The organism is Rufibacter sp. JT20002 (genome assembly GCF_056491185.1).
Genome location: NZ_JBSZJY010000005.1, coordinates 346,028 through 402,365, shown reverse-complemented (window position 1 = coordinate 402,365; position 56,338 = coordinate 346,028). Strand labels below are relative to the sequence as shown.

Genomic DNA, 56,338 nt, shown 5'->3' with positions numbered 1-56,338 from the left:
ACCTCTACACCGATGCCGACATGAACAAAGCCGACTGGATGACGGGGGCCGCCGCTATTCCCGGGATCATTGGTATTGGCATGGGCTGGTGGTGGGCCGATTCAGTAGCGGCCCTCATTATCTCTCTGGACATCATCAAAGATGGGTACACTAACCTTAAACAGGCTGTTTTTGATTTGATGAACCAGATCCCCAAAACCGTGGATGACCAGGAAACCGATCCCTTGCTTCTCCAGATTGAACAGAAACTGAAACACCAGCCCTGGGTGAAGAAGCACGCCTTCAGGATGCGCGAAGAAGGCCATATTTATCTGGGGGAAGCCTTTGTGGTCCCGGCGGAGGAAGAAAACCTGACCCAGCGGGTAGAACAATTGGCCCAGGAGGTGGAGGACCTTGACTGGCGTATCCAGGAATTCATGATTATGCCCGTGCGGGAACTGCCCGAGAATGGCAGCGAGGACGGACGGCCTTCCTAAATCAAGTCTTCGGCAGCAGTAGCCGTAAAAAAAAAAAAGCCTTTCCGGTGAGGAAAGGCTTTTTTATGGCAGAAGAGGTCCTGCTTAGTCTACTTTCTGGTCTACCTTCTGAACGCCCTTTTTAGTGGTGTTCTTTACGGCTTTGCCAGCTTTCTTGGCGCCCTTAGCGGTTGCTTTAGCCCCGCTTACAGCCAGGTTTTTGGTGCCTTTCCCTACCGACTTGGCTCCGTGTCCTACCTGGTTTACCCCGGTTTTGGCACGTTCCTTATTGGTTGTCTTTGTCTGAGTGGTATCCTGCACTGCTTTTACCGGAAGATCAGAGGCCTCTACGGTATTTATTTGAAATCCGGCAGCCAGAAACAGGGCCGCTAAAAATGTTATCTTTTTCATATCTGTAAAAGTTAGATTCTAAATTTGTTGCAGCCTTTAAAACGAATTGAAAACCGGATGGTTGCTTTGCAAAAGTCCTTTTCCTTAGATTTATACCGATTCCTGACGTGAGTGCCTGTGCTTCCCATGGCTACTTTCATGTAAAGAAGACTAATTGAGCAGGAGTAGGCTGCTTTGGCTTTTTCTTAGACTTGGGGCAAGGGATAAGGGCCAATTTTTGCTTCCTGCCTCATGAGGTTAGGATAGAAACCTGGAAGAAGCCATCTTTAAGGTGTTAGAAAGCGTATAGCGGACATCTCAGGCCTAACATCCGGAATTAAAACATGCAAAACTATTCAGCTAGTACCCTGGAGAACATCGGAAATGAAGAGAGCTTGCCGTTCAGGCAGATTTTTGAAGCGCAGCCAGGGTTACTTTTGATTCTTTCTCCTGAACTCCGGATTCAGGCGGTGACGGATGTCTACCTGCAGGAAACCCTCAAGGTCAGGGAAGAGATCATAGGTAAATACGTGTTTGACGTTTTTCCAGACAACCCTGATGTGGAGGGGACTTCGTCCACTCAAAACCTCAAAGCTTCCATTGAAAAGGTATTCGCCACGGGCAAGCCCGACAGGATGGATGTTTTCCGGTATGACCTACAGGACCCTACTCACCCAGGAAAGTTCATAGAGCGGTACTGGCACACCCGGAACACACCCGTGTTGGATGAGCGGGGCAATGTCAGCTGTATCATCCATGAAACGACCAACGTCACCGAGAGCGAAAAAGCCAGACAGCTTCTGAAAGAAAGCCAGGAACGGGAACAAGCCGCCCTGGCCCAGGCAGAGCACCAACGAAACCGGTTAGAGCGGTTGTTTGAGCAGGCTCCGGCCGCTATTGCCATGCTAGAAGGGCCTGAGTTGGTGTACAAAGTGTTCAATGATTCGTACCAGCAACTTTTCCCGGGACGGCTTTTGATGGGGTTGCCCTTGTTTAAAGCCTTACCAGAGCTGAAAGGCCAGCCCGTGGAGGCTATCATCCGGAAGGTTTATGATACCGGGGAGACCTTTGAAGGGAAAGAAGTGCTCATTCCGGTAGCCCGGTTTGAAGGACAAGCCCCTGAAGACATCTATTGGAACTTCATCTACCAGGCCCTTTATGATGCCCAGGGGCAAGTAAACGGCATTCTCATCTTCGCCCTGGATGTGACTGAGTTTGTGCAGGCAAGATTGCAGGTGGAGAAAAATGCCCAGGTGCTGCAAGCCCTTAACGTGGAGTTGGAAGCCAGAGTAGAGCGTAGAACAAAGGCCCTACAGGCAGCCCAAGCCCTGGCCGAAAAGCAGAAACAGCGCCTGGAACGGCTTTTCACCGATGCCCCTGCGGCCATCTGTATCCTGGACGGTCCCAACCTGGTGTTTGAATTAGTGAACCCCATCTACCAGAAGCTGTTCCCTGACCGGGAACTTCTGGGTAAACCTATTTTAGAGGCCCTTCCTGAGATTGAGGGCAGAACCGTGCATAGAACCTTACTAGATGCATACCAGAAAGGCATAACCCACCAGGAGCAGGAAATGCACATCCCCATTATCCGGCAACCAGATGGGGTAACAGAGGACCGGTATTTCAAATACATCCAGCAGCCCCGCTTTGATGAATACGGCCAGATAGACGGGGTGCTGGTGTTGGCCTTTGAAGTAACTGAGCAGGTGGAGGCCCGCCGGGCGGAAGAAGCCGGTGCCCGTCAATTGAAACTGATCACAGACTCTTTGCCCGTGCTCATTGGGTACCTTGACCGGGAAGAGAGATACCAGTTCACCAACAAAGCCTATGAAGACTGGTTTCCTCTCAAAGCGTCAAGTTTCCTGGGCCGGCGGGTTTCAGAGATCATTGGGGAAAAAGCCTACGAAAACGTAAAAGGGTATATTCGCCAGGCCCTCAACGGAGAGCACGTTGATTTTGAGGCCACCATGCCCTATAGAGATGGGTTTATCAAGCACATCAGAACCAGCTACGTACCCGATAAGCAGAACGGCCAGGTGGCAGGTTTCTACACCCTGGTTACGGACGTCACGGAGCAGGTAGAGGCCCGGAAAGCACTGGAGAAAAGCGAGCAGGAAGCCAAAGCCTTTGCCGAAGAGCTAGCCACGGCCAATGAAGATTTACAGGCCACAAACCAGCAGTTATTGTACACCAACTCAGATCTGGATAACTTTATCTATACCGCCTCCCATGACTTGCGGGCTCCTATCTCCAACATAGAAATGCTGATGGAGGAGTTACTGCTGGAGTTGCCTCAACCTGTTTTAAGCCAGCAGGAGGTGGAAACCATTCTGGGCATGATGAAAGGGGCCATTGACCGCTTCAAGAAAACCATCTACAACCTCACCGAGATTTCCAAATTGCAAAAAGACAACCAGAATGTAGCCCGCATGGTCAGCCTGAATGATCTGGTGAAGGAGGTGCTCCTGGACCTGGATCAGGTCATCCAAAAATCTGGGGCGCAAATTGAAAGCCAGGTCCATTTCTGCACAGAGGTCCCTTTCTCAGAGAAAAACCTGCGCAGTATTGTGTACAACCTGCTATCCAACGCGATCAAATATGCCCATCCAGACCGAAAGCCTCACATAAAAGTAGGCTGCCAACAAGAGGCGGGATACCTGTTGCTCACGGTGCAGGATAATGGCCTAGGGTTAAATGATGCCCAGCAAAAACAGTTGTTTTCCATGTTCAAGCGTTTCCATGACCACGTGGAAGGCTCGGGCATTGGCCTATACATGGTCAAACGGATGGTAGACAATGCCGGCGGCAAGATTGAGGTGGAAAGCAAGCCCGGCGAAGGCAGTACCTTTAAAATCTTCCTGAAAAATCACCTTTAGGCCATCGGGAGCCGCACTAAGCTAAGATTGAAGCTGTTTTAGGCCCTTTTTCAGGAATATAGCCTAAAAAGGAGCTTACCTGGGGTATATCCACAACCTTCTGGTAACCTAAGCGGTATTGCCTACCTTGCGGCCTTATGACTTTATCAGGCCCGCCTGAGCACGTACACCTATGGATTTTTCAAAAATAAAGCTGGTTGCCTCTGACATGGATGGCACTTTGCTAGACCCAGAACATAACCTTAACCCTGAGTTTTACCCTGTTTACCAGTCCTTGAAAGAGAAGGGCATCCTGTTTGCCGCCGCCAGTGGGCGACAGTACTACAACCTGGTGAACCTGTTTACGCCCATCAAAGACGAAATCATTTTCCTGGCCGAGAACGGCAGCTACGTGGTGTGCCAGGGAGAGGAACTGTTGGTGCAAGCCATGGACCTGGATACCACCCAAAAGCTCCTGCGGAAAGCCCGGGAACTAGAGGGTGCCTACATGGTGCTCTGCGGAAAGAAGACCGCCTACGTAGAGAATACCGCGCCCGAGTTTATGGCCCAGGTAGAACTGTACTATGATGCCGTGCAGGTAGTAGATGATTTGCTGCAGGTAGAAGATGACCAGTTCCTGAAGATTGCAATCTGTGAACTGGGCGGGGTAGAAGGAAGCAGCAACCTACATTTCCAGGAAGAGCGTCAGCACTTGCAGGTAACCGTATCGGGTAAAATCTGGTTAGATATCTGTGATAAACTGGCCAACAAAGGCCGCGCCATGGAAGTGGTGCAGCAACGGTTCAACATCACCCCAGAGGAGACCATGGTCTTTGGCGACTACCTCAACGACCTCAAAATGATTCAGAAAGCCCACTACAGCTACGCCATGGAAAATGCCCACCCCGAGATCAAGGAGGCTGCTCGGTTCCGGGCCAAAAGCAACAGCCAGAATGGTGTATTGGAAGTGCTGCAGCAAGTAGTGGCAGAGGAAAGGTAACCAGATCCTCCGGCAGAAAAGAAGGACCTCAGATAATACCGGAAAAGTCCCTGCTTTTAGGCTGTTTTTTAGAAAAACACCCCTAAACAACCCAGAACCTTCATCTCATGAAAAATGCATCTCTTGCGTACCTGTTGGCCCGGCTGCCCATTGCGCTCAGCTTTTTTGGGCATGGCCTAGTCCGGATGCCCAAATTAGACAAGTTCAGCCAGTGGATGGTAGGGCAGTTCCAGGAGTCTATGTTGCCGGTGGCGCTGGTGCAGCCTTTCAGCTATGCCTTGCCTTTTATGGAATTGCTGATTGGGTTGCTGCTGCTGGTGGGGCTGTTTACGCGTCAAGCGCTTATTGTTGGTTCCCTGGTGATGCTGGCCTTGATCTTCGGGTCCAGCATGCTGGAAGAATGGCAGAACGTGTTCCTGCAAATGCTGTACGGACTGTATTTTGCGGGGCTACTTTTGTTTGTGGAGGACTACAACCACTATTCCCTGGATGCCAAGCTCCGCAAATACAGTAGCCTTTTGGGGCTGTTTTCCAGAAAGCAACCCCAAACTCCTGAGCCGTATACCCTAGTTAAGAAAGCCTAATGTCAAGATGATGGATGAGCAATTATTACAGGCGGTAAACGAAGCCGTCTCCAAAAAGAAGTTCTTAAAGATTCAGTACCGCACAGACCTGAATGAGTTCCTGACCGTCACCGCTCTCATCAAGAAAGTGGAGGAAAAAGAAGAAGGCCTGCAAGTAGAGCTGGCCACCGGCGAGGAGATTCCTTTCCACCACCTGGTGAAAGTGGGCGATGTGGCCTCCAACCAATTCACCAGCCGCGATTTTACCTGCGACTGTTAAACAAGGAGGTTCAACCTAAAGGTCAACTACCGACTTTTACTCCTCCTATAGCAACATAAAAGGGCCCAGCTTGCGTCTTCCAAAAAAGGAGTGCAAGCTGGGCTCGTGTATTAAAACTAAAACGGCTTTTGCTACCGCGTGTAAGCCGTGCGCGTACCCATTCGTCGGCTACCATCCACGCTCCAGATGCCAGAGCCCTGTGCCGCGATGTACAGGAACACAAAACAATATAGAATTGCCAGTTCGCCCTGGTTTACGATAGGAAATGCCCCTTGCCCGGCGTGGGCCATGAAATAGGCAACTAACATCAGAAGGGCGGCCACAAGCGCTGCCCAACCCGTCAGAAAACCAATCGCGACCAGGATTCCGGTCACTAGTTCAATGATTCCGGCCACGCCCATCATAGAAGCTATCTCCACCGGAGGATTTTCTCCTGGCCAACCGAATAATTTCTGGGAACCATGCGTCGCAAACATGATTCCTGCCACAATACGCAATGTCGCATATAGGTGAGGTGCGTATCTTCCTAGTACTCTATCCATGGCCGTTCTGTTCTAAGTTTCTTTTTCTGTAAATACCCTGAAAACCAGGGTGTATACAATGATGTACGAGCCCCTCAGGGTATAGTTTTAGGGGAAAAGTTTAACAGAAATCGGAACAGAAGACCTTTCTCAGGACTGTGCCCGGAGGAAAGAGGCAGAGGGTTCTTCGCAATTTTTGCTTCCTTCTTGGTTAGAAAGGAAATGGAGGGAAGATTTATCTCGTGAGATGCCGGTTCTTCCTTCCTGAGGAGGTGAGCAGAATTTTACCTACTTCTCCTGAACGGGAAATATAAACTTTGATGAAGGCGAAAGGTGGTTAAAAACAGTTCTTTTCCTTGCGCTTGGTCTTGGTAAAAATGCCGCTTACCTGGTTTTGCCCTATTTCCTAAAATCCTCCTCGGAAGCCCTTCGCTTGTGAACGGTTGCCCATCTTTGCACTCTTTTAGCAAAAACTACTCAGAACTATGCAAATATGTGTGGGATAGCATTCTTTCAATTATATTAATGGGTTAAAAGCAGTTTGGTAAGAAAGGGTCTGTAAAAGGCCAGTTAAATTTGAATTTTATGAACAGGCGAACCGCCGTCAAAGGCTTGCTGATTTTTACGGGAGGATTGATGCTGGTGCCTTCCTGTATGGTGGAGAGCAGCAAGGCCTCCGTCAAGCTGAAGCACCTGGACGTATCGGGTGAGGAGGAGAAAATGCTGGCCGAACTGGTGGAGACCTTGATCCCGACCACGGATACCGCTGGCGGCAAAGCTTTGGGGCTGCACAAGTTTACCTTAAAGATGGTAGACGACCTGTTTAGCCCCGAGGACCAGAAAGTATTCATGAAGGGAATGGAGGCTTTCCAGAAGCAAGCTAAACAGCAGCTGGGCAAACCGTTTGTAGAGGCAACCCCGCCCCAGCGGCAGGAAATGGTAGCCGCCGTGAACGCTGGCAATGCTTCGGAGGAAGTGCTCGGCTTTTACAAGATCGTGAAAGACCAGACCATTAGGGGGTACCTCAACTCAGATCTGGTTATGACCAAATTGCGCAAGTATGAATTAGTGCCCAGCCGGTATTTGGCTTATTATCCGGTGAGGGCAGCAAAAGCAACCAAGAATGGCTAATCTAAACGTAGACAGTGTGAAGCAGCGGACCTTTGATGCCATCGTGATCGGGTCTGGGATGAGTGGCGGTTGGGCAGCCAAGGAATTTACCGGAAAAGGGCTTAAAACGCTGGTGTTGGAGCGCGGGCGCGATGTGAAGCACATCAAAGATTACCCCACCACCAACCTCATGCCTTATGAGTTTGAGCACCGCAATGAACTCACTTACGAGATAAAGGAAAAGAACCCGGTGGTGAGCAAGTGCTACGCCTTTAGAGAAGATGCCTTGCACTTCTTTGTAAAGGATGCAGAGCAGCCGTACGTGCAGGAAAAACCCTTTGACTGGATCAGGGGCCAGCAAGTAGGCGGCAAGTCCTTGCTGTGGGCCCGCCAGACCCAACGCTGGAGCGACCTGGACTTTGAAGGACCCGCCCGCGACGGCTTCGCGGTGGACTGGCCCATCCGGTACAAAGACTTGGCCCCCTGGTACAGCTACGTAGAGAAATTTGCCGGGATCTCAGGCAACAACGATGGCCTGGAGGAACTGCCCGACGGGGAGTTTTTGCCCGCTTTTCCGCTAAACAGCGTGGAAGACCATTTCAAGAAACAACTCAAAGCCCAGTACGGAAACCGCCACGTGATCAGTGCCCGGTGCGCGCACCTTTCCAAGCCCAACCAGATCCATTTTGACCAAGGCCGGGCCCAGTGCCAGAACCGGGTATTGTGTCAGCGCGGCTGCCCGTTTGGCGGGTACTTCAGCAGCAATTCCTCCACCATTCCGTGGGCAGAGCGCACCGGCCTCATGACCTTGTTGCCGCACTCGGTGGTGCGGGAAGTGATCTATGACGAGAAAGCCGGCAAAGCCACCGGGGTACGGGTGATCAACGCCCAGACCAAGGAAGAAACCGAGTATTACGCCCCGGTTATTTTCGTGAACGCCTCGGCCTTCAGCACAAACCAGATCCTGTTGAACTCCACCTCGTCTAGGTTCCCGAATGGACTGGGGAATGACAACGGGTTGTTGGGCAAGTACGTGGCGTTTCATAACTACCGGGCCCGGATCACCGCCGAGTATGAGGGATTCCAGGAGTACGCCACCGATGGGCGCAACCCGGCAGGCGGTGGGTATATCCCGCGTTTCCGGAACCTGCACAAACAGGAGACCGACTTCCTGAGAGGGTACGCCGCCGGTTTCCGGGCCGACCGTCGTCAGGTAGAGGATACCTCTGGTTTTGGGACCGATTTGAAAAGAAACCTCCTAAACCCCACTTGGGGCACCTGGAGAGTGGGCTCGCACATGATGGGCGAAACCATCCCTAAAGAAGAAAGCCGCCTAAGTTTAAGCAAAGACCAGAAAGACGCCTGGGGCATTCCGCTCCTGAATATCTCGCTGGACTATGATGCCAACGACGACAAAATGGTTGCCGATTACCATGCCCAGTTGGAGGAAATGTTTACCAAAGCCGGTTTCACCAATATTCAGAAAACCGATTCGCACCAGGCGCCGGGTCTTGATATCCATGAGATGGGTGGCGTGCGCATGGGGCATGATCCTAAGACCTCGTTGCTGAACAAGAACAACCAATTGCATGCCTGCCCTAACGTCTACGTCACCGATGGTGCCTGCATGACTTCTACATCTACCCAGAACCCTTCGCTCACCTACATGGCATTGACAGCGCGAGCTGTAGACCATGCGGTACGTGAATTGAAAATGCAGAATATCTAGATCTGCTGACAATACAAAAGCCTGTTGCCTTCTTCCAAACCCGGTTAGAAGGCAACAGGCTTTTGTATGGAAGACTAGGTAGTTTTTAGACCTTCAGGTTGAAGCTAAGCCACATTTTAGCCGCTAATTCTGAAAAATAAGCTTAAAGCGTTTAACATCAGCCTACAAACAGAGATAAGGTCAACCCCCCCAAACTATTTACTTTTTAAACAAGTTTGCTTTTTTTCCGGCAGGGGTGTACAACACTTTTAGAGACAGATTAAGGTACTTGTCGTTGGGCCCAAAGCGATTACTTACTCCCGGCCTGTTGTCCAGATAATCAGAAGAGGGCATGTTGAGGGTGGCTTCTGTGGCAAAGCTTATTCTTTCTGAAACGCGGGCCCTAAGCCCTCCAGAAACCGGAACAATCATGGTGGTGGCAGGGTATTGCGGCGCCTGCGCATCCGTTTGATTGAAACCTGGTGAGGTGACATCATAACTCAGCACGCCAATTCCTACTTTAAGGTACGGAATCAGCAAAACGCCTCCTCTAAAGGTTTTCTCGTACAAGCGCGCCAAGGTATATCTACTGGCAACCTGAATCACCACAGAGCCTGAGCCCGAAATTAGGGTGGAGCAATACGAGCAATCGTCTTCTAAGGTACTGGCTTGCTCGCCCTCCACCCTTGAATAATCAAAGTTGCCTTGTAGCCCTACATACGGTAAAAGCTGGTACATCACGCCCACGTTGGCATGAGGACCATATCCCTTGGTTTTCATCCTTTGAAGCAACCCTTCATTGCCTGCCCTGAAATCGCTGTTTATGGTGGTGATCCCTGCCCCAGCCATGAAGGTCAATTTGTACGAGTTCTTGAAGACCCTGCCCATATTGTTGGCAAGTACCTGCTTACTTGATTTCTGGGCTTGCGAGGCGAAGGGGATCGTCAGGAGGAAAAAGATCCAAACCAGCACCAGGTTAATCCTGAGGAAGGAAGACTCGGCTCTTAAGGAAGCTTTCTCAGATCTGATGTTTGATAGCGGAAGATTTGCCCGGCCCGGCACTTGGATATTGATCGCAGTCTTGACCATCATAAAGCGAATAAAGCTTTTTGTCTCACATGCGGTTCTGGGCGAATTGCCTTGCTCTCACAAGAAAGTCGACTGGACCAAAACCTCCTCCACACGTCTTGTTTGTAAACGCAGATTCTACGCCTACACTGCGAATCCATTTTGCCCCACTTCCTTGAAGAGGGGACAGGTAACTTACCGAAAGAAAGGCAAACAACGCCTTCAGCAATTGTTCTGGCCCCTTTCTCCTTTTCAGGAAGTTAAAAATAGGAAAAGGAAATTCCTATTAAACAGGAAGCTAAGTTAGCTTCTCCTTCTTGCCCTAGTGTGTGACTTTAGGTAGCGGAGAAGACTAACGCTCTACCCAGCAAATACTAGGCACCTTTAGCAGCCAATGAGGTCAGTTGATGGTACTGAACAACCTATTCCAACGAATTTTATCTGTAAAACTGGCGGTGGAGTCTGAAGACATCCAGACCAACACGGCTTTGCCCACCACGTACTCCTCGGGCACGAAGCCCCAGTACCGGGAGTCATGGGAGTTGTGGCGGTTGTCGCCCATCATAAAGTAGTAGTTCTGTTTAAACGTGTAGCGGGTCAGTTCCTCCCCGTTCTGGAAAAGCTTGCCGTCTTTCACCTCCACGTTAGGGTTTCGCTCATACGTCCGGATGATTTTCTCATACAAAGGCAACGTGCTGGAAGTGATGGAAACGGTGGTGCCGGCTTTGGGGATGTACAGCGGACCCATGTTGTCCTGGTTCCAGGCGTACTGCGAGGGAGCCTGCGGGAAGACCCTGGGATCGGCCACGCCTGGAGAGGCTTTTATGGAGATCACGTCTTTGATGAAATCAAAAGCACGGAGCTTTTGGGCCGTTTCTGGCAACGTATGCACATAATAACCGCCCTGCACGGGAATGACTTCGGTGATGCCGTGCTTTTTGAAGAACTTCTCCTGCACGTACTCATCAGTTTGCAGAAAGTACCCGAACTGCAGTTTGGCTCTGCTCTGGGCGGGCGCTCCGTTAAGGTATACTTGTCCTTCCTGAATCAGAAGCGTGTCACCAGCGACGGCAACGCAGCGTTTGATCAGGTTTGTCTTCAGGTCAATGGGCCGCTCCGCTTCCTCTGGATGGTTGAATACCACCGGGTCATTGTGCTTGATTTCTGAAAAACCCGGTAACCGATGGTACGGCAACTGCACAATGTCTGAAAAGGAGGGAAGGTTGGTACCCCAGATGGTTTGGTGCGTCAAGGGCACCTGCACCGGGGTAATGGGCGTGCGCGACCCATAATGCAGCTTGCTTACAAAAAGATAGTCGCCGGTGAGCAACGACTTCTCCATGGACGAACTGGGAATAGCAAAGGCCTCAAAGGTAAGCCACCGGATAAACGTGGCGCACACCACGGCAAACATGAGGGCGTCTCCCCACTCCCGCAGGGCAGATTTTTTTGCTTTGGGCAAGGAAGTCTTTCCTTTTCTTTCCCAGAATTTGAAGGCCATAAAAGCAGTTGTTTAAAGAACCAGTCTGTATATAGAATTAAACTATATACAGACTGGTTTATTGTATTTACCCTTTTCTATTCTGTATTCTACATAGATGGATATAGGCTAAGCCTGCTTTGACAAGGATTATTTAGGTTCTTTTAAGCTCAGAAGAAATTCATTTACCTTTTGGCCCGTTTTCATGAAAGAAGGCTATAAAGGGCACACCCACTTTTTCTTACTTAAGACAAAACCTCAAAGAAATTTCTTTTCCCTATTTTAATCTTCACCGGGAGGGAGTGTGGCAGTACCAGGCAGTTGACATCAGTGGTCTTTTCCCCGTTCACCGTGACGCTACCCCCCTCAATGAGACGCTTGAGGTTAGACTTGCTCTCTTCTGGTTTCAGTTCCTTGCACAGTTCCAGCAGCCGGAAGCCGTCCTGGTTTTTAATTTGCAGCGAAGCAAGGTGCACCTGGGTGAACTCCTTTTCCTCGAATCGCTTGTTCTGGAATTGGTTTTGAAAAAACTCTTGGGCCTGTTGAGCGGCTTCTGCAGAATGGTACTGTTGTACCACGTTCCACCCGATCTTCTTTTTAACGGTCATCGGGTTTTCGCCTTGTGCTAGTTGCAGAAGCAATTGCTGCTTTTCCTCCGGGGTGAAATCGGTGACCAGGTGCAGGTACTCGGGGAGCAGGGCATCGGGGATCGACATGATCTTCCCGAACATCTCGTTGGGGGCATCGGTAAGGCCCACGATGTTTCCTTCCGACTTGCTCATCTTCGCTGAGCCGTCAATGCCCTTGAGCAACGGCATGCAAAGCACCGCTTGTCCGATCTGGTCCTGACTTTCCTGTAACTGGCGACCCATGGAGCAGTTGAAAAGCTGATCGGTACCGCCCATCTCAATATCGGCGTAGATCATCACCGAGTCATGGCCTTGCAGCAGTGGGTACGCCAACTCGTGCAAGGAAATAGGCAGGGCATTGGTGAAACGGTTGTTGAAATCGGTGCGCTGCATGATCTGGGCCAAGGTCACTTGGGAGAGGAGCTTAATAGTTTCGGTCATGTCCATGCTGCCCAGCCACTCAGAGTTGTAGCGGATCTCGCATTTACTCACATCCAGGATTTTAGACAGCTGGTTTACGTAGGTTTGGGCGTTGGCTTTCACCTGCTCAGCGTTCAAAGGTGGGCGCGACTTGTTTTTGCCAGTTGGGTCGCCAATGCGGGCCGTAAAATCTCCGATGATGATGACGATTGTGTGCCCGAACTCCTGAAATTGCCGCAGTTTCTTCAGCACCACGGCGTGGCCCAGGTGCAGGTCGGGTGCGGTAGGGTCAAATCCCAGTTTGATGATAAGTGGGCGGTTTTCCCGCTCGGCCAGCTGGAGCTTTTCCTCCAGGGCGTGGTCGGGGAGAAAGATCTCTACGTTCTGCTTTAATACACTAAGTTGTTCTGCTGCTTTCATGCTTTTAAGGTTGATAGATTGAGGTGAAGTTTTGCATTGAAAAGCGCAGGGCAGGACCGGGCAGAAAACAAAAAAGCCCAGGTCCGTGAACCTGGGCTTCTGTCTGATGGATATATTTTGATACCGATCAACTATAGCAATCCCAGGCTACGACCATTGGGTAATAGGTAGAGTAGGCTGAGTACGGATAAAAGGATTGCTGATGAAGGGTCATCTGTTTTCTATTGACTTGAAGCAAAGGAAATAACTCTTTCCTAAAAATGCAAACCGGGTTATTCGCTTAGTTTTTTATAACTACTTGGAAACAAGTTAGTACCATAGTGAAATCCCCAGCGAAAGGCCAGGTTTTAGGTTTTCTTGTGCTTAGGGCGATCTAAAAGAAGATCTCGGTGTAGGAACTCTGGCAAGGGAAGTCCATCACCTTTCCCCATAATGGCGATTCTACCAACTTTGACAGTTTCTTGGTGTTTTTACCATTCCCGGATTTGCCCCAGCGATTTTGCATTCAGGCAATCTTTGTTTTGCGATTGGTAGAAAGCGGCTTCGGGATATCCTTTTAGCCCACCCACATTCAAGTGAGGTCAGGTATTGGCCGGTCTTTCCGCTTTTTTGTTTTTAAGCTATTCTTCTAGATTTGGCTTCTAAACACCCCATCCTGCTCGGGGCAATTTGAAACCATTTAAATCTAGCTTCTAAGGAATTGAAAGCAGTAACCCTAAAAGCGTTTGGTGGAGTAGACAACTTCTCATGGGAAACCGTGGAAACGCCCCCAAACCCACCCGGAAATGTACTGGTACGCATCAAAGCAACTGCCTTTAACCCCATTGATTACCAGATGCGCCAAGGCTCTCCTGAAAGTAAACTCCTGGCATCGTCCATCCTAGGCAGAGAGATGGCTGGGGTGGTGGCCGAAGTAGGCGCGGAGGTGACTGGGTTCTCTGTAGGAGACGAAGTGGCGGCCTACGTGGGCAGTTTAGGCTCTAATGGCACCTACACAGAATACGTCAGTATTCCGGTGGAACTGCTGGCCCGTAAGCCCCAACACCTTTCCTTTGAAGAGGCGGCCGCAACTCCCATGGTGGGTCTGACGGCTCTGCAATGCTTTGAACGCCTGCCCCTCACTCCCGCAGATCCCATTTTTGTTGCCGGCGGGGCCGGAGGTGTGGGTACCATGCTGATCAAACTTCTTTTAACCCACGGCTTTCATCAGGTGATAACAACAGCGGGAAATGAAGCCAGCAAAACCCATCTTTTGGTGTTAGGGGTACAAGAAAGAAGCATCCTGGACTACAAACAGCCAGACCTGGTGCCAGCTTTACTGGCGCTAAACCATGACCGGCCTTTTGACATTTGCATAGATTTGGTGGGCGGGGGAATGTCTACTCTTTGCAGTGAAGTCATTAAGGTGAAAGGAACCTACGCAGACATCACCTTTCTGGCAACCCCACAAGCCAGAGAGCAGCTTTTTGACAAAGGAACAACGGTGCTCCATGTCTCCAACTACGCCTATGCCCTGAGCAGAACCAAGGCTGATTTTAGCATCTATGGCCAAAAGCTTCAATTCCTCTTTGATCTGATGCAGGAGGGAAAACTCACTTGTCCTCCCGTTCATGTGGTGGGTGATCTTAGCCTTGAGAGTGTCCAAAAAGCGCACCTGATGCTGGAGAAAAACCAAACCAATGGGCATAAACTGGTGATGCGGGTTCCTTCGTAGGGAAGACAAACAACCTGGATTTTTGCCTTCTTTTTGCTAAACAGCCTGAATCCAGCCCTAAGTGCATTTGATTTGCAAATTGAGCTTAGAAAAGACTTGCCTCACAAGTGGGTTTGCCTCCTAGACAAAGAAGGTCTTGGCCAACGCCACAGCGGTAATTAAAAGCCAGATAGAGTTCAAAACCCAGCTGGCGTGCGCTTTCTTAGATACGCCGTACAGAATCAGGAAAAAGCAGCCAATCACGTTCATTAGCAAATATTCAAGAGATTGGCTGCTAATCAGGTTAAGGCTGTTCAAACTGAACGCTAAAAGGGAAAACAGGGCGCCGGCCCACCCAATGGCTTCGCGAAGGTATTTCTGTAAGGAGAACATGTGCTTGCAATTTTGTACAAAGTAAAGGAGCGTACCCGACCAAAAAAATGCTACTATTGGGTTAACTAATGCACAAATCAAATCACACGCGGTGGACTTACAGCAGATAAAGTACTTTTTGGCTTTGGCAGAGGAGCTGCATTTCTGGAATACCGCCGAGAAGATGTTCATCACGCAGTCTGCCTTAAGCCGACAAATCAAGGCGTTGGAAGAGGAGTTGGGTGTGCAGTTGTTTGAGCGGAGCAAGCGCAGCGTAAAACTCACCGGGGCTGGCATTTTTCTGCGCGACCGCTGGCGACCCTTGTTAGAGGAAATCAACCGCACGCACCGCCAGGCCCGCAAAATACACGAAGGTGCGTTCGGCTCCATCAGCATCGGGTACCCAGGCTCCGTGGCCTACAGCTTTCTGCCCGAGGTGGTTTCCCGCATTGCCCAAAGCTTGCCTGAGCTCAAGGTAGAACTGGTGGAACCCATTGACATCAGCTTTGAGGAACTGCTGCTGAACTTCCAGATGGATCTGGCCATCCGGCGAGACCCCGCCGAGAACCCCGCCTTGCAATCTATGTGCCTGTATTCAGAGCCGTTCGCGCTGATTGTGCCCCAGGACCACCCCTTAACAGAGGAAAATTTCACGGGCCTGCAGGACGTACGCGAAGAGAAGTTTATCTTGTCCGGACTGCATCACCGAACCCTGTACGTGAACAGCCTGCGGCAGATGTTCAAGGAAAACGACTTCACGCCCAACGTGTACATTGAATCTGATTTCGGGGCTATGATCTTGGGGTTAGTTGCCCGCGGGTTAGGGATCTCGGTCATGCCCAGTTCATACGCTTTCGGGGCTCCGCCCAATGTGCGGTTCATCCACCTGCCGCAAAACGTGAACCTCTACGTGACCTGGCGCAAAGACGATACCAGCCCGGTGCTCAAGAACGTGCTGGAACTGGTGCAACAAGTAGCGCAGGAGTACAAGGCCAGTGGAGCCTCTCATCTGCCATATTAGGTTTGTTGAAAACCCCTACTTTCATAACCACGACTTTGTAAGACCTACTGGGCCTATAGCCTTTTTGTACCGTGACCGCTATCACCCAGAAAGGCTTAGAGCATTATTCTGGTTTAAGCTCCCTTTAACAAAAACAGCCCTGAAATGACCGCTCTTTCAAAAGACAATCATTTCAGGGCTGTGGGTTTATAGAGGCTTAGAAAAGCCGCTTGGGTTAGGACTGTTGCTGGTTGCTGTTCCAGATGTCTTTCTGCATTTTCCAGTGGTCGTTTTCCCGTTTCCAGACGGCCATGTACTTGCCATGGTCTAAAGATTGGCCATTTTCGGCTTTGAGCGTAAAAGTGCCCAGTTCTATGGCCGTCAGGTCTAGTTGTTCCACCTCTACGGTGTGTAGATCCATTTCTTTCACGCCCATTGCCATGGCGTTTTGCCAGTACTGCCCAATGGCCTCCCTGCCTTTTACGGTTTCGCTGCCCGAAGGCAATAGCAAGGCAGTTTTGGCATACAGATCGGCGACGCTCCCAACATCACCTTGGTTAAAGGAAGAAACAAACTTTGAATTTAGGCTTTTGATTTCATCGGTGATGTCGGTGCTGAGTGCTTCCATGGGGTAGAGGTGGATAATGGTGCTAAAAGAACGAAAACGTCAAGTGTTCAGGAGCCTCACAGACGGTGCCTCAACGTTTGTCTGTCCTTACTCCCTGCCGAAGATCTCAGGCTAATCAACCAATTGCCTGTTTGTAAAAGTTAGTACGGCAAATAGGTGAACCGGTATACAACCTGCTCAGATTAGATAAGTTGGAAATGCAAGGAATGTTGAGGTGTTGGATTCCTTTATAGGGCTTGGTTTAGAAGTGTTTTCTATAAAAGAAGCCCTAAACAGCCGAGCACGGGAGGGGAGCATGAAAAACTAAAGCCGACTGAACAGGAGTCAGTCGGCTTCATTGGGTGAGAAGCAAATATAAATTTGACACAAGAATTATGCAGCACACTTTCCGCCTTTTCCATAGGCTTAGTGGGATTCTTACACTAGGATTACTTAATGGAGGATTTGAGGCCTCCAACCAAGCTCATAGAGAGGGGTTCTGACAAAAGGGTGTCTGGTATCTGATTGTCCCCCTTCAAAGGGGGACGGAATGCGTGCTAAACCTTTTGAGAACCACATTAAGGGAAACTTGATCTCCACAGGATATAGGATGTTTAGCTTTCATTATTGGTCAGAAAGCTTCCAGGTCCTTGCTGTTAAGAAACCCCTTTCAAAGCTTCGGCCACGGTGGCGGTCAACGGAGTAGTAGGGCGGCCTATTAACGTGGAGAGTTGGTGGCTTTCATCAAACAGGTCACCCTGCGAAGCGGAAATGTCCCAGCCAGCGATGGCTCCGGCCAGACTTTCTGGCAACCCGAAACTGGTGAGGGCGGCAGCGTACTCTTCACCGGGCAGGTTCCTGTACGGGATGTCTTTGCCGGTTTGGCGGGAAACTTCGGCGGCTAAATCGCTTAAAGTAAAGGCTTCGTCTCCAGCCAGTTCATAAACTTTGCCTTCGTGGCCTTCGCTGGTGAGAACCACAGCGGCAGCCTCGGCAAAATCAGCGCGGGCAGCAGAGGAAATTTTACCATCGCCGGCACTGCCGATGAACGCTCCTCCGGCCAAGGCACCCGGGATGGAGCCGGTGTAGTTTTCGGTGTACCAACCGTTGCGCAGAAGGGTGTAGGGGAGGCCTGAGTTCTCCAGGGCGGCCTCGGTGGCAAGGTGTTCTTCGGCCAGGGTAAGGGTAGAGGTATCGGCGTGCAGCAAGCTGGTGTAGACAATCCATTTTACGCCAGCGTTCTTGGCGGAATTTATCACGTTTTGGTGCTGCTTGGCTCGTTTGCCTACCTCGCTGCCTGAAATCAGGAGTAAGGTGTCTATGCCTTGCAACGCCGGGCTCAGGGTTTCGGGCTGGTCATAGTTGGCTTCGCGGGCTTCCACCCCCAGGTCGGCTGCTTTCTGCGTGGAACGTACCAGGGCCACCACATTATCTGCGGCTCCCTTTTCTTTTAGTTTCTCCACAACCAAGCGCCCTAGTTGACCGGTTGCTCCAGTAATTGCTATTTTCTTCATGTTGTTTTTTAGTTAAACCTACCAATTCATGCTATACGAGAAGTTGCCGAGATCATTGGCTTCTGATGAAAAGGTAAGGGTGAACATAGGCATCTTTCGATCAAAGCTAACGCTCTCTCCATCTGTTTTATAGTGTCTTTTGGGAAACCACCTGCTAAACTATTAAAACCTATTCCCCCTGCTTTTATAGGTAAGATAACAGAAAAGGCACAGAAGTACATCCGTATCTAAGTGCTAAGCCAATTTTCTGGAAGAATACACCTCAAGACAATCTGCCAGCTTAATAGTAGTTAAAGTTGGTTGATGAAGTTTTTGGCTGCTTCAAAAGTAGCTTCGGGGGCCTCTTTGTGGGGCGTATGGCCTATTCCCGTAATGATCTGTTTTTCTGTTTGACCGCTTACCTGGTCAAGCGTTTTCTCTACCTGAAGAAGGGTGCCGTACTCATCAGCCTCGCCTTGGATGAATAAGAGGGGACAGGTGATACCGGGCAAGAAATGCTCAATGTTCCAATTGCGGTAATCGCTACGGGTCCAGGTATCGGCCCAAGCTTTGAAAATGCTGTCTACTTTGTTTCCGTGGTATTTGGCAAGCCGGTCTGGCAGGTTGGTGTTGTGGTAGGCTTTAATGGCGGCCTGGATGCCTTGCAGGGTGACCTCCTCCACAAAGATGTGGGCGGCCTCGCAGATGACGGCCTTTATCCGGGAGGGGAACTTACTGGCGGCAATTAAGGCAATGGAGCCGCCGTCGCTGTGGCCAAACAAAATAGCGTCCTCTATTTCCAGGAGTTCCAGCAAGTTATTGAGAACGCCTGCTTCTTCTTCCAGGTAATTGACAGGTCTTACATACGTGGGCATGGTTTCTGATTTTCCGTACCCGAGCCGGTCATAGATCAAAACATTGCAGTTGGTTGCCTGAGCCAGATCAAAAGGAAAGTTTCTCCAGAGCGTGATACAGCCTAAAGAGTCATGCAGAAAGACGAGGGTGGGCCTGTTTTCAACGGTTTTTTCAAAAAGTACTTGTAAGTGGTTGCCTTTAACGTTGAGTTGCTTTTCGGTTTTATCTGTAATCATTTTGAGACTCCTTTTTGAGGTATCGGGAGGTTAACTTCCCGCTGCTGCTTCTTGCTTTTGAAAGCAGGGGTGTTACGCTTATTTCCCTTTCTCTGCATCTAATTCATACGCTAATCGCATGTAGTGTATTACTTCTTCATTAAGGTCTTCCTTGTCATTGAAGCGCACGTAGTGGTTGATGTCTTTCTCGCCCACGTGGCCAATTTTGTGAAACAGAGCGTTTGGTCATACACTTTGTTTAGCGGGAGGCACACGTCAAGGAAGTTTCGCCCGAATTGAAAGACCGAGCAGAAGCGCGTGTTTTTGGCCAGTGAGATCATAGTCTTGGCCGGATGGATCTTAAAATCCCCGATGGTGCGGTACTGGGCCAGAAAGTGGTAGTACAGCCCAATGGTCACCTCAGACTTGCCACGCAGGAAATCAGCCTCGGTTTTCTCCAGGCAGGAGTGCGTCTGGTTAGCACGCAGGAAAGATTGGGTGCAGGTAGGGCAAGTCCACATAAGTTCAGGATCAGTTTTTAGCTTGATTTCAGGATAACTGGCCGGAAATCTCATGGCTAGCCAATTGGCGTCCTTTTGGGTAGGAGCGCGTTTCAGCTCTGTTTTCTTAAAAGTATCGCGAGAACCGACCAGCCGCAAAACGGGCTTCTATTTTTGGTTGGCCTGGATTTCTCCAAAGTAGCGCATCACCTTTTCTTCGGTGTCTTTTTGGAGGGTGATGTCTACAAAGAGAAGGGCCCTTAGCTTTCTGTAGAGGGCAACCGACTGCTGGAGGCTATCCAGCAATGCTTGCCGTTCATACACCGGGATGGTTTGCTGAAGCAGGGTAAAATCTTCCGGCTCTAAGTCACGCTCTACCTTGCGCACGCCTCTGGGCAGATTGCCGTTTTTGATGTGTAGTAACGGACCCAGCACGACCATCCTCAGGAACCCGAAGAAGTCCAGTGCTTCTAGGTATTCGCCCCGGCCAATCTTTAGCAAGGCATAGTGTACCCAGATCCAGAAACGGTCTTCTATCCACTGGTAATCCGGGTAGGGGAACTGAGCGGTAGAGTTGTGCAAAGCATCCTGCAGTTGGCCATCGGTGTCAAGCAGGATCGTAGGGGTTTCTACGCGGGCATGCACCTCGGCAAGCGTCAGGAATTTGATGTCCACGTGCAACAGGGGATTGTCATACAGGCAAATCAGCACCCTCGGCTCGCCCACGTGTTCACCCGTGAACCCCGATAACAGATTGCCTAACCTGTTCGCGTACGCCAGCATCTTGTCTTTGCTGCCGGCTATCTTCTCCCGGGTGACAAGGATGAGGTCCAGGTCAGAGAATTCGTCTAGCTCGTTTGTCAGCCAGGAGCCACCCACCGCCAACCCTATCACGTCTTTATCTGCCTGCAGAACCGATTTGGCTCTTTCCGCAAACGCAACTTGCATCATCATTCTGTTGACTTTTATTTAAGGTTTGGTAAAAGCCTTTGTGTGTAAACCTGCCAGAGGAGGGTAATGCTTCATGGCCGTTTTTGTGAATGTACATCAAAACTTCTTCATCCTTGCCAATGCTGTAAGAGTAAAAAGATCCCGTAAATCCAACTGTTGTAAAGCAGGGTGTACAGCAATCCATACCCTAAGCTTGGAAAAAGACGGCCTCTGGTTTGGGCTGAATGCCGGAACACCAACCGTAAAGCCCTGTAGAAAATCCAGTACAGCATGGCCATAAAGACCGCCACCGCTACCAGCAGCACTTCGCCAAATAACCATAGAACAATTGACAATACCACAGCAGTGAAAATCCAAAGAATAATGCTTACCATTACGGTCAAACACCCTTCACCATCACCCATGTCAAAGTCAAAGCTGCTGCGCGAGGAACCAGAAGAGCCGCCGGTGGGAAAAGAAAACAAGCCATCGGCTAAGTCTAACCTGCCTCCGTTGCGTTTACCCTTGCTTATTCTTGAGGTGAAGCTATCCATGACGTTGCCTAAAGTATCTTTAAGTTTCACCCCTTGGTGCAGACCAATACTCACAAACCCAAAAAACGCAACCGATAGCAGGGTAGTGGAGAGCAAAGAGTTTTGGAAAAACGTATGATGCTGGCCTAAACCGAAGGCATAAACGCTCACTATTGTTAATGCCAGTACCAAGAGCGTGACGAAGAAAACGGTTTTGGAATTTAACAGTGGGCGGGCGGATCTACTAGAAGTAGCCATCAAATTTGTTTCTGATTAAGATATTCTGAACTGGCTTTAAAGTAAAGAAAAAGAAGATTCTTGATAAAAGAACAGCAAAGTCAACAAACCAAATGTACCGTATTGAAACAAGTAGGGCTGCAGGAATGAGTTACAGGCTACCGTTCCTAAAAGGCGTTGTAGACAGGACCATTTGAGGCAGTTTTCATGAAAAAGCCCAAAAAGGAAAGCACCAGCATACGTTGGTGCTTTCCTTTTTGCATTTGATGGTTCCTACAGCCTATGAGGTTGCCTTTTGTTGAAGGGGTGCTAAACAGGTTTACTTACTCCACGGGGCCATAGCCTACTACTACTACTACTACCGGATCAACCACTCTAATGGAGTTTGCGTTTGCCTGGGAGGAAACCTGAGTAAGCGTCTGCTCAAATTTTTGGTTGATCACTTTTTTGTCATTCTTAAAACCATCTATGACCACCGAGATAGGAAAGATATAAGTGGCAGAGGCTCCGCTTGCTTCCCACTTCGGCATTTTCTGGATAACCCGTAAGGCTTCCTGGTCTAAGGAAGTGTGGCTACCCTGCACTACCTTGAAGTCACGGGGCGTTCCGTCTTTTTCAATAGTAGCCTGCACAAAGACTCCGCCGTAATAATTGCTCTTTGAAGCTTCCGTCGGGATCCGGAAGGTTTGGCCAATGAACTTCATCAACTCTTTTTTTCCACCCGGAAAATGTGGTTCCGCCGTGGCCTGTGTCTTTAGGTGACTTTGCCCAGGAGTTACCGAAGGCTTTTGTGTGTCCAGGGCTGCTAAGGGAAGTTGGTTGGAAGACAAGGAGAGGGCCAGCAAACCCAATAGTGGGAAGGCCAAAACTTGTTTCATTTTTGAGGGGCGGCGGGTAGGTGCGTGAATCATTTTCAGACGTTTTAGAGTGAGAGATGAATTGAAAGAATGACCTAAGGCAAAGTTGTTCTTCTGCAATACCTGTTTGGCCAGAAGTAAACCGTAAGCGGTTTTATCTTGGGTCTGGATGACCTGTGCGTCGGCCAAGAACTCATGAGTGGCCATAAGGGCCTTTCTGTAGAGGTAGAGGAGAGGATTAAACCAGAATATGATGGATACTATTTCTAGGTACATCAGGTCATAGCTATGGCCTTGTTCCACGTGCACTCGTTCATGTTCAAGAATCCGGTCTTGTTCTTGCTGAGTCAGGGATTGGGTGGTATCCCAGAAAATGTACCGGAAGAAAGAAAAAGTGGGCCATTCTCCCCGGGTAGGAATAATGGTAATGGTGTGCATCCTTTCGGCGCTTTTTTTATGCTGCTGAATAAATTGCCGTAGGTGGTACAATTGCCGGACAAAGCGGAAAGCAAAGAACAAAGCTCCAATACCATAGACAAGCAGAAAAACGGAGTTCCACTTTAAAGCGAGTAAATTGGATATGGGTTCAGGTTCCGTGCCTGCATTGACCACAAATGGTGTAAAGGAGGGAACAAATACGGGGAGAGGGGATATCCGCTGAAAAGAAGGCAATTCCAGAAAAGGAAGCAAAAAAGAAACAACGGTGGCTCCCAGTAAATAGAACCGGTTGTAGCGGAAACATGCCTCGTTACGAAGTAAAAGCAGGTACAATACGTAAAAGGCCAGCAGGCAGACCCCAGACTCCAGAAGGTAAGATAGAATACTATGCGTCATGGCCGTCTTTTGGGGAGTTTTGTTTTACATACCGTACCAGTTCCTCTAATTCCTTCACGTCAAGTTCTTCCTCTTTCGCAAAGAAGGAAACCATTCGCTTAAATGACCCCCCAAAGTAGCCGCTCACAAAGTTCTTCAGGAAAAACCGTTGATACTCGCTCTTCTGAATAAGGGGGTAATATTCATGTGTCTTCCCGTAGGCAGTGTAGCCCACAAAGCCTTTTTTCTCCAGAATCCGGATGATGGTGGAAACGGAGTTGTAAATGGGTTTAGGCTCTGGGAACTGCTCAATTACATCTTTCACAAAACCCTTCCCCAAGCTCCAGAGAATCTGCATCACCTGCTCTTCGGCTTTGGTTAATTCTTTCATAAAAAGGCTGTTAATTTCTTCTCTAAACGTATAACTTAATTTTTAGTTATACAACTTAAAATTAAGTTATTTTACTGAAGGCGGGTTCTGCTCTACTCAAAAACTACGTGGATAGGTACCTGCAGAAAGGATTTTAGGGCATTATTTAGGAACCCAGCTTAAAACAAGCTCCGTCTCAAACGGATCTTTGTGTTACAGGAACGAAAGCAGGCGCATGCCTTATTGCACTACATAACGCCCTGCGCTGGTGACCGAAATCTGGGGAAGAGACCTCTTCGCCTCAAAATAGGCAAAGCCCGGTTGTAAGTTCTCCCAGAAGGAAAGCAGGGCGGGTTGGTGGGCGTACCTGGTTTTCAACTGCTGATAGTAGGGATTGTCAAACCGGATAGGGAAGAGATGCACCGGTATCTGCGTTTGCCCCTCCTGGAAAGCCTCCACGGCCAGTACGTAAAGCTCTTTGATCTTGTCATCGGTGAGGGCTAAGCAGCCTAAGGTCACGCAATCACCGTGCAGGAAGATGTCGCCGCCCAGTTTGCCTTTTCCCTGGAGCTGATCTGCGGTATTAGGGTAATTGATGCCCAGGGAAAGGTAATAGGCACTTTTAGGATTGAAGCGGTCAATGACGTAAAAGCCCTCCGGGATCTGCCCATCTCCTTCCTGGCGTTTGGGGCCATAAGTGCCAGATCGGGCGCACAGCAGGTAGGTGGTGAGTAAGGCAAAAGGTTGTTCGGGAGTGTTTCTGGCCCAGACCTCCAGTGTTTTCTCGTGCTTGAAAGCCCGCAGGTATAACTCCAGCTTTTGGAAGGACAGATTTTTACTTTTGAGCAGCCGGTCAAGGGAGGCATATTTTTGGCTGTAGGCTGTCTGCACCCGCTCATGCTGTAATTGCCCCACTTTGAACCCGTCATGGAAAAGCAGCCCACCCAAGAAAAATAGCAGCAACAGGTTTTTCATAAGAAGGAGGCGAGGGGTAGAAAGTAAAAGCCGTTTTACCGTGGTTTTCCCAAACCAACGTTAAAACGGCCATCCTCTATATAGTAGATTGTCTATTTTTTGCGGGGAGGGTAAGACATCGGCTTTCTGGCCGGGGCAGAGGAGGTGGCAGGTTTCTTTTCTTCGGGGGTACCGCGCATGTGCAAAACCAGGCCGTTCAGGAAGTTACGCAGCAACTGGTCACCACAGGGCTTGTAGTTAGGGTGGTCCTCTTTCCGGAAGATAGCGCCCAGTTCACTCTTTGTTACGTTGAAATCCACCAGCTTCAGGATATCGATGATGTCATCGTCCCGGAGCTGAAGCGCCACGCGCAGTTTCTTCATGATATCGTTGTTGGTCATGCCTGGTCAGTTTAAAGGTCCGCGAAAGTACGTATACGCAACAGAAAAGCAAGCTGGCAACCCCAATTGAAAATTTGAGTGGCAAGCTGCCCCAGAGGCCGCAAGGCTGGTTTCAGAGAATAAGGGCTGTAATACAACGCCACCTTAACCTTTCTTCTTGCCGGTTTCCCCGGTTAATTTCTCTAGCGCTTTGTCACGTTTAAACTCCATTTTCCCGAAACGGTAACTAAAGCTTACCCGCACCACGCGGTTGTAGTTATTGTTCAAATTGTAGTTGCTGGAATTGGTATTGGTGACGGTGGTTCTGATGGAGTTGTTGCTGAAGAGGAAGTTCTCCACGTTCAGGCTGATGCCGCCTTTCCGTTGCCAGAACTCCTTGCGCAGCCCCAGACTGTACGAGTAATTGTAGGTGCTCCGGCTCTGCAGCGAAAGCCGCGGCGAGTTGAAGGAACCGGCTGTCTGCACGCTGAAATCATTCACAAAGCGGTAAGAGGCATTCCCGCTCAGGTTGTACATGAACCCCGAGCGGTGGATGGCGCTACGGCCCACAAAGCTTTGCAAGTCGTTGTAAAACACGTTCAGATTGAGACCAATCTGCCCTTTCTGGTTAAACCGGGTGGTGGCGTTCAGGCTGGTGCCGTAGGTGGCGTTTTTGCCCAGGTTGGCGAAAGTGGTGTGCAGGGTGTCGTTATTTTCCCTAATGGGGAACTGGTACTGATTGATGTCATTGTTGGTTTGCCGCCAATACGCCGAGGCGTTGAAGTTGGTGGTTTTCAGGTTCCAGCTGTAATTGAGTTCGGTGTTGTGGGTGATCTCGGCGTCCAGGTTAGGGTTTCCGTACCGGATGTTGAGTTGGTTGCTCTCGTTGCGGTAAGGATTGAGCTGGCCCATGCCGGGCCGTTGGATGCGGGTGGAGTAGCTCAGGCGCAGGCGCTGATCGTCTTTGAAGCGCTTCATGAGCATCACGTTGGGCATGAAGTTATGGAAAGGCTTTTCCAGGTAAGTCAGCACATTATTGGTGGCAAAATCGCCGTTTACCTGGGTGTACTCATACCGGCCGCCCACCCTGAACGTATAGGTTTTCTCCAGCCTGAGCGTGTAAGACAGGTAAGACGAGTACACATCCTGGTCATAGTTGAATTGGTTTGATCGGGCCGGGTCCTCCACCAAAGGCGCCACCGCCGAGCGCGAAAACAGGAAATTATAGTCGCTCCCCGAGTTACGGATTACCGCTCTCACCCCCGCATCAATATTGCCCCGTTTCTCAAACGGGTGCGAATAATCTGCCTGGAAGGTAAACTCCTGGTTGGTGCCGTGGTTTTCGCTTTGCTCCAAGCGGGTGAGTTCAGAAGATCGGTTTTCCTCGGTGAGTTGGTAGTCGCTTTCGTTCTGGTTTGTGTTGAAGATGGCCATTACGTCCAGTTCTTGCCCTTTCTGTTTAAAACGCTTCTTATAGTGGAGGTTGGTCTCAAAGCCGTGGTTGCGGTTCAGGTTGTCAATGTCCCGGAAACGGTAATTCTCTACCTGTTCCTCACCCGAGGGCGTGAACTGCGACGTGGAAAGGCTGCGGTCACTCAGGTTGCGGGAGCGGTTCACCCTAATGCTGGCGCTCAGGTTGTTCTGCTCGTTGAAATCGTAGTCGGCACCCAACTGCGTGAAAAGCGACTGACCGTTGTTCTCAAAGGCACTGCTCTGCTGGATGAGTTTGGTGGGTGTCTGGATGAGGTTCTCTTCCCTGAAATACACCTGGTCTGACTCAGAATCGCCTACGCGGTCATTGAAGTTGCCGCCCACGCTAGCGCGCAAACCCAGCTTTTTCTTGCGCATGTTCAGGTTGGTGTTCAGGTTATTGGAGCGGTTGCCTGCCGTGGCCGTCACCTGGCCCGTGATGCCCTCAATGGCGCTTTGCTTGGTGATGATGTTGATGACACCGGCCGTGCCCTCGGCATCATACTTAGCCGAGGGGCTGGTGATCACCTCCACAGATTTGATCATATCCGCCGGAATCTGCTGCAGGGCCTCGGCCAGATTGTCGGCGAGCATGGTGGAGGGTTTTCCGTTGATCAGAATCTTGACTTTGTTGCTGCCCCGCATCTCCACGTTTCCGTCTATGTCCACAGCCAGGGAAGGTACTTTCTTCAAAACATCGGCCGCGGTTCCCCCAATGTTGGTGATGTCGTTTTCTGCGTTGTACACCATGCCGTCATCGGTTTCCTGAATCAGGTTTTTCTCGCCGGTGACCACAACTTCTTCCAGGGCCTTGCTGTCTGATTCCAGGAGAATCTGCCCCAGCGGTAAGGAGGGAATTCCGGCCGCTACCGTGAAAGGATACACCCTGGTTTTATACCCGATAAAGGAAATAGCCAGTTGGTAGTCGCCGGGCAGGACATTAGGCAGGGTGAAGTTACCGTTCACGTCACAGGGCACGCCAGAGATGAGTTTGCCGCTTTTATCTTGCAGGGCTACCGTGGCGAAGTCTACCGGGGCCTTGGAAACCGCATCTACCACTGTGCCGGTAACCCGTACGCCACTTGTTTGCCGCGCTAAGGCAGTAGGGAAGGAGCCCGCTGTGGCCGGCACCCCATGCAATACCCAAAAGGCAGCCAGCAGGAAGATTCCCGCAATCTTTTGAAGCGAAAGCTGATGTTCTCTAGCCATACAAACAAGACCGGCAAAAATAGGATTTGAGGCAAGGTAAGGTCTCAAGGCAGAGGCTTTCGCTTCGTCAACATCTCTTCTATCTCTGGCTGGGGACGGCTCTTTGACAGCCAAAAGTTTGGAAAGTTTAATCTCTCAACCGGTTTATTTGTAACCGTTCTTTCAGCTTCTTTTCCGGAAAGCTGGCCTAAAGTAAACTCTTGTTCTAAAAGAAAGAAGGTTCGCCCTCTTGGCAACGGGATGAAGAGCCTACTGCCGATTTATCCTCATTTGGTTTCCATGAAACAGGATTTGGGTATTTTCAGTACCTTCAAACCAGAACTAACTTTACAGCACGTGCCACAATACCTTATCACCGCCTTTGATTATACCGATGACCAAGCCCTGGATCGCCGTATGGCCACCCGCCCCGACCATTTGGCAATGGTTAAAAAACTGAAAGAAACCGGCAACTTCATCCTGGGAGGAGCCATGTTAAGCCCCGAGGAGAAGATGATTGGCTCTACCCTGGTAGTGGAGTTTGAAAATGAGGCCGCCCTGCAAGCCTACCTGGACCAGGAGCCTTACCTGCTCCAGAAGGTGTGGGACAACGTAGACATCAAACCGTTCCGGGTAGCCACCGTGTAGGCCTACTGCATTGGCCTCTTATGGCCATCCTGCAAAAAGGTGCTTTTAGCCTGGTTTTAGAAAATCAGGTTAAAAGCACCTTTTGCTTTATTTTAGGTATTGGCGGCTTGCTGTAAGAAACTTTCGCTTAGAGAAACCAAACCTTGTCAGGCGAGATAGAAATGTATATTGTGTCATCCTTTTTAAACTGGCCCAACCCGGTTCTTACCAAAACGTCTCCGGTTGGCAATGCAACCTCTAGTTCAAAGTGGCTGCCAAAGAACATGACTCGTTTCACTTTGGCCTCAACACCCGCTTGGCTGTCTGGCTCTATCTGAAAGCTTTCTGGCCTGACCAGCACGCTTTTGTTTGCAGGGCCTTTTTCATAAATAACATGGAAAACGCTAGACTGCAGCGGGGAGAGCAGGTTGTACTTGCCAAACAGCCCTGCCACGTATTCACTAACCGGATGTCTGTAAATCTGCTGGGGAGTACCCTGTTGCACCACTTCGCCGTCTTTCATTACCAGAACCTCGTCGGCCCAGGAAAGGCTGTCCAGCGGGTCATGCGAGACCAAAAGGCAGGTGATGTCTAGTTGGTCGCTGATGTCCTGGAGAATGGTTTTCAGCAGGCTTTTATGGCCAGTGTCCAAATTGGAGAAAGGCTCGTCTAGTAGAAGCAATTTGGGGGAGGTGAGGAGTAGGCGGGCTAGGGCAATGCGTTGGCGCTCCCCACCCGATAACTGATCGGTGCGTCGTTTTAACAGATGACGGATGTGGCACACCTCATATAAGGCATCGGCGTCTTCCTGCTCAAGCGTATTGGCATACCGCAACACCTGTTCTACTCGCAAAAACTCGGGCAACTCAAACTGCTGTGACAGGTACACAATGCCCGGATGCCCTGCCACCAGCTTTTCGGCCGGGCCCTTTACCCGCTCGTCTTCAAAGGTGACGGATCCCGCGTCTGGCTGAATCAGTCCGGCAATGATCTTAAGTAAGGTACTCTTTCCAGAGCCGGTTTCCCCGGCAATGGCTATCTTCTGGAATTCCTGCTGCGTGAAGCTGATGTCCCTCAGGACGGTTTCTTTCTCTCCCTGCTTGTAAATTCCGGCTACTTGTAAAAACGTCATATCATGGGAAGGAGCTTGCCTCCTGTATGCTTCCTTAAGCAAATGAATGCACGAAAGTAGGCAATTATTCAGGTTTGCCCTGTATACCCTTTGGGAAGACGTTAGTAAGGGTTGGGTGCTACCCGGTAATGGAAAATTCCTCCAGAACCTGCCACTTGCCCCCGTCCTGTTGTTCTATGAGATGGATGGTCTTAAAACAAAAGGTATGCGGGAAGGAGACCTGCGTAAGCTGATCGAAAATTTCATCAGTGCAGGTAGCGTTGCGCGGATGCATGAGCGTAATATGTGGCTGATGCGCCCTGGGGTGTTCCACAATCCCCTTCAGGATGGCTTTTCTTACCTAGTGAAAAACTATGTTCTCCCCCGCGGGCGGCAGCAGGGCTCCTTTGCCGTCTAGAGACCTTTCTACGTTGCCAAAGGCAAGGCAAAGGGGAACGGGAAGGGGCAGGGAGTTGAGGTTCTCTTTCACCTTGTCAATGTCTTCTATCTCCTCTTCCCGGCAAAGGGTAACATGAGCGGCAATTAAGCTGAACTGAGCCGGATTAAACTGCGCCCGTATTTTTTCAATGGTACCGGTGTTTTCAGAGAGAAATAAGGTGAGTTGTCTTCTGATGTTTTTCATGCTTCTGAGGTGCCAGAAAATCAGGAGGTAAAAACCAGTTTTTAAGGGTTGGTGGAGGGCTGTTACTCTTCCTCTGGTTTGAATTCTTTAATTTGAAAGTAGTAGCTTTCACCCATTGATTATATGGCTGCAGATTCTATAGACTCATCATACCAACCATCATGTTGCACCCTTAGTTGTGATTAAATTATGCAGCCTTCGTTGAATAGAAAGAATGGCAAAAGCATGGGGTTTATACGTTAGCTTCTGTTATTTTAATTCTCCATTCCTGATGGTAATGCTAAGTAGCTTGTATCCAGCTTCAGTCCGCAAAAACTCAAAATGGTCCTGAATTATATCATTTCCTACTTTGGAGTTGAGGACTAATTCCACTACTGGGTATTTCTCTTGATTTGCCTCACCGCAATTGTTGTAATACTTTGCAAAACTATCCCCTTGATAAATAAAATGGTTTAGTCCATTGATGAATACAGTGAAATCAGGCTTTTTCTCTTTTAAGGTAGACAGTCTCTCTTTTATTAATTCAAAGTTTCTAGGTAGAAAGCTTGCTTTGGCTTCGGCAGTCCAGCCGTTAGGCTCTTGCCAGTGGGTTATGCTGTCAAAGGAGGCCTCGGCTAGGTTTTCTAGGGTCAAATGGTTTAGGAAATTTGAGGCAAGCCAAGCTTTAAATTCTTTTTCATAATCAATGAAAGCGTAAAAACTTCCGTTGACACCTTTAAAGGTATTACTTTCTGGCTCATAAGTGGGCTTAGGGTTGGTCTTCAGCGAATAAAGGTTTAAGTAACCCTCGTGTTTTGAGTCTTTAATGACCACCTCATTATTGGTGTTGATAAGCATTTCTTCGCCACCTTCCCAGGAATAGTGCTCTTTATGTTTGTCTAGGTATTTTCTTTGGGCACCTTTCAATGCCCAAACATGTCCGTTTTGGACTCTCGACAAGGCATTGTACACTGCTGGGATCACTATCTTTCCGTTTTTGTCAAATAGGCCTATCTTGTCCGTTACTTTATCTCTAAACCGGATAAATCCCTCACTCTCACAATCTGGGGTATTGTCAAAGTAGTATAAGCTGTCTCTGCCAATCTCTTTACCAGACCGGGTAAGATAGTAAGATTGATACTTGCCATTTTTCTCCTCCATCACAGCAGCAATATTCTCGAAATATTCTGCTATGACTCGCCCCGAAAACCTGGGCTCTATTTTTACATATCCGCTTGCATCTTTAAAACCAATTAACTCTGAGTTTTTGTCCTGAAAGGCAGCCCACCTGTCAATGGACTGTGCATGAACTGAAAGCCCGATTAAAAAGGTGAGAAACGTTAGGAGAAATTTCATTCAGATTTTTCGATATAAGAAAAGGGTTTAGCGGGAAAGCGGTGAAGTTGGCCGAGGTGCCGTTTACACAGTGTTATGCCATGTTTTTTATTGCACTTATTCTAATTACTTCAGTTAACCTATTTAATCCTTTTTTGGAGATTATTCTAAAATTCAGTTCTACAATAACAAGTCTTACAAATATGATTCCTAATAGTGCAGGAAAAGCAAGTTCAATCGGGTTCTCTACTTTTCTTTGTAAAAGTGTTAGTACAATGGCAAGGATTGGTAGCACCATCAAAACTGTGGACAGTATTTTAAAAGTTTGATGAACTCTTAAATTAATTGATCCTTTATTACCTAGAAGATCTCCACTAATAACACAAAAAGATCCATATCCCTTTGCCGAAGAAATTACCTTGAATCTATTCTCATGAACTTGACCGATAAATGCCTTATTAGTCATTTCTGAAACAAGTGAGTTGGTTAATTTTGTATTTTGTGTGAGGCGATTTAAAGCTACTGAAGCATCTTCTGTTAATTCGATTGTATAATCGAGCGCAGGAAATAATTTCATGATATTTAATTAGGCATAACGTCTAGTGCATGAGGTGTGCGAGGCCGTCGGCCGAAGCATGGCTTATGCACCTTGTTAGCACAAGTAATTTTACTTATATGTTTTATTTTATCATTTGACAGGGTTGCTTCGATTTCCATCCCTTATGCAGCCAAATAGAGAGTTAGTATCCCAACAACGAAAATTCCAACAGCTGATGCAATTTTTAGATTTTTGCTTTTCTCTTTAATGAGGTAGTAAACAACTGCACCAACCAATGCACCAGCACCGCTAAAAAGGACGGCATACAGAAGTCCCGTGTTATCATCTGTTGCTATTACATTTGCTAAATTGTATCCGAGAAAAGTTGGTATTATTAGAAAAACCACTCGCCAATTTTGTTCTTCTTTATTCATTTTTATTTGTGCTAACGGTCTCGTGTAAACAGCGTGCAAGGCCGTCGGCCGAAGCATGGGTTTACACATTGTTGGTGGTAGTTTTTCTAATCATTCCAACCATAGCTTTTCCATGTTCTACTTTCTGAATTATATTTTTCAGTTACCATAAATCCCCTGGAGTAGCTAATCATAAAGTTTGTGTTATCTCTTAGTCTCTTGTAGCTGATTCCTAAATTTGTGTCATACTTTTCTGGTAGCTTTCCTGAGTCGTTCCTTATTTAGTAAATGTCGCTGATAATGTTTTCACTTCTAAATCGCTGCACTTTATCGACTACGAAGCCAGATGCAAGTTGAGTTATGATGAAAATGGGAAGTATCGAGAAGGTAAATAATGCTCTTTTTGAGTTTATGCTTTTATTGAAGAAGCTGACTATCAGGTAAACAGAAGTAAATAGAAAAACAATAGCGAAGGGAATTATAAGGAAGAAAACTTCAACTACTGTGAAAGACGGAATGAAAGGCGTTACAGCACCAACTAAAATGGTGAAAATAAGCAAAAGCTTTCTTTTCTGTAATTTCTTTAATTCCATTGGTGCTATCTAATATTATAAATTACCGCTAACTACCGCATAAATAGAAGTCGTTCTGGTTATTAGCTTAATTGGGTGGAGAAACTTTATAACTATGAAGCCTCTGAGGGAACAGGGGTAAGTTGCAGTTCTTCGGCGTGGGGTTGCAGGGCTTGGATGATAAAGTCAATGTGGGCTGCCAGATCTACCTGAAGCAATTCGGCGCCCAGACGTACCTCGCCACGGTCTACAGAGGCGGCAAAGCTGGCCTGTTTCAGTTTCTTCAGCACTGATTTGGCTTCCAGTCCGGAGAGGCGCTGCGGACGCACCTGGGCACAGGCTACCACAAATCCGGTGATTTCGTCGCAACCCAGAAGGGCTTTGTCTAAAAGGCTTTCATGAGGAACCCCCCAGTGGCTGTAGTGCCCCGAGATGGCGTGGGCCATTTCTTCTTCGCCGCGTTCGCGCAGCAGTTCCACTACCACATGCGGGTGCCGGTCAGGGAACGCTTCGTAGTCAGCATCATGGAGAAGGCCGGTGTTGCCCCAGAGTTCGGGGTCTTGGTTTAGCTTTTGGGCATAGGCGCGCATGACCAGTTCAACGGTGCGGGCATGGCGTAGGAGGCTTTCGCCTTTGGTATAGTGGTGTAAGATTTCGGAGGCTTCTTCTCTGGTCATGGCAAATAAGGTTTAAACCAGTAAGATAAGTCTCGTGCCGCAGACGCACAAAAAAGAATGTCCGGTACTCTTCTTGTTTTGGCGCCTCTTTTTAGAAATAAGGTCTAAGGCATAAGGCTAAAAGCAAAGACCATAGTAAGGAGAGGAGCCGTTGCACGCAAGTCACGGGGCCAGATACCTACCTGATAACTCAGATCTCCTCTGTCATTCTCACCAACATGTAGTTTTTCTTAGTTTCTTATTAATGATGATGGTGATGGTGGTGATCATCGTCCTCGGGTTTGTGGCGCAGGTTTTGGATAGAGCCGAAAACAAAGAGTACTCCCCAGCAGAGATATAGGTAATTGAAGGAATCCACCTCCTTGCCCCACAGGTGCAGCAAGACATGCGCCAGCGCCGACATGATGATTCCGGTGACGGCAATGAACTGGAAGGAATTCATTGCCTTGGGGTTGTATATTTTAAACCATTCCATAGGCTGTCATTTGGCCGCTCTTTTGGTTAGGTTTAAAAGAACGGGTGGTAAAGATATTGTTTATATACGTGTAAACTCATGCTTAGCGACAATCCAGGAATTGAGCTGTGTCTGAAATTTAGGTTTAAGGTCTGCTTTTATAATCTTTGCCTTAAATCCAAAACTAAGAAAATGGGCAACTTGTTGGATGGGTTCCTTTTACAAAAGCAACTAGAAACCCTAATGTAAATTAGTTTAATTTACATAATATAAAGCGGTAATGACAAAGTAAATATGCCGGTATTTTAGGAATCAAACCCCATAAACGCGAAGAAGGGACCTGTGTAGCAGGTCCCTTCTTCGTGTTTATGGGGAGGGTAATCTTAGTTTTTCTTTTTCTTAGACTCTGGAGAAACTTGCTGTACCAAAGACAGGAAATTCGCTTCTGGCTTGGTTTTAAATTCGGCGTAAGCCTCTACCTGGCGGTTCGTCAAAATCTTGAACAGCTTGGTTTCAAAGTCTTCGTCAATATCACGCAAAGAAGCCTCTAGGTTTGAAGCATCATCGGCGTATTTTCTGGTAGCCTCAGCGGCTTTTGCCAAGCGCTCCTGGTTTAGGTTGCGCACCTGGATATATTCCACTTCATTCAAACCCATCTCCTGAACCATCATGCGGCTGATGGATGCAGAGGTCTTCTCCACCGCCTCATTTGCCGGAGCAACCTGAGCTGATGCGGTGAAAGCCAGAGCAAAGAATAAGCATAGAGAAAGAGTAAAGTTTTTCATGTGGTTTTTGAATTTTGAAGATGAGAAGAGATTCTTTAGGAATGAAGTGATTCTTGTAATTGTCTTAAACGGTCTATTTGTGGTTTATACGTTTAAACAGGGGCAGAGTTTTAAGAATTACCCTTCTTCTGATTCAAAATTTAGGATAAGAGCCAAGCGAATCCTGTAAAGTGCAAAAATGAAGATGGTTAGAGTTTTTGACGTGTTTTAGCCAGATATAGGAAAAAGCAAGTATTTGGATAATCCCTCCTCCAAAAGAACAAAGGGCTGAGCAGCAGAAGTTGAGGAGGAAAGGCACGAAACCCATGTAGGTTACAATACCAGAGGTTAGGGCGATAGAGGTAAAATGGTCAGTGGCTCCGCCAGGATAAAAGGTGTGGAAAGCAGCCCGAAGTGCTTGGGCGAAAGCTTCAGAAGCCCTAAAAAGAGAATGCCCGTTTTCGGCCTTCTTTGAAGAAAGAAGCTGAAAACGGGCATCAGGAAAAAGGGAAGATTTATGCTACCAGAGCCACTCAGGGCAAAGCATTCTGGTCTTGTTTCTAAGTTTAATTCCTACAATCAGTTCATGGCTTCCGGCGCTGGCACTGTTGAGGCCAGAGGTGGTCAGGTCATACGAGTACCCTACATCCAGCACATGGTTCACGTTCATGCCCGCCAAAGCCGCCACCGCATCTCCGTGCCGGTAAGACATGCCTGCCCAGATCCGGTTTGCGTACATGGCCTTGAAGTTCACGTCAACCGACAGCGGGCTTGGGCTGGCCAACTTCAACATCACCGATGGGTCAATAGAGAAGTCATACCTGATCCGGATGCGGTACCCCGCCGTCATGAAGAAATGAGGCTGCAACTTCTGCTCAGGGTCCCGGGCGCCTTCGCCTTGTGACATGGTGGTGGTTAGCAGTTGGGCCGCCGAGGCACCGAAGTAGAAATAGTCTGAGTAGATCCAGGTGCCTAGTCCCAGGTCAAAATTGGTTCTTCCCATAGTGCCGGGGCGCAGGGTAGGGTCGTTCTGATTAATCAGGTGCAGTTCATTTCCATTCAATCGGCTCTGGATCAACCCCCCAGATAACCCCACCGACATGTTAACCCGCCGGGTAATAGGGTGGTGGTAGGCGTAGGTCAGGTTTACGTTGGTGGTGCTCAACGGCCCCGTTTTGTCTACCTGAGCCATGGCGCCAAACCCGTGGTGGGGGCGTGACTTGTGGTACTTGGTAGAGCGCGGGTTTTTGGACGGCAACTTGGGAATAAACCCTTTGCCCGTTCCCGGACCCACGGGCGCGTTGCGGTCGCTCATCCCAAAAGAAGAATGTCCGCTGACGTAGTACGTGACCGGGGCCCCGTCTACGCCCACCCACTGGCGACGGGTACCCATGCGCACATCGGTGTAACTCTCAATCCCGGAAAGGGCGGGGTTCAACAGAAAGTTATTGAACAGGTACTGGCTGTACTGAGGCTTCTGCTGCGCCATGGCAGGAGAAACAAGCACAAAAAACAACAAGATAGAGGCAAGCTTTTTCATACAGGCTTACTTAATAATGGTAACGTTTCCGGTGATAGGGTTCTGTTTCTCACCCAAGCGGATGATGTAGTAGTAAGTAGCTGCCGGGAGCGGTTGCCCGTTCAGGCGTCCTTCCCACGGATTGTCATAGCCTCTTGATTCAAAGACCTTGTTGCCCCAACGGTTGAATACCTCCACCTGGCAATCTGGGTAGCTCTTCAGGTTAGGAAGTTCCCAGTTATCGTTGATGCCGTCACCATTCGGGGTAAATCCGTTCGGCACCTCAATAGGTTGTAACACGGTAATGGTCACCTGGTCAGAAGAAGTACATCCATCCTGCGTGGTCACGGTCACCGTGTAGGTGGTGGTCACAGTTGGCTTGGCCACCGGTGTCGCGATCTGGGCGTTGTTCAAGCCCGTGGCAGGTGACCAGCGGTACGTTAATCCACCGGTTGCCTCCAAAGTGGCGAAGTTGCCCAGCACGATGTTCTGGTCAGGCCCTGCATTAGCGGTAGGAGCCGGGATGTGCACTTTCACCGGGATGCGAACACTGGCGCAGTTCTGCGTTACTGACCGAACGTAGAAAGTAGTTGTCTCCTTCAGGATTGGCGTAGTGAAGGTCAAGCCAGAGCCCATCAGTCTTCCGCCTTCTGGTTGGTCAAACCACTCAATCACGGTTGAACCAGTAATTGGAACTGCCGTTAAGGTAGCGGTAGTGCCCGCACAGATAAAGGCTTCTTGCACAGTTGGTGGCTGTGGCGCGGTAACGCTTACCTGTACCACGTTGCTTACGCTTTCAGAGCAGCTTCCTGAAACTACCTTCCGGCGGAACCAGGTGGTGCGCTGCAGGTTGCCCGGAGTGTAATGCTGTTCGGTGCTGTTGCCAAAGGCGGTTCCAAACCCAGCCGTTGGTCCGCTGGTGCTGCTTTCCCAAACGTAGGCGTAGTTACCGTTTCCGCCGTCTGGCGTAGAGCCTGCCAAACGAGCCGGGGCAGAGCCAATACAAACCGTCTGATCAGTGGAGACGCTGTTTCTGGTCACGGCGGTGTACACCGTCACTTTTACCACATTGGAGATCTGGGTGATGTCCCCGGAACTTACTTTTCTGCGGAACCAGGTAGTTTGGGTTAATGCCGGTGCGGAGTAATTCTTGGCCGTGGCTTTACCGGTAGCCGTCACAAACCCAGAGGCCGGACCCGTGGTGCTTTTCTCCCACAGGTAGCTGAAGGTGCCGTCGCCGCCTATGGGGTCAGTACCAGACAAGGTCATTGGAGCGGTGCCTGTACAGATGTTCTGGTCTTCCAGGATGGTGTTCTGGGTGATGTCATCGTTCACCGTCACTTTCACCACGTTACTGATCACCTGGCAACCACCAGATTCCACCACTCTCCGGAACCAGGTAGTCTGGCTCAAAGCCCCTGAAGCATACGTTTTGCTTGTAGCTCCCGAGATAGCCGTGAAAGTGACGCCGTCCTGGCTGGATTCCCACTGGTACTGGTAAGTTCTGGTACCGCCGGTAGGCGTAGTGCCGGTGAAGGCCGCTGGTTTGGTATGGATGAAGATAACCTGGTTGTCCTGAATGAAGTTATTGATGATCGACTCACTCACGGTTACCTTGATTGGGGCGCTCACGTGCGGTACGCAAGTGCCAGATTTCACCACTCTGCGGAACCAGGTGGTCTGGTACATCACACCCGGGGAGTAGTTCTCGGTTTGGCCAGCGCTTTGTAGCGAGTAGAACGAGATACCGTCGGTGCTGCTTTCCCACTGGTAGGAGTAAGTGCCCGTACCGCCGGTTGGTTGAGAACCGGTAAGGGTGGTAGTGCCCGTGCCCGCGCAAATCTCTTGGGTACCGGACAGCACGTTGTTTCCAACCGGGTCTTGCACGTTCACAAGCACGGCAGATCTTGGGCCTTCGCAACCACCCACCGTAGCCTGTACATAATAAGTGGTGCTTTGCGTCAGGTTAACCGTGGTGTAGGAGGGACCTCTGAATAGGACGGTGCCACCAGTTGCGGCAGAGAACCACTCATAAGTGACATCGGTACCCGGGTCCTTCACTTGCAGCACGGCTTTCTCTGAGTGGCAAACCGTAGGCGCAAACGCCTCCGGTGCCAACGGCCGAACCGTCACGGTTACTTTCACCTCCACCCGGGCCGGTGAAAGACATCCGTTGGTAGTGGCTGCCTGCACAAAATAAGAGGTGTTGTTTTGCAGAACAGGCGTAGTGAAGGTGTTTCCTTCGGCCAAGAGGTTGCCACCGGTAGCCGCATCAAACCACTGTATCTTCTGGCCAGCCGTAGCCGGCGTGGCAGTAAGGGTGGCGGTGGCATTCTCGCAGGTAACTACGTCTTTGGCAATCGGGAGGGCCGGTAAAGGTAGCACGGTGATTTTAACCACGGAGCTGGTGAGCTGGCAAGAACCGGAGTAGGTAATTCTACGGAACCAGCTGGTGCTTCCCAGAATGCCTGGGGCGTAAGTCACTCCAGTGTTGTTGCCGGTAGCCGGGGCAAACCCTGCCGTAGCGCTGCTAGTGCTTTTCTCCCATTTATAGGTGTAGGTTCCATTACCGCCCGTGGCCTCCGGGGCAGAGATGATAGGAGCCGAAGATCCCTCGCATACTTCCATGTTGGTAGGCATGGTAACCGCGGTCAACGGTGGGGTTACCTCTACCTGGATGGCGTTGGAGTATTCCTCACAGGCACCCATGGTTACCTTGCGGCGGAACCAGGTGGTCTTGGTTAAAGCGCTTGGAGCGTAGTTCTGGTTTGTTCTTGTGCCGGTGGCCGGGGTAAAGTCAATGCCGTTCAAGCTGCTTTCCCATAGGTAAACCGGAGTGTCGTTTCCGCCGGAAGGTCTTGACCCGATGAGGGTAGTAGGAGCGCTGCCCGAACATACTTCCTGAGCACCAGAAATGGTATTGTTGGTGATGATAGGCTGCACGGTCACTTTCACCTCGGTGCGAACCTCAGAGCAATTGTCCGGGGCTTTGCTTTGCACAAAGTAAGAAGTAGAAACAAAAAGGGCAGGGGTGACAAACTGATCTCCGGAGAAGATAGGAGTACCCCCAACTGCGCTGGTGTACCACTCGTAAGGTCCGCCCGGGGCAGTGGCTGTCAACGTAGCCGAGGTGCCGCTACAGATGGTCGCGTTCTTAACGGTTGGCGGGAAAGAGATGGTGATGATGGACACCAACGCCGCCGGAGAGGTCTGGGTACAGCCATCAATGATCACTTTGCGCCGGAACCAAGTGTTGGCGGTCAACGCCCCTGACTGGTAAGACTGGCCTGTGTAGAAGCCTGGCGCGGTTGTGAACCCGGTAGTAGCGCTGGTGGTGCTGGTTTCCCACAGGTACACCGGGGTTCCACCGTTCCCGCCGCCCGGCAGTGAGCCGTTTAACGTGGTAGTGGCACCATAGCAGATGTTTGCATCGGTGATGGTGACGGTGTTGTTGTTCACCACTGGTACGACGGTAATTTTAACAGGCTCAGAAACGCTGGTACAACTGCCCGAGGTAACGGTGCGTCTAAACCAGGTGGTCACGTTCAGCACGCCAGATTTGTAGGTAGGAGTGTTAGAAGTACCCTCCACTCTGGTAAAGGTGGTGCCATCGGTGCTGCTTTCCCATAGATAGGTATAGGTGCCGGAACCGCCAGACAGGGTTTCTCCGGTAAGGGTAGCAGCCGTCTCGCCTGCGCAAAGGGTTTGAGGGGCGCTGATCCTGTTGCCCGCAATGACCGGCTGTACCGTTACTTTCACCGCTCTGCGCGTGGCAGAAAAACAGCCCTGCGGTGACAAGGTGGCGACATAAAACGTGGTAGTGGCGGTTAAAGCCGTAGTAGTGAAAGTATTGCCGGTGGCCAGGGTGTCGCCGCCGGTAGCGGTGGCGTACCAGTACACTTTTCCGGTTGCGGTGATGGCGTTCAGGGTGGCGCTGCTTCCGGCACAGGTGATCGCGTCGGGAGCCGTTGGGGCCGGTGGTAATGGGGAAACCGTCACCACCACTGGCGTCCGGACGGGGTTTTTACATCCTCCGTTCAGGGCAGCCTCTACATAATAGGTAGTAGTGGTGTTCAGGACCGGAGTGGTGAAGGTGGCGCCGGTAGCCAACACCGTAGTGGATGTTGCAGAGGCGTACCATCTAAAAATAGGAGCATCTCCTTCGGCCTTCAAAGTAGCGGTAGAACCGGCGCAAATAGAGGCGGGCAGGGCGGTAGGGGCCAAGGGCACATCCTGAACCACCACGGTTTTGATGATGGAATCACCCAAACAGGTGGTGCTGGTACCTGAAGGCGTTACCGCCAACGTGATTTTGTACGTGCCGTTCTGGGTAAATTGGATGGAGGGGCTTATGGAAGAAGCGTTGGTGGAGTTGGTGAATTGCCAGCCGGTGCTGGGTGAAATAGACCACAAACGACGATACCCGCTGGTATTCCCTCCAATGTTGTTTCCGTTGAATCCGCCTATGGTCTGGTCGTTCAATTTAACTACCTGGTTAGGGCAGAAAGGATCTTCCGGGGTCATACTGAACGCCGGAATGGGTTTGGTGGAGATGATAATCCCGCTTACCTCGGCTTGTTTGGGAATACAGCCATAGGCTACCGCGTACATGGTAAAGCCTTTGGTTTTTCCTTGAGAAGATTTGGTAAAGGCGTGGGTGATCGTGGAGGGAAGGTTGGCCTGGGTGTACCGTAAGGTGTCGGTGCCGTCGTCAAACCAGATGGCGTAGGTGGTGTTAGGGGCGTTGTTTTCTGTACCCGTGATTCCGAAGGTGAAGGCCGCCGGGGCGCATTCTGAGGTGTTGTTAGGGCTCTGGATACCAATCCCGGGCGTACTGCCATTGAACACCGAGTACGTTCTACTGTCAGAGCAACCGTTCTGGCTGGTGATGGTGAACTTCAAGGTAAAACTACCCTGGGTTTTGTAGGTATGGCTGGCATTGGTGAAACTTGCCGGGTAGGTGTTAGAGGTGCCGTCTCCCCACTCAATGGTGTACTCCTTGTTTTTAGAAGAAGTAGTGGAAATATTGGCAACCGACAGGTTGTATTCTATGGACCCACCTACCGAGGAACACCGGGTGAAATTTTCCTCGTTGGCATCGGCTAGGGCCACATCTGGTTTATCGGGACAATTCTGAGCATAGGAGTAGAAGCTCAGCAGGAACAGAAAGCCCAGTGAATGAAAGAACTTTTTAGTAGGCGACATGGTGCCAGAAAAGAAAAGATGGTTTTACAGGATATTAAGAGGGAAAGCAAGAGCTAGCCCCAGGCAAAGAATTGCCGGGTTCACGCGCTGCTTAGTTGAGGTAGTTAGACCGTAAAGGGTGCAGTCTGGCCTATCACTACCGCAGGAGAATCTCCAATAAAGCCACTTTCGCCTTTCTGGGAAGGCTTTCTAAATGTGGTGAGGGTAAGGGGAGAGAAGGTAGAGTATAGATGTTTCATATATAGTGTTTTTAAATTGTACTAAGTTGTTATTCTATTTTTGAACGTTGTATCCTTTTGAAATTGGTAGTTATAAAAAATGATGTTGCTAATTGACTTTCAAGGGCGGCAACAAACAAATTGTAACCTTTAGTTCAAAATTCTCGTCAAAGTTAAGTTTTTTGTACTGTTAAAGTAAATATGAATTTTCTAATAAGTTCATATAAAATAATTAAGTATGTACTTTTATTCTATAATTTGGAGGTAAATAGCTGAAAAAGGAGTGAGAGGCCCAGGCGGGTGCCGGAAAAGAAATAGTAGGAGTGGATCGGAAATTCGCCGAGAATTAAAAACCATTCAACCTAAAAAAGGGAAGTTTCGTCTGGCAAAATGAGGTATTCACCGAAATTCACTCGCAGTCCTAAGATTACCTATTACCTTTGACACAGTTAAAACAACAAAGACAGTTTGTTGGTAAAGAAATTAAAAACATAAAGGGGCGGCGGAGCACTTCTGCTTGCAGGAGCGTCAAAAGTTCTGGTGCTTATTGGGGGATATGCTACAGATGCTGATGACATATGCGCCGCCTGCCCCTTCTTTTTTTAGCCTCTCTTTCCATTTGGAAAGAGAGGCTTTTTTTTGCCCCAATTTTCTAAAAGCCCCTGAAAAGAACCCAGATCTTTTCAGGGGCTTTTGCAAGTCTTCTTAAAGAGAAAAGCCGGTTAGTCGTTTTAGTGCTGGTTTACGCGAAGTGATGGCAAAATAGATTCAAAAGGCAAGGAGAAGAAGGCAGGGTAGGTTCTTACTGGTAACCATAGCTTCAGGCTCTCCTTAAAACAATGCCTTGGCACATGGCCAAGGAAAGTAGTGGTACGCGGGCTTTTTGTATCTTTGGATAATTTAAGAGCCGTAAAGACGACATGAAGCAGCACATCACCGAAAACGAGAGAGAAGTCATCAAGCTTATCACCTTCTTTAAAAAGCGGGGCGAGCGGTTGGCTGCGGAAGGCACCCTAACGCAGGAGCACCAGGAGTTGAATGCCGCTTGTGAGCGTCTTACCGAAAAGATCTACAACCACGCCGATTTCCGGCAGCAGGTGCTGGAAAAGCACGAAACCCTGAAAGGCATCATAGAAGACCATGCCCAGTGCCCCACCTGCGGAAAAGCCGATCTGCTTAAAAAGACCGGCGTGGCTACCAATGAACTGGGTTGGAAATCTAACCGCTACAAATGTCGTCGCTGCAACATAGAATTCACCTGGAACCGGCCCAACAATCCTTGGGATATGATTCCTTTTCTGGAGGTATGCCTTCAGGAACTGGACAACAACATCGCCTCGCAGGAGATTGAAGAGGAGTTGCGGGACCGGGCGCAGGAAGCCCGTGACCACATGGCGATCAGTTTAGAGCAACTCAGGACGGCCATCCATTCCGCCGATACCGAAAAGCAGCTGATGGAGGAGCAGGACAAAGAAATGGCCCGTATGCTGCACGAGTTTAAGAAGTACCTCATGATTGAGAAGATCAAGATGGAACCCTTCAGCGAGAACTAGCAGAAATCGCCTGGTTTTAAGAAGCCCGTTCTGGGGCTGTTTTGCACAAAACAGCCCCAGAACGGGCTTCTTCATGATTTGATAATAAACATTTTTTTGGTGGTGCGTACAAACAAGTTAGGAGCAGCCATAGGGGCTGATTGCCTTTACTGACCAACGCCATGCCCATTGAGAACGACAACATCACCAACGCTGACGAGAGTAAACGCTTGCCAGATGAGAACCCTACCCCTGTAAAAGGAGCCAAGATGGATTATGACCAGGATGCTAAGCCAGACATGGGCGGCAGTCCCCTGCAAGCCATTGAAGCCGACTTTCTAGACTCGGAGCCGGAAGGCAGATTCTCGGAGGGAAATGTAGCCGCCGAGGACGAGGAAGACACCACCCGGCTAGACGGCAGCAACGCCAACAACCTGCGCACGAAATAATGGTATTACCTAAGGCCTTGCGGTTTTGGAGCTTCTTTCTAAAAAGAGCCCCAAAACCGCAAGGCCTTTCTTGTCGTTAAGAGAAGCTGTTTTGTTACACCAAAAGTCTAACACCATGAACAGAAACCACAGATCAGATGACCATGGTCATCACCGTTCAGATAATCGGCGTTCCGATGAAGATCAATACCGCGGGGCTTACCGCATGGACAATGACCGCGACAGAGACTATGATCGCTTGAACCGCCAAAACAACTTCAATGACCGCGACATCAGCCGTGATTATAGAAGTAACCAGTACCAGGGTTCCAACGAAGACCGTCGGCGCGAGAGAGACCATGAACTGCCTCGTGACTACGGCCGGGATCCTAACCGCCGAGGAGAGCGCTTTGATAACATGGGTGCCCACGAGGACAACAACGGCCTGGAGCATTCTACCCGTAACTTTGGAAACATGGGCAGCTACGGCGGAGCCCAAGGCTTTGGCTCTTCCAGGGGTGGCTCGCATAATCAAAATTCAGGCGATGGCTCCCGTTGGAGCAGTGGCCATGGCCGGGAAGAAGACCGCCATGTAAACCGCCAGGTGTATGGTGCCTACCGCGACCATAACAGCTTCGCCCCCGGTGAGCGGGAGCAGTACGACGGATCAGGCCGCCCGGGTAGCCGTGGTGCTGACAACACCCGCGGGTGGGAGCCTTCAGATAGAGCCGGCTCCAGAGGCGGCGTGCGTGACATAGGAACTAACAATACCTCCCGCCGGGACGATGACAGCCGTTATGAAATCTATGATGACTCGCAGTCGCACTACAACCGCGGTATGTACGAGTCTGGTAGACAGCTGGGCTACATGTCCAGCGGCTATGACAGCAGAACCCGGGCTGAGGGAGGCGCTAACTTTGATCACAACCTACCCCGCCGCGAGCACCAACACCAACAGGGTGAAGGCGGCAGAAGCGAAAACTACGGAAACATGGCCGGTTCTCTGAGCTGGGGAAATGACCGTGATTACCGTTCAGAAGAAGGACAGGACCGTCGGTATGACCCACAAAGCGGCCACGTGCGTGCCCAAGGATCGCAACCCCCATCCCGCGAGGACTTCAGCTGGTAACCAGCAACATCAGATAAGAAAGCGGCTGCCCCCTAAGGCGGCCGTTTTTTGTTTATATAAGAATATGGCTTTTTGGGGTTCTCCTTTTCACCATCCCTTTTTTGAAAGTAGCCTCAAAACATAGGTCCAGATTTTTTAGGTAGGGAGAGCCGCTAGGTATGATCTCTGCTTCTACCTTCAACAAGCTAAACCTGCATAGGTGATAATCTATCAGAAACCCGTGCGTTCTATGGGTGCAGCATCTACCTTTGCATCCGTAAACGTAAATCAATATGAAGACTTCATCTCTTCCAATAATTCTGGTGGCATTCCTGGGGGTAGCCTGCTCTCCCTCGCCTGAGAAGAAAGTGGAAGTGTTGCAACAAGAGGTGCTGGCGCTCCATGACTCAGCCATGGCCAATATGGGCACTTTGTACACCCGGCGCAAAGAACTTACTTACCTGAAAGACTCGGTGGTGGTGCAGGATACCTCCGCGAAAAGCAGTCTGACCAACGGAATCTCTGATCTGGTGCGGGCCGATGAACAGATGATGCAGTGGATGCGTGCCTACCGGAATCCTGAAGGACAGAAACCCGAAGAAGCCTTGGTGTACCTGCAGCAGGAAAAAGAAAAAATACAGGAGGTGCGCCGGGCCATTAGCCAAAGCTTAAAGGCCGCTGACTCCCTCAACTCCCTTTACAGAACCCCTTCTAAATGAAAAATACCTTTTTAGCTTTATGTGTAGGTGTGGCGCTGGCAACGGCTTGCACGTCTGCTCCGGAGAATAATCAATTGCCCATTTTGGGGCCTCGTGAACCCAAGGTCACCACGGTAGACGGTAAGCCATCTGTTGACACCGTGTACCACTCCATTCCTGACTTCGGGTTTCTGGACCAGGACAGCCAGATGGTGACACAGCAAACCGTAGCCAACAAAATCTACGTAGCCGATTTCTTTTTCACGTCTTGCCCGTCTATCTGCCCTAAAATGAAGAGCCAAATGCTGCGGGTGTATGAAAAGTACAAAGATAACCCAAGGGTAGCCCTGCTCTCGCATTCCATTGACCCTACCCATGACACCGTGGCGGTCCTGCGCGACTACGCCGATAGGCTGGGCGTGAAAAGCTCTACCTGGCATTTCCTGACGGGTGACCGCGATTCTATCCTGGAGATGGCCCAGAAGCATTACTTCACCAGTGCCATGGTAGACAACAGCGTGCCCGGCGGGTTTGAGCATAGCGGTGCGTTTCTGTTGGTGGATGAACAGCGGCGCCTGCGCGGCCACTATGACGGCACCAATGCCCAGGACGTAGACAAGCTGCTGCAAGACATGGATGTGCTCCTGGCCGAAAAGAAACAGTAGCAGTATGTCTTTCTCAATAAAGCGTCTCCTATTTGCCCTCGGGATTTGTGTATCCTTTTCAGGCTGTTTTACTGAAAGGGGGCAAGAAGGGGAATTGCTATACGGGCGGCACTGCGCCAGTTGCCACCTAGAGAATGGGGAAGGTCTTAGGGGGGTAATCCCGCCCTTGGTGAACTCAGACTACTCTCAAAAGAACCGCGATATCCTGGCTTGCCTTCTGCGACAAGGAATCAAGGGACCCATCATGGTGAATGGGCGGCAATACAACCAGGCAATGCCCGGCAATCCTAATTTGAGCGAGGCGGACCTTACCAACATCATTAATTACCTGCACAAGGAGTTTAAGTCTCCTGCGCAACGGGTCTCTTTTGGCGAGGTAAGGGAACAAGTGAAAAATTGTCCTTAAAGGTGGGTAAGCCTTAAATGAAAGAAGGGCGGGTGGTGTCAAAACCATCCGCCCTTTTTAGGTCTTTTATAGGGCAGAAGCCTGCCTTACGTATTAGCGAGAAGTAGTTCCGCCACCGGTTGTTCCACCAGTAGTGCCACCACCAGTTGTTCCGGTAGTACCAGTAGTACCAGCGGTTGTACCAGTAGTTCCGGTAGTACCAGTGGTGCCGGTAGTACCTGTAGTAGTTCCGGTTCCGGCAGTAGTTCCGGTAGTACCAGTTGTACCTGTAGTACCGGTAGTAGTGGTTCCTGTGCTACCCGTAGTTCCGGTAGTGCCAGTTGTACCAGTGGTACCGGTAGTCATTCCGCCACCGCCAGTGCCCATGGTGTCTGAGCCCATGTCAGTAGTAGTGCTGGCGCCATCATCCATGGTGCCGCTGTCTACAGTGGTGTTGTCAGTTGTGGTACCATTTGCTTGATCTTCTTTGTTGCCGCTGCCACCACAAGAAGTAAATGCCATCATGGCCACTAGAGCGCAAGCAGCACCCCAATTCAATCCGTTAATTTTCATAGCTAAGTGAAAGGTTAAGTTTGAATATTGTTCACATGACTCTTCGTACGAGATTGCAATTTATTTAGTCTGATCTATATCGAAATAATCTTATAAACTTTAAAAAAATACGTATAAACCCGTATACGCCTCTCAGGGAAAAATCAGAAAAGCAGATTTAAGGCGCGTCTTTGTTTGTTCCCAGGTTTAGGAAATGAGCGTCTGTTTATGAGTAAAAGGGGAGAATAGTTATCAAGGGTGTAGGCTAAAATAAATAGCAAAGTTTGGGTTTTAAGGAAATAGCTAATAATTTTAGCTATGGAGAAAGATGCACCAACAGGTGGAAAACCCAGCAAGCCTTTTCAGGATCAGCAGGGACTCACCAAGGGTAGGGGTGCCCAATACAACTCCACCAATCCCTTCCTTAAAAACGAGTACGTGGTAGAGCACGTGGAGGGCTTGGATGAGCCTTGGGAGCAGAAAACGACTACCCAGTTTTTCAAGGAGTTTCCCAAAACCATCGTGAATGAAGTGAACTCCCCTGATCTGGGCTTGGTCTATTCCATGAACCCATACCAGGGGTGCGAGCACGGCTGCATCTATTGCTATGCCCGCAACACGCATGCCTATTGGGGCCTGGGGGCGGGAATAGATTTTGAGCAAAAGATCATCGTAAAGGAGAATGCTCCCGAGGTGCTGCGGGCTCAGTTGGAGCATCCCAAATGGGTAGTGCGCCCCATCATGTTGGCCGGAAATACCGACTGTTACCAGCCCGTGGAGGCCCGGAAGAAAATCACCCGCCGTTTGCTGGAAGTGCTCCTGCAATACCGGCATCCGGTAAGCTTGATCACAAAGAATGCTTTGGTGTTGCGGGACCTTGATCTGCTTACCCAACTCCACCAACACCGCCTGGTGCACGTGAGTATTTCCATCACCACCTTAGACGAAACCCTCCGGCAAAAGCTGGAGCCGCGGACCTCTACCGGAGCAAAACGCCTGCAAGTAGTGAAGGCATTGTCAGACGCTGGCATCCCCGTGAACGTCATGGTGGCGCCCATCATCCCGGGGTTGAACGACCACGAAGTGCCCGCCATTTTGGAAGCCTCGGCGGCGGCAGGAGCTTTGTCGGCGGCCTACACCATCGTTCGCCTGAACGGAGCCGTGGGCGAAGCCTTTGAAGACTGGGTGCACAAAGCCTATCCAGACCGAGCCAGCAAAGTGCTCAATCAGATCAAAGCCTGCCACGGAGGTACCCTCAACGATAGCCAGTTTGGGAGAAGAATGACAGGGGAGGGGAGATGGGCCGAGACCATCCAGTCGCTTTTCAAGCTGTCTATGCACAAGCATTTCAAAGGAAGAAGTATGCCCGCGTATGACCTTAGTGTCTTTTCTCCAAGGGCCGGGAAGCAGTTATCTATGTTCTAAAACTTCCCGTCAACATTACCTGCCGTCTTGTTCTGAAAAGAAAGGCTAAGGCTGGTTTTTTTTATTAAAGCTTTACCTTAAGGGAAGGGCTGCAAAAAGCTGATAACTATAGAAGGTTGAAGGCGCTTGTGACAGCTTGTCAGGGTAGTGGTAAGAACCGGGAAGTATGTTTTTCTCGTATTTAGCGGAAAGCCACCCAGAAAAGGTGCATCCTCAAGGGAGGTGGAAACTGCTTAGCGGTAAGGGTTTCTACGCAACCTAGGTAAACAAATAAAAATCAAACCGGTAAAAGCCCCAGATATGGTGTTCCACACTTAAATAGGGGTTGTAGTACTATAGCAATAATCTGTTTTGAGCCAATGTTCTAAGGTAGGATACTTGGATTATTAGTTGAAGTGCTGATTTGAAAATGGCCCGAGAGAAAATCAGGAGGGTGGAACAGAAACTTACCGTTGATACGTTACCTTATAGAAACAGGTTACTGGAGTAAATCTCAGGGCATGGTCTTGGATGGTATCTTTCTGGATATAACTTTTTCTAAAAAGCGAGGGTCTTTGTATCTTTAGGCATGGGGAATACCCTTACTCAGGCAAGTACAGTGGCGAGGAAGAGAATTAAGCGAAGCTTCCTGTTCAAACTCATTGTGTTTTTGAACATAGGGGCAGCCGCGCTCTTGATTCTTTCCCATGTGGCCTCCTATGTTAGCCCCAGCATCCTGTGGGTGGCTAGCTTGGTGGCCTTGGCCTACCCGGGGCTGCTACTGGTCAACCTGCTCTTTATCCTGTACTGGCTACTGGTCAAAAGCCGGGCGCTGTTCATTTCCCTGTTCGCCGTCTTTATCGGGTTCGATAACCTGCGCAGCCAGATCCAACTGAACCTGTTCCAGACCGAGGTGCCGGCCAATGCCCACAAGCTGCGGGTGCTTAGTTTCAATGCCCGCTTGTTTGACCTGTACGAGTGGACCGGCAACCCCAAAACCCGGGACAAGATCTTTAAAATGGTGCAGGACGAGGCACCGGATATCCTCTGCTTCCAGGAGTTCTATACCTCTTCTAAACCGGGCAGAAACAACCTGGATACATTGCAGAAATTTCAGAAGGCCACGAACCATCATGTGGCCTATACCGAGACCCTGCGCGAAAGCGACCACTGGGGTATTGCCACCTTTAGTACCTACCCGGTGGTGAACAAAGGCAGCATCCTCTTCCATGAAGAAACAAACAACCTCTGCATCTTCACCGACCTTAAAATAGGCCCAGATACGGTGCGGGTGTATAACGTGCATTTTCAGTCAAACCGGTTTAAACGGGAAGACTATGAGTTCCTGGGAAACCCCAATGCCAAGCCCTCCAACGACGAGAAAATAACCGCCTCCCGGAACATCATCCGACGCCTGCAGGTAGGGGCAGTGAAGCGGGCGCAGCAGGTGAAAGTGGTGGCCGAGCACATTGAGAATTCCCCTTATCCGGTCATCGTGTGCGGTGACTTCAACGACCCGCCCGCCTCGTTCACGTATAATAAGATTAGCAAAGGTCTGCAAGATGCTTTTGCCGAAAGTGGCTGGGGATTGGGAAATACCTACAACGGGCTGTTCTCCATTTTGCGCATCGATTACCTGCTCCATGACCCACGCATGGTAGGAACCGGTTACAAGACCATTCGGCAGAACCTGTCAGATCACTACGCCATTGTAAGTGATTTATGGCTTAAGAAGGAAGAAGGCCGTTCCAAGGAATAGTATATTCCTTAGGTAGCTTCCCTTTTAACCATTTTGTATTTACCCTATAGAGAGTAGTGCTGATTTCCCTTCTGCTACAAAAATGCTTTTGCCCCTGTTTAGTCGCTGCAAACGAGAATTAGGTTTACTTTTCCTTTTATTCCAAAGGCGTTTTTAGGCTCTTTTGAGTCATACTAGCTTAAACCTTTACGGAGTTTTGAAATACAGGAAACACCTGGAATTTGCCAGTTGTGGAAAGCAGGCAGGTGTTCTCTTGCCGCTCTAAAGGAGAAAGACTGTACCGCTCCTGCCTCCTCAACTCTTCCTTTCATAAGCCTTCCCTTGCTTTAATTTAGTAGAAAAGAGGTGGGCTGTTTAAGGGGTATTTTTGCTGAAACAGGCACAAACGGATTTGCCCCATTCTCGGGGGATTTTAAGCTTCTGAGAGCCTACTAATGCTGCAAGGTGATAAGGTTAGAACCCTGAAGAAGTAAGTCGTTATAGGGCGTGTTTGGCGTCCTCGCTTACGTTGGCCAGGGTCCATTCTACGCGGCCCACAAAGTCATGCTCGCGCACGTGGCAATCTGACTTGGTGCAAAGGCGGCAACTGATAGGGGGTAGGCAGGGGTCCAGGTGCACAAAGAGTTCCACCACATCGCCCATCTCCTCGGTGATAATTTCCTGCAGTAGCTCTACTTCTTTGTGGCCTTCCACCAGGTTGAAATACCAGGGCAGCGTAAGGTGACAGTCAATGTGCAGCTGACTGCCGTACTTGATCACCCGCATGTTATGGAGGTCAATCCAGTTCTCGCGCCGGCGCTGATTCAAAACCAGGATGATACGTTCCATGAGCTCGTGGTCGGCCTCGTCCATTACCCCCGAGATGGAGTTACGCACAATGCCGTAGCCGGTATAGGTGATAAAGGAACCGAAAATGATAGCCACCACCGAGTCTAGCCACAGAATATTGGTGAAATAGATACAACCCAGGCCAATGACCAAACCCAGGCTGGTATAAGCGTCTGAGAGCAGGTGCTTGCCGTTGGCGATGATGGTGAGGGAATGGTGCTGGGTGCCCCGCTTGATCAAGTGCTTGCCGGCCACGTAATTGACTAGCCCGGCGGCCAGCGTCAGGAAAATACCCACGTCCATCTTCTGGATAGGCTGGGGGTAGAGCAGGTTGAACACCGATTTGCAGATGATGGCAATGCCCGCCACGGTGATGAGCGTGCCCTCCAGCCCCGAGGAGATAAACTCTATTTTACCGTGCCCATAGGGGTGGTCCTTGTCTTTGGGTTTTGCCGCCAGGTACACACTGTACAAGGCCACCCCACCCGTCACAAAGTTGATGATGGACTCCAAGGCATCGGTTAAGATGGCGTTGGAGTTGGTAAGAAAATAGGCACCAAACTTCACGCTGAGCAGCACCAGGGCCAACACCAGCATAGTAGACATAATGCGTATAGAAGAAACCGCCGAGGAAGTGGGGGCCATAAGAATGCGGGTTAAAAAAGACGCCTTCGCTTTTCAAACGAGAAGAGGAGCGAAAGGGGGTGCAAAAGTACTTCTTTTTTTAACCCGGGGCCAACAAGAAACAGGAAGATATTCTGAAACCCAGCCGGTAGGTACAGAAAAGCAAAAGGCTTACAGAAGCGAGAACCCGTTAAGATTTACCCAAAGACAAGGGTCAACAGCCAGGAGACAAAGGAGGCCAGCAGACCCAAAAAGAAAAACAGAAATCCCAGAATTGGATGCATTTGCGTAGCCGTTAAGTTGAGTAAAGATAAAAATTAAAAATAAATGCAACAAATACATTAGACATTCATATACTAACTATTGTAGGATCTGCCCCCATCCAATAATTTCGCTGTTGGTACATGTGTTAATGAATTACATCTGGTGAGACTTTTATGAACTCCTCTGTGAAAAAGGCAGTAGTAGGCAAACCCATAGAAAAGTTACTGAAAAACAGTCTGCTTCTGCCTGCAGACCCCGGTAGCATCAATGAATCTTTGGCCAGATTAAAGGACCTACGGCAGCAGTACATCCAAACGCCGACTACCGGCAAAAACGTGTTCAAGCTGCCTGCGCTGAAGAAGTAAGGAAACTCGCTTTTTCTTTTTTGGCTTTGCCCCCACGGCAAAGCTTTTTCTGTTTTAGGGTAATCCATTCCTTCACATGCCTCCGCAGTAGGAGCATGATTCTCCAACCCATTCTTATAAAGAATAAGGTAGGTAGGACGTATGAAGAGGGCTTATTGGAAAGAATAAAGAACCGGGTTAAAGGAAGCAGCATCCTGCTGGCTGAATTTGCGACAATAGGGAGGAGGGCATCAGAAAGGATGGGAGCCTCCAGGTGAATCTACCCCACTCCTTCAAAAATATAAAAAGGAAACGGGCACCTTTGTTTTGGGGCTACTTTTAAGTAAAAGCCCGGAAACGAAGGTGCCCGCTTTGGTGAGGATTGCTTGCGTTAGTCTATCAAACCTTCTTGAATGGCGTACTTGATAAGAGTGGCAGTGTTGCGGGCTTTTGTTTTCTCTATCAGGTGCTGGCGGTGCGACTCAATGGTGCGTTTGCTGGCAAATAGTTTGTCAGCGATCTCGGCATTGGTGTATCCTTCGGCAATGAGTTTAAGCACTTCCATTTCCCGTTTAGACAGGTCTGGGCTGTTTTTAGAGCCGGAGGCATTGGAGGCTCCTTCTGGGCTGTTGGCTTTGTTTAAAAGGTTAAGGGCAACCTCAGAAGAAATGAAAGAGTTGTCATTGGCCACCGTTTTAATGGCGTGCACCAATTCATCACGGCCAGCCGTCTTCAGCACATACCCCATAGCCCCGGCAGCGCGTACTTTGTGAACATAGCTTTCCTGGTCTAGCATGGTCAAGATCAAGACTTTCACGTTAGGGTGTTTCTGCTGCAAGTGCTGTAAAGTCTCAAAGCCATCCATTACCGGCATGTTCAGGTCTAACATGACTACATCTGGGGTGGTCGTTTCCAAGAGGTCCAAAAGTTGTTGTCCGTTCTCCGCTTCCCCTATTATTTGAATAGTTCTTTCAGATTTAAGTAAAGACTTCAACCCATCTCTGATCAATGTATGATCATCTACTAGAATTACTTTTATCATCACTTGGTTAGTTTTTGACTCAGAGGTTAAATAAATTAAGAATTTCTAATTAAATCTAATTTTTGCGGTAGATCCGGTGGGGTATAAGAAAGATATAGTATTTGTACGGTGCTGCTGGTAAATGGTCGTGACATAAGCTATATTATTGTTGTTAAAGCCTTAAACTGAGTATTTATACGTATTTGCCAAATAGGGTATAAATGACCTTTCCTGGCGAATTGCACCTGCCTACATTTGGTTCTGGTCTAACCAGAATATTCTAATTCATAGAAGAAAGGTACACAACCAGCCAATGGAAATCTCTACCCAGCTAACGAATGCCGGTTTGTTGGTTTTTTTGAGAGGGGCTTTAGACGGCCTGTCGCAAGAGGCCGCCAAGACGCAGCTAAGGTCTGTGCTTCAGCTTAATAGGAAATTTCTGTTCCTTGATTTCTCAGGGGTGACAGAGGTGACGCCTGCTGGCTTACGCACCCTGCTGCCGTATGTGCAGGAAGTGCAGGAGCAAAAGAAAGAACTTATCCTTTTTAACCTGAAAGATAATATTCACGGGTTAATCAGTTCTTCTGGATTTGACTCTTTGGTGAAGGTGGTGGATTCTTTTGAGGCGGCTATTAAGTACGTGAATGGCAGGAAATAAGGGAAGAAATAACAAAGAATTAATCTCCTTTATTTAAATAAAATTGCTTACTTTATAAAAAAATAAGACCATGAACATAGCCATTGAAGAAGAGCCTTACGCTTATATTCTTCGGCTGAGTGGGGAGTTAGATGCCTCCACTTGCCTGGAGGTAGACAAAGAAATGGAGATGGCGTTGTGCAAGCCCATTGAACAACTCTGGATTGACTGCCAGGAGCTAACCTACATTTCATCGGCGGGACTGGGGGTGCTTATCTCCCATTTAGGTACCCTGGAGGCCAGAAACATTCACCTGGTCTTGTACGGCATGAGTGCCCATGTCAGAAACGTGTTTGAGTTGCTGGGCCTGCACCAGATCATGACCATTGTACCCTCCAAAGAAGACGCCCTCCTACAAGAGAAATAATCGTTGGCCTTATCTAGCCTCGGCAGATCCTTTCTCCTCTCGCTGCCTGTCTTAACAGGAGTTCCCTTTTGGAATCCTTCTCTTAACTGGCATTACGGCTTTCCCCTAACCTACGCAGCCGCAGATGCCAATGCATGGGCTTATACTGCCTATCCTTGTTTCCCCTTTCATAAACCCCTCAGACAGTTAGGTACAGCTATGGCAACCTCGCTTATGCTTTAAGCCACGTTTGGCCCTTTCCTGAAAACTAACCATCAGGAAAACCTAAGAAACCAAGGCGCGATTCTACGCAAAGGGCGCTTTACGGCCGTTTTTGGTAAAACGGCTATAAAGCGCCTCAGGAGTAGGTAGAAGATTAGTAGCACTGCTTAGTGCGGAAGGTCAATGGTGATGCAGGTGCCTTCATTGGGGCCCGTGTCAATGGTCATGGTGCCTTGCAGGAGCTTCACCCGGTTACGGATGGTGGCAATACCCATTCCCATGCCCTTGGTCCCTGATTTTTCCAGCTTGTCTAGGTCCATGCCTTTGCCGTTGTCCTGCACCCGTACCCTGATGGCTTTTCCGCGGTCTACTACCTGTACCAGGGCCTCGGTCGCATCGGCGTGCTTCATAATGTTGTTGAGCAGTTCCTGTACAAACCGGAAGAGGTGGGTTTCCAGCACCTGGTCGGTGGGGCGGTCAAAGCCGGTGATCACGCACTGCACGCAGAACGCGCTCGTAGACAGGCGGGTGGCCAAGTCTTTCAAGGCAGATTTAAGGCCCAGATCTACCAGTACCCGCGGGATCAATTCATGGGCCAGGGTCCGGGTTTCTTTGATAGCCTCTTCCAGGAAACTGGCCACTTTCCGTAAAGGCAACTTGTTTTCCTCGGGGCCCAATTCTACCGGCTCCAGTTCCTCCAGGTTGAGCTTGGCGGCGTACAGCAACTGGGCCAGGCTGTTGTGCAGGGCCTCGGCAATGCGCTTGCGCTCTTCGGTTTGGGTGGTGAGAATGGCATCCATCACGGCTTTCTGCTGGTCTAACCGGTACTGGGTATCGGCTTTGTGCTGCAGTTTCTGCTGGGTGTTGTCCCGTACGGTGCCTAAGATGCCGGTTACCTCGCGGGCGGCATTGTACACGGGCGTAAGGTTCACCTCAAAGGAACGGTCTTCTGGCAGAAAGGGCAGTTTGGTAAAGGTGACCTGCTGCCCCTGCAGCACCTGGTTCAGCTTTTTCTGCAGGCGGGCTTTGGCCCGGGCAGGAAAGAGGGTAGACACAGGCTGACCGATGACTTGCTGGCGCTTGATAGAAGATATGCGTTCAATGGCGCGGTTCCAGGAGGTGACCTGTAACTGTTGATCCAGGGCAATGATGCCGTGGATGTGGGTTTCCAGCAGGTTCTCAGAAAACTCCTTCTGGGCAATGAGCTGGTTTTGGGCCTCTTTTACCTCTGTGATGTCAAAAGCAAAGGCAACCCCGTTCTGATTCTGCTTGTCTAAAAACCCGAAATTTTGGAAATAGATCCGTTTGCCTTCGTGGGTGAAATCTGAGGGAAAGGTTCTTACCTGACCCTGCAAGATGGCATCCACGTTTTCTTTTAGGTAGGGGTAGACCTCGTAGATGCTTTTTCCGGCCAGGGCATTGTCTTCTATGCCCAGATTGCGCAGGCCTTTGCCTTTGACCTCGGTGTAATATCCTTCCTGGTTTACCACGGCCAAAACTAAGGGCAGGTTCTGGAGCAACTGCTCCAACAGCATTTTCTGGTGCTGGGCCATTTCCTGGGCTTGTTTCTGGTCGGTTAAATCTAGGCTGAGCCCGATAACGCCTCCAGAGACTGAGTCCTGGAACAGGTACATTTGTTTGTAGACCTTTTCACTTTTCACCTCAAACTGGGTGGTAGCGGAGATTTTCCTTCCCTTTAAGGCCTGCTGTACCTGGCTTTCCAGATCTGGGTGAAGGAAAGAAAACGGTTTGCCCAGGAGCTGTGCTTCTTCCAGGTGAAGGGTCTTCAAGCCTTCGCCCCGGCATTCAATTATCTTGCCTTTTTTGTCCAGGCGCCAGAGGGTTACCGGCAGGTTTTGCAGAATGGCCGTGACGGTCTCGTGCAATTGCAGGAGTTCCCGTTCTTTCTTGTTTTTCTCGGTGAGGTCAGTGGCAATGCCTACCAGCTGGATAGGTCGGCCCGAGGTACCGCGTTTAAAGACCGTTTCCCGGAACATGATCTCCCGCCATTGGCTGTCTTTGGCTTTGATGCGCACCTGC

At 49.6% G+C, this 56,338-nt stretch carries 55 protein-coding genes (2 of these 55 cut by a window edge); 21 read left to right on the top strand and 34 right to left on the bottom strand.

From position 1 onward, the window contains the following. Nucleotides 1-476: the end of a cation diffusion facilitator family transporter gene (locus tag ACW9SV_RS21155; protein WP_479558772.1), read on the top strand. It extends 499 nt beyond the left edge of the window; only the last 476 of its 975 coding nucleotides appear in the window; its start codon lies beyond the left edge, outside the window; it ends in the stop codon at nt 474-476. Nucleotides 477-560: 84 nt separating this feature from the next. Here the strand turns inward: ACW9SV_RS21155 and ACW9SV_RS21150 are convergent, their stop codons facing one another. Next, nucleotides 561-866 carry a hypothetical protein gene (locus ACW9SV_RS21150; protein WP_479558771.1) on the bottom strand — a complete coding sequence of 102 codons (306 nt, stop codon included), beginning with the start codon at nt 864-866 and terminating at the stop codon, nt 561-563. Between the two features lie 323 nt (nt 867-1,189). On the opposite strand from ACW9SV_RS21150, the gene ACW9SV_RS21145 reads away from it, so the two are divergent. From ACW9SV_RS21145 to ACW9SV_RS21130, 4 genes are all read left to right on the top strand, one after another. Next, the gene (locus ACW9SV_RS21145) at nt 1,190-3,721 is read left to right on the top strand and encodes a PAS domain-containing protein (protein WP_479558770.1); all 2,532 of its coding nucleotides are present in this window, start codon (nt 1,190-1,192) and stop codon (nt 3,719-3,721) included. Between the two features lie 172 nt (nt 3,722-3,893). Then, nucleotides 3,894-4,700 (top strand): HAD family hydrolase, encoded by an 807-nt coding sequence (locus ACW9SV_RS21140; RefSeq protein ID WP_479558769.1) that lies wholly within the window; start codon nt 3,894-3,896, stop codon nt 4,698-4,700. A 107-nt stretch (nt 4,701-4,807) separates the two neighbouring features. Further along, nucleotides 4,808-5,284 (top strand): DoxX family membrane protein, encoded by a 477-nt coding sequence (locus ACW9SV_RS21135; protein WP_479558768.1) that lies wholly within the window; start codon nt 4,808-4,810, stop codon nt 5,282-5,284. Nucleotides 5,285-5,291: 7 nt separating this feature from the next. Next, complete coding sequence (locus tag ACW9SV_RS21130; protein WP_479558767.1) at nt 5,292-5,543, top strand: hypothetical protein; 252 nt, start codon at nt 5,292-5,294, stop codon at nt 5,541-5,543. A gap of 131 nt (nt 5,544-5,674) precedes the next feature. Here the strand turns inward: ACW9SV_RS21130 and ACW9SV_RS21125 are convergent, their stop codons facing one another. Continuing rightward, the gene (locus tag ACW9SV_RS21125; protein ID WP_479558766.1) at nt 5,675-6,085 is read right to left on the bottom strand and encodes a DoxX family protein; all 411 of its coding nucleotides are present in this window, start codon (nt 6,083-6,085) and stop codon (nt 5,675-5,677) included. Nucleotides 6,086-6,649: 564 nt separating this feature from the next. Between ACW9SV_RS21125 and ACW9SV_RS21120 the strand changes: the two genes are divergently transcribed. Together ACW9SV_RS21120 and ACW9SV_RS21115 are read left to right on the top strand one after the other, a co-directional pair. Then, complete coding sequence (locus tag ACW9SV_RS21120) at nt 6,650-7,195, top strand: gluconate 2-dehydrogenase subunit 3 family protein (protein WP_479558765.1); 546 nt, start codon at nt 6,650-6,652, stop codon at nt 7,193-7,195. Beyond that, a complete protein-coding gene (locus ACW9SV_RS21115; protein ID WP_479558764.1) occupies nt 7,188-8,903 on the top strand; it encodes a GMC oxidoreductase in 1,716 nt (571 codons plus the stop codon). The genes ACW9SV_RS21120 and ACW9SV_RS21115 overlap by 8 nt, the downstream gene beginning before the upstream one ends. 198 nt (nt 8,904-9,101) lie before the next feature. On the opposite strand, the gene ACW9SV_RS21110 is transcribed toward ACW9SV_RS21115, so the two are convergent. From ACW9SV_RS21110 to ACW9SV_RS21095, 4 genes are all read right to left on the bottom strand, one after another. Then, nucleotides 9,102-9,974, bottom strand: coding sequence for a hypothetical protein (locus ACW9SV_RS21110; protein ID WP_479558763.1), 873 nt, complete (start codon nt 9,972-9,974; stop codon nt 9,102-9,104). A gap of 376 nt (nt 9,975-10,350) precedes the next feature. Continuing rightward, the gene (gene lepB, locus ACW9SV_RS21105) at nt 10,351-11,451 is read right to left on the bottom strand and encodes a signal peptidase I (RefSeq protein WP_479558762.1); all 1,101 of its coding nucleotides are present in this window, start codon (nt 11,449-11,451) and stop codon (nt 10,351-10,353) included. Between the two features lie 224 nt (nt 11,452-11,675). Next, nucleotides 11,676-12,899 carry a tyrosine--tRNA ligase gene (gene tyrS / locus ACW9SV_RS21100; protein WP_479558761.1) on the bottom strand — a complete coding sequence of 408 codons (1,224 nt, stop codon included), beginning with the start codon at nt 12,897-12,899 and terminating at the stop codon, nt 11,676-11,678. 373 nt (nt 12,900-13,272) lie between these two features. Then, nucleotides 13,273-13,404: a hypothetical protein gene (locus ACW9SV_RS21095; protein WP_479558760.1), complete on the bottom strand. Its 132-nt coding sequence runs from the start codon at nt 13,402-13,404 to the stop codon at nt 13,273-13,275. A 195-nt stretch (nt 13,405-13,599) separates the two neighbouring features. Between ACW9SV_RS21095 and ACW9SV_RS21090 the strand changes: the two genes are divergently transcribed. After that, nucleotides 13,600-14,613 carry a quinone oxidoreductase family protein gene (locus tag ACW9SV_RS21090; RefSeq protein WP_479558759.1) on the top strand — a complete coding sequence of 338 codons (1,014 nt, stop codon included), beginning with the start codon at nt 13,600-13,602 and terminating at the stop codon, nt 14,611-14,613. 120 nt (nt 14,614-14,733) lie between these two features. On the opposite strand, the gene ACW9SV_RS21085 is transcribed toward ACW9SV_RS21090, so the two are convergent. After that, nucleotides 14,734-14,985, bottom strand: coding sequence for a CBU_0592 family membrane protein (locus ACW9SV_RS21085; protein WP_479558758.1), 252 nt, complete (start codon nt 14,983-14,985; stop codon nt 14,734-14,736). 91 nt (nt 14,986-15,076) lie between these two features. Between ACW9SV_RS21085 and ACW9SV_RS21080 the strand changes: the two genes are divergently transcribed. After that, entirely contained in the window at nt 15,077-15,985 is a 909-nt protein-coding gene (locus ACW9SV_RS21080) for a LysR family transcriptional regulator (protein WP_479558757.1), read from the top strand. A 214-nt stretch (nt 15,986-16,199) separates the two neighbouring features. On the opposite strand, the gene ACW9SV_RS21075 is transcribed toward ACW9SV_RS21080, so the two are convergent. From ACW9SV_RS21075 to ACW9SV_RS21025, 11 genes are all read right to left on the bottom strand, one after another. Beyond that, nucleotides 16,200-16,592 carry a YybH family protein gene (locus tag ACW9SV_RS21075; protein WP_479558756.1) on the bottom strand — a complete coding sequence of 131 codons (393 nt, stop codon included), beginning with the start codon at nt 16,590-16,592 and terminating at the stop codon, nt 16,200-16,202. A 635-nt stretch (nt 16,593-17,227) separates the two neighbouring features. After that, nucleotides 17,228-18,085 carry an SDR family oxidoreductase gene (locus tag ACW9SV_RS21070; protein WP_479558755.1) on the bottom strand — a complete coding sequence of 286 codons (858 nt, stop codon included), beginning with the start codon at nt 18,083-18,085 and terminating at the stop codon, nt 17,228-17,230. A gap of 290 nt (nt 18,086-18,375) precedes the next feature. Then, nucleotides 18,376-19,155: an alpha/beta fold hydrolase gene (locus ACW9SV_RS21065; RefSeq protein WP_479558754.1), complete on the bottom strand. Its 780-nt coding sequence runs from the start codon at nt 19,153-19,155 to the stop codon at nt 18,376-18,378. A gap of 128 nt (nt 19,156-19,283) precedes the next feature. Then, on the bottom strand, nt 19,284-19,655 hold the full coding sequence (locus ACW9SV_RS21060; RefSeq protein ID WP_479558753.1) for a hypothetical protein: 372 nt from the start codon (nt 19,653-19,655) through the stop codon (nt 19,284-19,286). A gap of 147 nt (nt 19,656-19,802) precedes the next feature. After that, nucleotides 19,803-20,588 carry a nucleotidyltransferase domain-containing protein gene (locus ACW9SV_RS21055; protein WP_479558752.1) on the bottom strand — a complete coding sequence of 262 codons (786 nt, stop codon included), beginning with the start codon at nt 20,586-20,588 and terminating at the stop codon, nt 19,803-19,805. Between the two features lie 104 nt (nt 20,589-20,692). Then, a complete protein-coding gene (locus ACW9SV_RS21050) occupies nt 20,693-21,355 on the bottom strand; it encodes a hypothetical protein (protein ID WP_479558751.1) in 663 nt (220 codons plus the stop codon). Nucleotides 21,356-21,657: 302 nt separating this feature from the next. Next, a complete protein-coding gene (locus ACW9SV_RS21045) occupies nt 21,658-23,025 on the bottom strand; it encodes a M56 family metallopeptidase (protein ID WP_479558750.1) in 1,368 nt (455 codons plus the stop codon). Continuing rightward, entirely contained in the window at nt 23,015-23,395 is a 381-nt protein-coding gene (locus ACW9SV_RS21040) for a BlaI/MecI/CopY family transcriptional regulator (RefSeq protein ID WP_479558749.1), read from the bottom strand. The genes ACW9SV_RS21045 and ACW9SV_RS21040 overlap by 11 nt, the downstream gene beginning before the upstream one ends. Before the next feature lie 219 nt (nt 23,396-23,614). Continuing rightward, nucleotides 23,615-24,349, bottom strand: a complete 735-nt coding sequence (locus tag ACW9SV_RS21035; protein ID WP_479558748.1) for a L,D-transpeptidase family protein — start codon at nt 24,347-24,349, stop codon at nt 23,615-23,617. Nucleotides 24,350-24,441: 92 nt separating this feature from the next. Then, nucleotides 24,442-24,729, bottom strand: a complete 288-nt coding sequence (locus ACW9SV_RS21030; protein WP_479558747.1) for a DUF1456 family protein — start codon at nt 24,727-24,729, stop codon at nt 24,442-24,444. Nucleotides 24,730-24,873: 144 nt separating this feature from the next. After that, the gene (locus tag ACW9SV_RS21025) at nt 24,874-27,387 is read right to left on the bottom strand and encodes a TonB-dependent receptor (RefSeq protein ID WP_479558746.1); all 2,514 of its coding nucleotides are present in this window, start codon (nt 27,385-27,387) and stop codon (nt 24,874-24,876) included. A gap of 279 nt (nt 27,388-27,666) precedes the next feature. Between ACW9SV_RS21025 and ACW9SV_RS21020 the strand changes: the two genes are divergently transcribed. Then, the gene (locus tag ACW9SV_RS21020) at nt 27,667-28,014 is read left to right on the top strand and encodes a YciI family protein (RefSeq protein ID WP_479558745.1); all 348 of its coding nucleotides are present in this window, start codon (nt 27,667-27,669) and stop codon (nt 28,012-28,014) included. Nucleotides 28,015-28,141: 127 nt separating this feature from the next. Here the strand turns inward: ACW9SV_RS21020 and ACW9SV_RS21015 are convergent, their stop codons facing one another. The 12 genes from ACW9SV_RS21015 to ACW9SV_RS20960 form a co-directional block, all read right to left on the bottom strand. Continuing rightward, nucleotides 28,142-29,125, bottom strand: a complete 984-nt coding sequence (locus ACW9SV_RS21015) for an ABC transporter ATP-binding protein (RefSeq protein ID WP_479558744.1) — start codon at nt 29,123-29,125, stop codon at nt 28,142-28,144. Nucleotides 29,126-29,243: 118 nt separating this feature from the next. After that, on the bottom strand, nt 29,244-29,438 hold the full coding sequence (locus ACW9SV_RS21010) for a hypothetical protein (RefSeq protein WP_479558743.1): 195 nt from the start codon (nt 29,436-29,438) through the stop codon (nt 29,244-29,246). Between the two features lie 27 nt (nt 29,439-29,465). After that, a complete protein-coding gene (locus ACW9SV_RS21005; protein ID WP_479558742.1) occupies nt 29,466-29,747 on the bottom strand; it encodes a hypothetical protein in 282 nt (93 codons plus the stop codon). Between the two features lie 249 nt (nt 29,748-29,996). Beyond that, nucleotides 29,997-31,082, bottom strand: a complete 1,086-nt coding sequence (locus tag ACW9SV_RS21000; protein ID WP_479558741.1) for a WG repeat-containing protein — start codon at nt 31,080-31,082, stop codon at nt 29,997-29,999. Between the two features lie 73 nt (nt 31,083-31,155). After that, the gene (locus ACW9SV_RS20995; protein WP_479558740.1) at nt 31,156-31,638 is read right to left on the bottom strand and encodes a hypothetical protein; all 483 of its coding nucleotides are present in this window, start codon (nt 31,636-31,638) and stop codon (nt 31,156-31,158) included. Nucleotides 31,639-31,781: 143 nt separating this feature from the next. Next, nucleotides 31,782-32,033: a hypothetical protein gene (locus ACW9SV_RS20990; protein WP_479558739.1), complete on the bottom strand. Its 252-nt coding sequence runs from the start codon at nt 32,031-32,033 to the stop codon at nt 31,782-31,784. A gap of 664 nt (nt 32,034-32,697) precedes the next feature. Further along, entirely contained in the window at nt 32,698-33,261 is a 564-nt protein-coding gene (locus tag ACW9SV_RS20985; protein ID WP_479558738.1) for an HD domain-containing protein, read from the bottom strand. Between the two features lie 241 nt (nt 33,262-33,502). Then, nucleotides 33,503-33,703: a hypothetical protein gene (locus ACW9SV_RS20980; protein ID WP_479558737.1), complete on the bottom strand. Its 201-nt coding sequence runs from the start codon at nt 33,701-33,703 to the stop codon at nt 33,503-33,505. Nucleotides 33,704-34,098: 395 nt separating this feature from the next. Continuing rightward, nucleotides 34,099-34,500: a hypothetical protein gene (locus ACW9SV_RS20975; RefSeq protein ID WP_479558736.1), complete on the bottom strand. Its 402-nt coding sequence runs from the start codon at nt 34,498-34,500 to the stop codon at nt 34,099-34,101. 499 nt (nt 34,501-34,999) lie between these two features. After that, a complete protein-coding gene (locus ACW9SV_RS20970; protein WP_479558735.1) occupies nt 35,000-36,019 on the bottom strand; it encodes a PorP/SprF family type IX secretion system membrane protein in 1,020 nt (339 codons plus the stop codon). Between the two features lie 6 nt (nt 36,020-36,025). Beyond that, nucleotides 36,026-41,203 (bottom strand): Ig-like domain-containing protein, encoded by a 5,178-nt coding sequence (locus ACW9SV_RS20965; protein WP_479558734.1) that lies wholly within the window; start codon nt 41,201-41,203, stop codon nt 36,026-36,028. Between the two features lie 104 nt (nt 41,204-41,307). Next, entirely contained in the window at nt 41,308-41,442 is a 135-nt protein-coding gene (locus ACW9SV_RS20960) for a hypothetical protein (protein WP_479558733.1), read from the bottom strand. Between the two features lie 899 nt (nt 41,443-42,341). Here ACW9SV_RS20960 and ACW9SV_RS20955 point away from each other — a divergent pair. The 6 genes from ACW9SV_RS20955 to ACW9SV_RS20930 all read left to right on the top strand — a co-directional run bounded on the left by ACW9SV_RS20955 (nt 42,342) and on the right by ACW9SV_RS20930 (nt 46,258). Then, nucleotides 42,342-42,974 (top strand): hypothetical protein, encoded by a 633-nt coding sequence (locus ACW9SV_RS20955; RefSeq protein ID WP_479558732.1) that lies wholly within the window; start codon nt 42,342-42,344, stop codon nt 42,972-42,974. 161 nt (nt 42,975-43,135) lie between these two features. Next, nucleotides 43,136-43,402 carry a hypothetical protein gene (locus tag ACW9SV_RS20950; protein ID WP_479558731.1) on the top strand — a complete coding sequence of 89 codons (267 nt, stop codon included), beginning with the start codon at nt 43,136-43,138 and terminating at the stop codon, nt 43,400-43,402. 115 nt (nt 43,403-43,517) lie between these two features. Continuing rightward, on the top strand, nt 43,518-44,510 hold the full coding sequence (locus ACW9SV_RS20945) for a hypothetical protein (protein WP_479558730.1): 993 nt from the start codon (nt 43,518-43,520) through the stop codon (nt 44,508-44,510). Nucleotides 44,511-44,782: 272 nt separating this feature from the next. Then, complete coding sequence (locus ACW9SV_RS20940; RefSeq protein WP_479558729.1) at nt 44,783-45,208, top strand: hypothetical protein; 426 nt, start codon at nt 44,783-44,785, stop codon at nt 45,206-45,208. After that, nucleotides 45,205-45,852: an SCO family protein gene (locus tag ACW9SV_RS20935; RefSeq protein WP_479558728.1), complete on the top strand. Its 648-nt coding sequence runs from the start codon at nt 45,205-45,207 to the stop codon at nt 45,850-45,852. Before ACW9SV_RS20940 ends, ACW9SV_RS20935 begins: the two co-directional genes overlap by 4 nt. Beyond that, on the top strand, nt 45,824-46,258 hold the full coding sequence (locus tag ACW9SV_RS20930; protein WP_479558727.1) for a c-type cytochrome: 435 nt from the start codon (nt 45,824-45,826) through the stop codon (nt 46,256-46,258). Before ACW9SV_RS20935 ends, ACW9SV_RS20930 begins: the two co-directional genes overlap by 29 nt. Nucleotides 46,259-46,351: 93 nt before the next feature. On the opposite strand, the gene ACW9SV_RS20925 is transcribed toward ACW9SV_RS20930, so the two are convergent. Then, nucleotides 46,352-46,810: a hypothetical protein gene (locus ACW9SV_RS20925; protein ID WP_479558726.1), complete on the bottom strand. Its 459-nt coding sequence runs from the start codon at nt 46,808-46,810 to the stop codon at nt 46,352-46,354. 297 nt (nt 46,811-47,107) lie between these two features. Here ACW9SV_RS20925 and ACW9SV_RS20920 point away from each other — a divergent pair, with 297 nt between their 5' ends. Further along, a complete protein-coding gene (locus ACW9SV_RS20920) occupies nt 47,108-48,214 on the top strand; it encodes a PA0069 family radical SAM protein (protein WP_479558725.1) in 1,107 nt (368 codons plus the stop codon). 568 nt (nt 48,215-48,782) lie between these two features. Next, nucleotides 48,783-49,952 carry an endonuclease/exonuclease/phosphatase family protein gene (locus tag ACW9SV_RS20915; RefSeq protein WP_479558724.1) on the top strand — a complete coding sequence of 390 codons (1,170 nt, stop codon included), beginning with the start codon at nt 48,783-48,785 and terminating at the stop codon, nt 49,950-49,952. Nucleotides 49,953-50,429: 477 nt separating this feature from the next. On the opposite strand, the gene ACW9SV_RS20910 is transcribed toward ACW9SV_RS20915, so the two are convergent. Beyond that, nucleotides 50,430-51,425, bottom strand: a complete 996-nt coding sequence (locus ACW9SV_RS20910) for a cation diffusion facilitator family transporter (RefSeq protein ID WP_479558723.1) — start codon at nt 51,423-51,425, stop codon at nt 50,430-50,432. Between the two features lie 416 nt (nt 51,426-51,841). Here ACW9SV_RS20910 and ACW9SV_RS20905 point away from each other — a divergent pair, with 416 nt between their 5' ends. Then, entirely contained in the window at nt 51,842-52,033 is a 192-nt protein-coding gene (locus ACW9SV_RS20905; protein ID WP_479558722.1) for a hypothetical protein, read from the top strand. Nucleotides 52,034-52,403: 370 nt separating this feature from the next. Here the strand turns inward: ACW9SV_RS20905 and ACW9SV_RS20900 are convergent, their stop codons facing one another. Then, complete coding sequence (locus tag ACW9SV_RS20900; protein ID WP_479558721.1) at nt 52,404-53,054, bottom strand: response regulator; 651 nt, start codon at nt 53,052-53,054, stop codon at nt 52,404-52,406. 292 nt (nt 53,055-53,346) lie between these two features. On the opposite strand from ACW9SV_RS20900, the gene ACW9SV_RS20895 reads away from it, so the two are divergent. Further along, a complete protein-coding gene (locus ACW9SV_RS20895) occupies nt 53,347-53,691 on the top strand; it encodes an STAS domain-containing protein (protein ID WP_479558720.1) in 345 nt (114 codons plus the stop codon). Between the two features lie 70 nt (nt 53,692-53,761). Continuing rightward, the gene (locus ACW9SV_RS20890; RefSeq protein ID WP_479558719.1) at nt 53,762-54,097 is read left to right on the top strand and encodes an STAS domain-containing protein; all 336 of its coding nucleotides are present in this window, start codon (nt 53,762-53,764) and stop codon (nt 54,095-54,097) included. 368 nt (nt 54,098-54,465) lie between these two features. On the opposite strand, the gene ACW9SV_RS20885 is transcribed toward ACW9SV_RS20890, so the two are convergent. Continuing rightward, nucleotides 54,466-56,338, bottom strand: the 3' portion of a protein-coding gene (locus ACW9SV_RS20885; RefSeq protein WP_479558718.1) for a PAS domain-containing sensor histidine kinase. 1,223 nt of this gene lie beyond the right edge of the window; 1,873 of the gene's 3,096 nt are visible here — the last part of the coding sequence; its start codon lies off the right edge, out of view — the gene reads right to left on this strand; it ends in the stop codon at nt 54,466-54,468.

Coding starts and splice junctions, on each gene's coding strand:
- ACW9SV_RS20960 (WP_479558733.1), bottom strand. CDS start 41,442: ATGAAACATCTATACTCTACCTTCTCTCCCCTTACCCTCACCACATTT.
- ACW9SV_RS21035 (WP_479558748.1), bottom strand. CDS start 24,349: ATGAAAAACCTGTTGCTGCTATTTTTCTTGGGTGGGCTGCTTTTCCAT.
- ACW9SV_RS20925 (WP_479558726.1), bottom strand. CDS start 46,810: ATGAAAATTAACGGATTGAATTGGGGTGCTGCTTGCGCTCTAGTGGCC.
- ACW9SV_RS20935 (WP_479558728.1), top strand. CDS start 45,205: ATGAAAAATACCTTTTTAGCTTTATGTGTAGGTGTGGCGCTGGCAACG.
- ACW9SV_RS20970 (WP_479558735.1), bottom strand. CDS start 36,019: ATGAAAAAGCTTGCCTCTATCTTGTTGTTTTTTGTGCTTGTTTCTCCT.
- lepB (WP_479558762.1), bottom strand. CDS start 11,451: ATGGCCTTCAAATTCTGGGAAAGAAAAGGAAAGACTTCCTTGCCCAAA.
- ACW9SV_RS21150 (WP_479558771.1), bottom strand. CDS start 866: ATGAAAAAGATAACATTTTTAGCGGCCCTGTTTCTGGCTGCCGGATTT.
- ACW9SV_RS21130 (WP_479558767.1), top strand. CDS start 5,292: ATGATGGATGAGCAATTATTACAGGCGGTAAACGAAGCCGTCTCCAAA.
- ACW9SV_RS20900 (WP_479558721.1), bottom strand. CDS start 53,054: ATGATAAAAGTAATTCTAGTAGATGATCATACATTGATCAGAGATGGG.
- ACW9SV_RS21030 (WP_479558747.1), bottom strand. CDS start 24,729: ATGACCAACAACGATATCATGAAGAAACTGCGCGTGGCGCTTCAGCTC.
- ACW9SV_RS20915 (WP_479558724.1), top strand. CDS start 48,783: ATGGGGAATACCCTTACTCAGGCAAGTACAGTGGCGAGGAAGAGAATT.
- ACW9SV_RS21040 (WP_479558749.1), bottom strand. CDS start 23,395: ATGAAAGAATTAACCAAAGCCGAAGAGCAGGTGATGCAGATTCTCTGG.
- ACW9SV_RS21015 (WP_479558744.1), bottom strand. CDS start 29,125: ATGACGTTTTTACAAGTAGCCGGAATTTACAAGCAGGGAGAGAAAGAA.
- ACW9SV_RS21085 (WP_479558758.1), bottom strand. CDS start 14,985: ATGTTCTCCTTACAGAAATACCTTCGCGAAGCCATTGGGTGGGCCGGC.
- ACW9SV_RS20945 (WP_479558730.1), top strand. CDS start 43,518: ATGAACAGAAACCACAGATCAGATGACCATGGTCATCACCGTTCAGAT.
- ACW9SV_RS20890 (WP_479558719.1), top strand. CDS start 53,762: ATGAACATAGCCATTGAAGAAGAGCCTTACGCTTATATTCTTCGGCTG.
- ACW9SV_RS20980 (WP_479558737.1), bottom strand. CDS start 33,703: ATGAATTCCTTCCAGTTCATTGCCGTCACCGGAATCATCATGTCGGCG.
- ACW9SV_RS20975 (WP_479558736.1), bottom strand. CDS start 34,500: ATGAAAAACTTTACTCTTTCTCTATGCTTATTCTTTGCTCTGGCTTTC.
- ACW9SV_RS21025 (WP_479558746.1), bottom strand. CDS start 27,387: ATGGCTAGAGAACATCAGCTTTCGCTTCAAAAGATTGCGGGAATCTTC.
- ACW9SV_RS20965 (WP_479558734.1), bottom strand. CDS start 41,203: ATGTCGCCTACTAAAAAGTTCTTTCATTCACTGGGCTTTCTGTTCCTG.
- ACW9SV_RS21050 (WP_479558751.1), bottom strand. CDS start 21,355: ATGGCTACTTCTAGTAGATCCGCCCGCCCACTGTTAAATTCCAAAACC.
- ACW9SV_RS20950 (WP_479558731.1), top strand. CDS start 43,136: ATGCCCATTGAGAACGACAACATCACCAACGCTGACGAGAGTAAACGC.
- tyrS (WP_479558761.1), bottom strand. CDS start 12,899: ATGAAAGCAGCAGAACAACTTAGTGTATTAAAGCAGAACGTAGAGATC.
- ACW9SV_RS21060 (WP_479558753.1), bottom strand. CDS start 19,655: ATGTGGACTTGCCCTACCTGCACCCAATCTTTCCTGCGTGCTAACCAG.
- ACW9SV_RS20910 (WP_479558723.1), bottom strand. CDS start 51,425: ATGGCCCCCACTTCCTCGGCGGTTTCTTCTATACGCATTATGTCTACT.
- ACW9SV_RS21125 (WP_479558766.1), bottom strand. CDS start 6,085: ATGGATAGAGTACTAGGAAGATACGCACCTCACCTATATGCGACATTG.
- ACW9SV_RS21070 (WP_479558755.1), bottom strand. CDS start 18,085: ATGAAGAAAATAGCAATTACTGGAGCAACCGGTCAACTAGGGCGCTTG.
- ACW9SV_RS21140 (WP_479558769.1), top strand. CDS start 3,894: ATGGATTTTTCAAAAATAAAGCTGGTTGCCTCTGACATGGATGGCACT.
- ACW9SV_RS20990 (WP_479558739.1), bottom strand. CDS start 32,033: ATGAATAAAGAAGAACAAAATTGGCGAGTGGTTTTTCTAATAATACCA.
- ACW9SV_RS21145 (WP_479558770.1), top strand. CDS start 1,190: ATGCAAAACTATTCAGCTAGTACCCTGGAGAACATCGGAAATGAAGAG.
- ACW9SV_RS21065 (WP_479558754.1), bottom strand. CDS start 19,155: ATGATTACAGATAAAACCGAAAAGCAACTCAACGTTAAAGGCAACCAC.
- ACW9SV_RS21055 (WP_479558752.1), bottom strand. CDS start 20,588: ATGATGATGCAAGTTGCGTTTGCGGAAAGAGCCAAATCGGTTCTGCAG.
- ACW9SV_RS21095 (WP_479558760.1), bottom strand. CDS start 13,404: ATGCAAAATCGCTGGGGCAAATCCGGGAATGGTAAAAACACCAAGAAA.
- ACW9SV_RS20985 (WP_479558738.1), bottom strand. CDS start 33,261: ATGACCAGAGAAGAAGCCTCCGAAATCTTACACCACTATACCAAAGGC.
- ACW9SV_RS21045 (WP_479558750.1), bottom strand. CDS start 23,025: ATGACGCATAGTATTCTATCTTACCTTCTGGAGTCTGGGGTCTGCCTG.
- ACW9SV_RS20895 (WP_479558720.1), top strand. CDS start 53,347: ATGGAAATCTCTACCCAGCTAACGAATGCCGGTTTGTTGGTTTTTTTG.
- ACW9SV_RS21120 (WP_479558765.1), top strand. CDS start 6,650: ATGAACAGGCGAACCGCCGTCAAAGGCTTGCTGATTTTTACGGGAGGA.
- ACW9SV_RS20940 (WP_479558729.1), top strand. CDS start 44,783: ATGAAGACTTCATCTCTTCCAATAATTCTGGTGGCATTCCTGGGGGTA.
- ACW9SV_RS21020 (WP_479558745.1), top strand. CDS start 27,667: ATGAAACAGGATTTGGGTATTTTCAGTACCTTCAAACCAGAACTAACT.
- ACW9SV_RS21135 (WP_479558768.1), top strand. CDS start 4,808: ATGAAAAATGCATCTCTTGCGTACCTGTTGGCCCGGCTGCCCATTGCG.
- ACW9SV_RS21115 (WP_479558764.1), top strand. CDS start 7,188: ATGGCTAATCTAAACGTAGACAGTGTGAAGCAGCGGACCTTTGATGCC.
- ACW9SV_RS21000 (WP_479558741.1), bottom strand. CDS start 31,082: ATGAAATTTCTCCTAACGTTTCTCACCTTTTTAATCGGGCTTTCAGTT.
- ACW9SV_RS21075 (WP_479558756.1), bottom strand. CDS start 16,592: ATGGAAGCACTCAGCACCGACATCACCGATGAAATCAAAAGCCTAAAT.
- ACW9SV_RS21005 (WP_479558742.1), bottom strand. CDS start 29,747: ATGAAAAACATCAGAAGACAACTCACCTTATTTCTCTCTGAAAACACC.
- ACW9SV_RS20920 (WP_479558725.1), top strand. CDS start 47,108: ATGGAGAAAGATGCACCAACAGGTGGAAAACCCAGCAAGCCTTTTCAG.
- ACW9SV_RS20995 (WP_479558740.1), bottom strand. CDS start 31,638: ATGAAATTATTTCCTGCGCTCGATTATACAATCGAATTAACAGAAGAT.
- ACW9SV_RS20930 (WP_479558727.1), top strand. CDS start 45,824: ATGTGCTCCTGGCCGAAAAGAAACAGTAGCAGTATGTCTTTCTCAATA.
- ACW9SV_RS20905 (WP_479558722.1), top strand. CDS start 51,842: ATGAACTCCTCTGTGAAAAAGGCAGTAGTAGGCAAACCCATAGAAAAG.
- ACW9SV_RS20955 (WP_479558732.1), top strand. CDS start 42,342: ATGAAGCAGCACATCACCGAAAACGAGAGAGAAGTCATCAAGCTTATC.
- ACW9SV_RS21110 (WP_479558763.1), bottom strand. CDS start 9,974: ATGATGGTCAAGACTGCGATCAATATCCAAGTGCCGGGCCGGGCAAAT.